The following is a 57671-nucleotide window of genomic DNA, read 5'->3' as shown; positions in this document are numbered from 1 at the left end:
AACGTTCATGCTCATACTCCGGTTGAAAACGGTTGAGAGTGTCCAGCACAAGCGCGCACGAGGCGCCCTCGAACGTCGCTGCTGGCCTGCGCGAGAAACGACTCGCCAGGCGGGGCTTCGCCTTGAACCACGGCGTAGCGCCAGTTACCTGAGGAGGCGGAATGCCGAGACTGCATCCGTCATTGATTGCGCCTGCTGCTCGAGCGCGCTCGCGGCAGCGGCGGCCTCCTCGACCAGCGCCGCGTTCTGCTGGGTGACCTGGTCCATCTGTGTCACCGCCTGCCCAACCTGTTCGATGCCAGCACTCTGCTCAATCGTTGCAGCCTTGATCTCATTCATAATGGTGGCCACGCTGCGTACCGCGCCGACAATCTCCTTCATCGACTGCCCTGCCTGAGCAACCAGGCTATTGCCGTTCGCCACGTCCTCGACCGATGCGCCAATCAAGGCCTTGATCTCGCGTGCGGCATCCGCGCTGCGCAGCGCGAGACTTCGAACCTCGTTCGCAACCACCGCGAAGCCACGGCCCTGTTCGCCCGCGCGTGCCGACTCGACCGCGGCATTCAACGCAAGGATATTGGTCTGAAACGCGATGCTGTCGATCATCCCGGTAATCTCGGCGATCCTGCGCGAACTCTGGCTGATTGCATTCATGGTCTGGATCGCGCGTTCCACGATTTCGCCGCCGCCCTGCGCGACATCCGCCGTATTCGAAGCCTGCCGGCTTGCCTGCTGCGCGTTCTCCGCATTCTGTCTGACGGTCGACGTGAGCTGCTCCATGCTGGCCGCAGTTTCTTCCAGCGCTGCGGACTGCTGCTCCGTGCGGCTAGACAGATCGAGGTTGCCCGCGGCAATCTCCCGCGCCCCGTTGTAAATCGCCTCGCAACTGTTGCGCACGTTCGCCACGGTCTGGGACAAACCACCCTGCATCCGTTGCATCGCCGCGAACAGCTGGCCGATTTCGTTAGCGCTCGCCTCGGGAATGCTCGCCGTCAGATCATTTGCCGCGATTCGATCGAGCAGGTCGGCGGCATTCTTCAGGGGAGCCGTGACGATGCGCCGCAGCGCGAGATGTGTAGCGACGATCAGCGCAAGCGCACCGCCCACACCGACAACGACCAGACTCACGACCCACGTGTATTCACGATCCACCTGGGCAATGGCATCGTTCGACAACGTATTCGCCAGACTCTGAAATTTCTCGACGTTCACCGAATACGCCGCACCCGCAGCCGTAATGTCGCGATCGTTGATTGTGGCGTAGGCGTTCGTGTCGCCGGAGCGCAGGGCATCGGTGGCTTTCTTCAGGATCGCCGCGAGACCGACTGACGATTCGAGCAACTGCCGCTTCAATTCATCGTCCTGCCCACGAAATACGGGCGCATTGCGAAACGACTCCGTTTCCGTCGCCGCCCGGTTCAGCGTCGTCTCGGCGCTTTTCAGCGCTGAGTCCCGCGTCGCCTCGTCGTTGCGCTCCTTCAGGGCCGAGTAAGCGCGTGTCAACGCGGCTCGGGTGCGGGTGGAATCCTTGTACCCGTCGTTGACGAGCGTTTCCTGTACCGCAATCCGATGGATGCGCGCGAGATTGCTATTCGCGCGACTGAGCGTGGTGACGCCGATCGCCCCGCCCAGCACGATCAATGCGGCAAAAATCAGGAAGACAGCCAGAAGACTACTTCGAACCGATACGTTCCGCATACCGCTGTTTCCGATAGTTATACGATGACTCCTTTAACGGCAGATCGGGCGATCTCTTTAGCAGAAAAGGCATTCCGATCGACTTGGGTTCGGACATCAGACCACTGAACCGAGGATTTCTGGAGGCGCGACGCCGGGTCGACAGCGCTGATGCGGGTTCGTCCCGGTGAGCTCCACTTTGATCTGCTCGGGCCCGGTAGCAGCCAGTCGGACGCTGCCGCTGCCGCTGCCGATATATCCGCATTGACGGATACCTTGGACTGTCGTTACGCCCAGGCATCCATACCCAATGCGGGTTGGCGCCAATCAGTAGCCACGTGCGCAGGGTTAAGCGCACCCGTCAGGGGCGCTACCGGCGTACACACTGCAATCACCAGACAGAGCAGCCGATTCGTCGAACAACCGGAATTTCTTCTCATGGTCGACTGGTTGGGACCTCCCGCACACCATCGCCGCTACGCCACTCGTGCCGTCGGGATACAAGGTGGAGAAATCAATGACGGCAAGTACGACGAGCGTGCGCGCATAGAAATCGAATGGCGTGGATCACAGCGGATTGCGCTGACGTGTGCGGCTGCCGCTCCAGACGAGTCCGACCTTAAGCGTATAGCCATGGGCAAGTTTCTCGCGGCGATATCCTGTGCAACCTCGTCGGCGACAAGGTAAGAACGTGGCTACGCCAGTTTGTCAAGCCTCACGCCCAGTTTCGACGGCAGGCTGCCGACCGGCATATGGAAATTTTACGCAGGTAGGCGCGGCACTTCGTGAGACACGACTTTGACGTCGTGCGCCGAAAGGCTGCGTCTCACCAACTCGCCTGGCGGCGCGAATGTGCAGTAAATCGGGTTGCCGCGCTGCAATTGCGGAACGCGGCACACGACTTCTGGAATTAAGCTCACGAATTGCAGCGCGTCACCAATCCCTGCCCGGCCCAGATGAATAACGTGAGAAGCGGCCGGGTCGTCGACAACGCGACGCTGTCGGCGCCACGCGCGCAGGGTGTCGATCGCTTCACCAGTTCGTTTCGGGATGCCCGACAGGCGGTCGACTTGAACATGGCCGCGATACTGTCTGGTACGGAGAATGAGATGCACCCGCCGCAGACGGGCGGGCGATCGCTGGTCCTGTTTGTCATCAGTCTAGCGTTGGTCCGGACATCGATTTCACCGAGGGAGATTGACTTGCCGTTGTAAGCGTCGGATTTGTACCGTTCCCCGCCTTGCGTAGAAGATGTCATCATCGGCTGCGGCGAGCACGTGCACCGCCGCTACCTCGGGCTCCTGAGAGAATTAATACGGTCCACGATGCGGCAGCGAATTTGCTCGGCGCGGCGCACTACGCAGCCGGTGATCGCAAGCCGGTCAGCTGCGCATGCGGGGGCCTTAGCGAAGTGTATTCCGCGCGCCGGTACGCGAGACGGGCATCGTGTATCGATTGGCCGCTCCCGCACCCCGGTTTTTATTTGAGGTCGACCGTGACGAAGCTTCGTGCGTGATTGCGCTGGATCAGCAACGCTGCCTTCCCGCCAGCCTTTGCCGCAAGCGACGCCAGTTCATCCTGCGACGCGACCAGCGTGCCGTTCAACGACAGCACGACATCACCTGACTTGATGCCGGCAGTGGCCGCCGTCCCCGACACGTCATCAACCATGAGGCCTTGCGGAAGGTCCATGGCGCGCCGCTCGTCGTCGGTCAGAGGATGCATCGTGAGACCGAGATGATCGAGCGAGCCAGACTGCCGCGACCCTGCGTCTGAGCGTGGACCAGCAATTCCCCCCGCACCCCCGTTCGACTGTTGCGACGGTGGCCCGACAGTCACCATCACCGTCATCGGCTCGTGATCGCGGATCAGCTTCAGCGGGACCTTCGCCCCGGTCTGCAACGCCGGGCCCTCTCCGGTCAGATCAGCCGTGCGGTCGATAGGCTTGCCCGCGAGTTGCACGATCACGTCGCCCGTTTTCAGATTGCTCGCCGCCGCCGGACTGCCCGGATCGACCGACGTCACCAGCACGCCCGCCGCTCGCGGCAGACCGAACGCGACCGCCAGATTCGGATCGACGTCCTGCACCTGAATGCCCAGATTGCTGCGCTCATCGGTTTGCGCGCTCTGCTGGCCGTGCTGGCCCTGCTGGCTTTGCTCATCTTGCAGCTGCGAGCGCACCTTGTTCGCCAAATCGATTGGGATTGCGAACGTCAGGCCCCGCAAGCGATCGCTATCGGCATACACCTGGACGTCGATGCCGACCACTTCGCCGGCGCGATTGAATACGGGGCCGCCCGAGTTGTCGGGGTTCAGAGATATGTCCGTCTGGAAGAACGGAAAGGCACTGCCATCGGCGAGCGTGCGCGACGTCGCGCTGACGATGCCTGCCGTGACCGTGTTCTGATAGCTGTCTGGCGAACCGATCGTCAGCACCTGCTCGCCGACGCGCACACGAGCGGAATCGCCGAGCTTGACGGTAGGCAGCTTCGTCGCGTCGATCTGGATCACGGCGATATCACTTTGCGTATCGACGGCCACGATTTTTGCCTTGAACTCGCGCCGGTCGGTCAGGCGCACGGTCACGTCATCCGACTGATCGACGACATGCGCCGTCGTCAGAATGAGACCGTTCGGGCTCACGATGAAGCCTGATCCGATGCCGGATATCGCGTGCGGTGTAGCGCCCAGGCCGTCCTGCGATTGTGGCAACGCCTGCTTGAAGAACGCGAAGATGGGATCGTCACCATCGATCGCTTCGGAGTCGGGACCCGAAGCGGCCGTCGCGCTCGCGGGCGCATTCACCGGCACTGTCGCGCGGATATTCACGACAGCCGGCCCATAGCGTTCGACGATCGCGGGAAAGTCGATTGGCGCGGCCGCGCTGCCAGTTGCAGCACGCTTTTCCTTCGCCGTCGCGGTGGTCGGCGCCGACGCCGGCGCCGACACGGAAGCAACGCCAGACGCCGCTGCAGGAGAAGCGGCGACTCCCTCCGTGCAGAAAAAACCGCTCAGGCATGCCGTCGTCATGGCGGTGCAAAACCAGATACAAGACAGGGGGGAACAGGTCAATCGGGTCAGGTCGAACACAGCGCACCTCCCGTTATGCGTTGCACCGTGAAGAAATAATTTTGCGCACGAGAGCCCCGGACTGCGAGACAACACACCGATGAATTCCAGATCGAAAGGACCGCGGGCGCGGGAGATCGCGTCGAGCGTTCCCATGCGGTCGCGAGTGGGAATGCGATCAACCTGTTGTACGATCTTTGATGGATCGAAGTCGACTTGAGGTTCGGCTGTAGCATGTTTGCCAGCACTGGACAATCAGGACGCGAACGGTTCGCCCGCTCTTCCTCTCTTATTTATAGAGAAGCGGCGAGCAAATTGCACCGAGTACAAATCCTGGCGCTCGTCAAAGGGCGGTGGCCAGCGCATGTCATGCGGTCGCGTCGGGTGCTTCGCGCTCTCGGCTTGCCTGCGAGTATGCAAAGCGTATCGTCATTCTTTGTCGGCGTCGCATCTGCGAAACCGGCGGCCGCCACCCGTTCGATCAGGTCGTCCTCCTGTTGTTCTGACTAGACTGCGAAGCTGGGTGCGAGCGTTCCGCCCGGCGTCATCATGCGGCGTAATTCGGCAAGAGCTGCATCGAGTTGATCGCGAGCGTCTCGCCGGACGGGTTGTCGGACGGCAGGCGCTCGATCGCCTCCGCGTTGCGCACGGCATCCTGCGAGACCATCTCCGTCGATGGTTCGACACCGGCAATCGTTGCCGTCGTCATCTTCTGCACAAAAAAAAGGTCCATGCGACCGCATAACGCTGACTTTCGAAAACAGAGACACGATGGCTGCGTCGCGCCAGGCGCAAGCGGCCCTGACACCGGCAATGCCCGCGCCGCCAACGACCACTCGTGCCATGACAGGGTCCATATGTTCGTCGAGCATCGCCGGCCGCGCTCTGTTGCTGCCGCCGCCGACGCCCCATCAGTCCATATAGCTGAGAGTTTGCGCGTGCGCACCGTGAATGGCCGAGGTGCCCCGACGGAGACAGTGCCGCTCTCCAGATGTTCCGGGCACATGGTCTCTTGCCTGAGAGTTCCCGGGAGGTTACTCCGCTGGCGTCGTCCGGATGGACACCCCCCGTGCTGCGTCGTGGGATCGCACGATCCTACAGAAGCAAAAAAGGCGTGGGCGAGCCCCATGTCGCCCGCGCCAGTACACCCGGAAGACAAACAGCTGAACGGCTACTGCGCGTTCTGCAGATCGGCAATCGTCGCCGCGAGAAACCGCGCGGCCTCACCGCCCGTTACGACGCGATGATCGAACGTCAGGCTCAGCGGCAAAATCCTGTGCACGGCTGGCGCGCCGTCTGCCACGACGACCTGTTCATGGATGCGCCCCGCGCCGAGTATCGCCACTGTCGGCGGCATGACGATGGGCGCTGCGTATTTGCCCGAAATCATCCCGAAGTTCGACAGCGTGATCGTATTGCCGCGCATCTCTTCCGGCGGAATTTTGCGCGCGCGGATATCGACGCGCATCCGGTCGAGACCACCGCGCAGATCCGCCGCGTCGCGATGCGCGACGTCGCGCAGCACCGGAACGAACAGGCCATCGGGCAGATCGACGGCAATGCCAAGATCGATCTTCTCCAGCACGTGACGACGCCCCGCATGTCCATCGAACCACGTATTCAGTCCGGGCTCCGCGCGGCAGCCCGCCACCAGCGCGCGAATCAGCCGGATCGTCACGTCGGTGCGTGCCGGCCATGCGTGGATGTCAGCATCGTCGATCACGGTCGCAGCCGCCACTTCGCTTTGCGCACGCGCCATGTTGTGCGCCATTGCGCGCCTCACGCCACGCAGCATTTCCGGAGGCCCGAGTTCGCCAAGCAGCCTGGCGACGCGCTGCACGTCGGCCGCCGTGATCACGCCGTCCGGTCCCGATGGCGTCACCATCGATAGATCGACGTCCAGCTTGCGCGCCAGCGCGCGCGCCGCCGGAATCGCCTTGATAACGCCGCCGCCCGAGCCGAACGGCGCGGGTGCCTCCTGCACGACATGCTGGCCGACTTCCATGTGGCCGACGACAGTACCCGCGTCGGCTTCATCACCCTCGCCTTCGAATGCGACGAGTGGCGCGCCGAGGTGCACGATCTCGCCCGCCTGTCCAAACAGCTTCGTGATGCGCCCGGCTTGCGGCGAAGGAATATCGACGATCGCCTTCGCCGTTTCGACCGACAGCAACGGCTGGTCCGCGCGCACCTCATCGCCGCTCTTCACGTGCCACTCGACGATCTCGGCTTCCTGCAGGCCTTCGCCCAGGTCTGGCAGTTTGAAGATTTTCATGGCTTACGACGCCTCCAGAGCTTGCCGGACAGCCGCGACGATGCGCTGAACGCCGGGCATATATTGACTTTCCAGGCGGTACAGCGGCACGACGACATCGTAGCCTGTCACGCGCTGCACGGGCGCGAGCAGCGAATAAAGGCCACGCTCGGCGATGTTGGCCGCGATCTCCGCGCCAATGCCGCCCGTGCGCGAGCCCTCGTGCACGATCACGCAGCGGCCTGTCTTCGCCACCGATGCAAGGATCGTACTCATGTCGATCGGCTTGAGCGTCGCGACGTCGATCACTTCGGCCATCACCCCTTCCTGAGCGAGCAGATCCGCGGAGGCCTGTGCGTCCTGCACGGCGCCGCCCCAGCTCACCAACGTGACATCGGAGCCGTCGCGTAGCGTGAAGCAGGTGTCGAGGGGCAATGCTTCACCGTTGTCTTCGACTGCCTGCCGGAAAAGCCGGTACAGACGTGTCGGCTCGAAGAAGATCACCGGGTCGGGATCCCGTATCGCGGCGAGCAGCAAGCCGTACGCGCGCGCCGGCGAAGAAGGCGTGACGACGCGCAACCCGGGAATGTGCGCGAACAACGCCTCGGGGTTCTCGGAATGATGCTCCGGCGCGTGAATGCCCGCACCGCACGGCGCGCGGATCACGAGCGGACAGGCAAGGCGTCCACGCGTGCGATGCCGCAGACGCGACGCGTGATTGAGCACGTGATCGATTGCAGGATACAGAAAGCCGCTGAACTGGATCTCCACAACGGGCCTGAGTCCCATCGCCGCCATGCCGACCGCCGTGCCTGCAATGCCTGCTTCGGCGAGCGGCGTATCGAGCACGCGTTGCGCGCCAAAGCGCGCCTGCAAGCCGGCCGTCGCGCGAAACACGCCGCCGTTCACGCCGATGTCCTCGCCGAGCAGCACGACGGCGGGATCGTGCTCGAGTTCGTAGGCAAGCGCGTGATTGAGCGCGTCGATCATGTTGAGATCAGCCATGGCCGGTCCCCCCGTTACGTCCATTTCCTCCATTGCCATTGCCGGCTATCGGCGCAAAACGCTGCGCGCCTTCCCGCTGCTCGCGCAACGCAGGCGGCAAGGTCTCATACAGGTGCTCGAACATCGCAGACGTATCGGGCGGCGGCACGGCGAGATACGCTTGTACGGCCTCTTCGACCTGCGCGTGACACGCCTTGCCGAGTTCCTCGTCCCGAGCCGTGTCCCAGACCTTTATCTTCATCAGATAAGTGCGCAGACGCAGCAACGGCTCGCGCTCCCATTGCTTCTGGATGACTTCGGAGTCGCGATAGCGCGTTGCGTCGTCGGCTGTCGTGTGATCGCCCAGGCGATAGCTGAGCGCTTCGATCAACGTCGGTCCGTCGCCGCGCCGCGCTTTCGCGAGCGCAGCATGCATGACTTGATGCAGCGCGATCACATCGTTGCCGTCGACCTGCAAGCCGTCGATCCCCGCCGCGATCGCTTTTTGCGCGAGTGTCTGTGCGGCGCTCTGCGTGCTGCGCGGCACCGAGATCGCCCACTGGTTGTTGTTGATCACGAGCACCAGCGGCGCCTGCCAGACGCCCGCCATGTTCATCGCTTCGTAAAAGTCGCCTTTCGATGTACTGCCGTCGCCGAAGATCGTGACGGCCACGCGCGGCTCGCCGCGCAGCTTGAACGCGTACGCCGCACCGGCCGCGTGGCACACCTGCGTGCCGATCGGCACGCAATTCGGAAAGTCGAGGCGTGGCCCGCTGAAGTCGCTGCCGCGCTCGTCGCCGCCCCAGTACAACAGGCTTTCCGTCATCGTAACGCCGCGCAGCAATTGCGCCGCATGGTCGCGATATGAAGGGAACAGTACGTCCTCGGCCTGCATCGCGCTCGCGATGCCCACGCCGATCGCCTCCTGCCCTACCGACGATGCGAACGTGCCGAGCTTGCCGGTGCGCTGCAGCGCAACTGCCTTGGTATCAAACGCGCGGGTCAGTACCATCGCTCGATAGAGCGAGATCAGCGCCTCCGGCTCACGCGCGAACGCGGGCAATGGCTGAACGGGTTCGCCGTCGGGCCCGAGGTATTGCGTATAACCGATGTGAAAGCTGGCAGTCGTGGTCATGACCGCCCTCCCCTCAGTTGGTCGAATGCGCGCGGGAGATCACGCGTACTACTCGTGCCGGTGGCCGCAGGCTTGCCCGCGGCCTGGATTCCAGCCGGGGCAACTTTGTCCTTTGACAAGGGTCTGCGCATATCGTTCGAAATCTTCCTTAACGTCTGTTGTAAGCACTGAGACAGGCACAGACGCGCTGCGCCGGCAACCGTCTTCATGTTGCTGTCGCATCGCAATAGCACCACCGGCGATGCGCCGCCCGTTCAGTTCGACAACTGCGCAATCTACGCGGCGCGGGCCGCACGACACGATGGCGGAGGTATTCGACGACCAAGCCAACGCGCGATATGACCTTTGCCGAAAGATGGGTCAGCCCAAATACAGAAAACAATTCCTTGAGACCATTCGCCACCTGATATCCGAACCAGTGAGCCGTTTGCGCATCGTCCGCGGCAATCTTCGTGCAGGTCGGCGACACCCATGTGCGCTGCCGAGACGTTGTGGGGCTACCCATTTACTACGGCTAACGCATCGTCGCAAATACAGACAGCCTGCACGGTGGCGCATCGCGTCAGTGATGCCACTCACATTTCATCTGGCATCCTGATTATCTATCACAATGTATCGGTCAAAAACCGATTCGTTCACGACGGCACCATCGAAGTTGCACGCCCGTGCATATGAAATGAAATGCACGTGCTCCAGCGAGTCCGCGAGGATCACCCGTTCTTCCAGAACTATCACCGCGTAGATGATGATAAAGCAGGTTCGGCATGGCTTTACTGGCGGAAAGCGCTACGCGAACCTGAGCAAAGCTGGTCACGCGACGGTATTGAGAGGCGCGATATCGAAGTTCTCGACCTCGATGGACGATGGCGGGCGATGCCGGATTCAATGCTGATGGCAAGCACTCATTCTCGGCTGACCGCTAAGGGTTTCCAGCCGCATTACTACATGGTAAACGGATGAGGTGGCCGTGGCGCAGATATCGCCAGTCGTACCGGTACACAGTGAACCTCGGCAAGCATGAAGATTGGAAGTGGTCGAGGCTGGAAAGTGAGCATGGCGCTCTCGTTCTATCGACGTTCGAGCTTTCTACGACCAAAGAGAACATTAACCGCTATGGGCCCATGATCGGGCGGGCGTCCGAAGATGTGACTACTACAGCAAAGGACATTCTGCTCAGTGGGTAGACGGCGCTTGGCCTCGTCTGAGCCGCGTTCGGCTATCGACGCACCACGGCCGCTCGCATTCCGCACGAGGAAACACAGCGCGCATGTGCCGGCCAAGCTCAGCATCCATTGCAATTTGTCTATTCAGTGTTATGCACGAAATTGGCGGGGACATCCGGCCCCCACAAGTACAGCGAATCTTCCGGAGCGAAGTCGCCTGCCGGCCAATTCTTTCCGGCCGACACAAAATCGATGTCCGCCGAGTATTCGCAAAACGAACCCCACGGATCCTGAACATAGTGGAAGTAGTTCGAACCGAGCACATGCCGCCCAGTCCCCCACCCTTTGGAGAACCCGGCCGCCGCCATTTGCGCCGCACCTTCGCCAACCACGTTGACGTTATCGACATCCCACGACGAATGGTGCCAGCCGCGCGCATGGCTTTTGGCGAACGCCACCAGATGATGATCGCAACCGTGTGGGGCATGAGTAAAGGCGATCAGATCCCGGGATTTGTCCGACAGACGCAGACCGAGCGCCTGCTCATAGAAATCGACCGCGCGCAGAACATCTGGCGTGAAGAGCAGAACATGAGAGAGCCGGCGCGGTTTGACAGGTTCCACCGCGGAACGCGTACAAGCCCCGCGCACATCCGCCATGGCGCCAGTATTCACGCTGATCGTCTTGCTGCTCGGACTCGTTTTGAGGCCAACTGCGACCTGTATCAGGTTGCCGTCCCGGTCATGAAACCAGAAACCAGCGTCTTCGTTACCGTTTGCCGAAGGGATGAACATGGCACCCGCCGCCGCAACCTGCTTACGCAGCACAGGCAAATCCCGCGCATAGCAACTGAAGCTTAAATAGGCCAGTGACTTCCTGTCGGCGGCAAAAATGCGTGCCCAACGATGCCCGTCCGCAGTCCGAAGCTCAAGCTCCTGCACACCTGCCCCCGCGGTCGTGACGTCAAGACCGAAGGCATTGAAGAATCGCCCCGCTTCAGCGAGCGAAGGCACATTAAGCGCAAAATGGTCGATCGAATGCACGCCCGCTCGAGAGCTCGCCGCCGCAGATTCCGTCATGACAATCTCCTCCGGACGGACTCACCGGCGCTAACGCCGCCGGTCCGCCGATATGACCGCTCAGGCCGCCTGTTCATCGACAATCTCGTTGCGCAGCGTGCCGATGCCCTCGACGCTCACTTCGCAGATGTCACCGTGTTTCATCAGCAGCCTTGGCGTGCGCGCCCACCCGATGCCCGACGGCGTGCCCGTCACGATCACATCGCCCGGTTCAAGCGTAATCGCCTCGCTCAGAATACTGATCAGGCTGGCAATATCGAACACCATATCGTCCGTGCTAGCCGCCTGCACGACTTCGCCGTTCAGGCGCGTTTCGAGCCGCAGCCCTTTCGCTCCGGCAGGGAGTTCGTCCGCCGTCACGAGGTCGGGACCGAAGGCGCCGGTCCCATCAAAATTCTTGCCGACGGTCCATTGGGGAGATTTGAACTGGTACTCGCGCACCGAGCCGTCGTTGAAGAGCGCGTAACCCGCCACGCAGGACAACGCGTCTTCCTTGCTGATATACCGGCCGCCCTTGCCGAGCACTGCGGCGATTTCGCCCTCGAAGTCGAGCGAATCGGACACATCCGGCCGGATCATCGGCTGTCGATGGGCGATCAGGCTCGTATGGACGCGGAAGAAGATCGTCGGATAGTCCGGCTGTTCGTACTTGCTCTCCTTGGTGTGATCCGCGTAGTTCAGGCCGATGCAAATGATCTTCGGTGGACGGGTAAGCGGAGGCAGGAAATTCACGTCTTCTGCACTCACTACTTCCGTACTCGCCCGATCGCGCCCATAAGTGGCAAGGTCGACACCTCGTGCGAGAAGAGACTCGAGTGAGTCTTCTCCGATCACGCGAATGCCAGTGCCCTCGCGTACTCCAAGCAACGATTTCCCATCCTTAACAAAGGACACATACCGCATAACGATCTCCAGTATATTGAAATGAAAAAAGCGTGTGCCGTCACTGAGTGACAGGCAACGCGTATTGCTGAAGCCACCCGGCAAAGGCGTGGCAAATCTCGTTGTTGGCACGGCGCGCCGCTGCCGATGCCTCGAAGAATCCAAAGAATGGATGGAACATGTCTTCGAACCAATGCACCTGCACAGGAACACCGGCAGCGCCAAGACGTTCGGCGTACGCAAGCCCTTCCTCGCAAAGCGGGTCGTGCCCAGCGACGGCGATCACGGCGGGTGGCAGCCCGGTGAAATCCTCCGCGTGCAGAGGCGACGGCGGAAATATCCGTGCCTGCGCCGGGTTCAACCCCATGTAAAGCTGGGAAATATCGCGCAAGTCCGACGGCGACAGCATCGGGAAGTCGCTGCGTTTCGCCTCGATCAGCGAGGTGTCGCGGGCCAGGTCCACACCGGGTACCACGAGCAGTTGTGCCGCGAGTCTTTCGCCCCGGTCGCGCAGCGTCAGGGCCGTGGAAGCGGCGAGGTTGCCGCCGGCGCTCTCCCCCGCCACCGCCACGCGCGTCGCGTCGCCCCCCAATGCCGCGACGTTGCGGATGGCCCATAAAGTGACCGTCAACGCGTCATCGTGGGCGGCAGGAAACGGATGCTCGGGAGCCAGCCGGTAGTCGGCTGAGACGACGACAGCGTTCATGTCCCGACAAAGCTTGCGTGCAATGTCGTCCATCAGTTCGACGCTGCCGAGCACGAATCCGCCACCGTGGAAAAACACCACCGTCGGCAACCCGGTTTGTGCATCTCGCGGGCGATAGACGCGCACGGGCACGTGGGCGCCCTCGAACCCGGCGATCGCATCTTCGATCACGCCGACGACGGGCACCGGAAAACGTTCACGCGCCGCCATGATGGCGCGCCGCATTCGCTCACGGGCTTGCTCTGGCGTGCCCGAAAACGGCGGCGGTGCATTAGCCGCGCGCATGGCCGACACGATTGCGGCCAATTCAGGATCGAGCGACTGAGGTTTGATGGTGTCTCTCATTGCAGTCCAAGAATGTACTGTTGGGAGGCAAACGCGCGTTGCCGCAGCGCATCTAGGTCGACATCCAGCATGTGACCATGCCGCTTCACTGCCCGCCCCGCGACAAAGACGGTGTCCACGTTGCCCGGATGGGCAGCCAGCACGACGGCGCCCACCGCGTCGGACACCGGCGTGAGATTCAGGTCTTCGCCGCGGATCATGATGATGTCGGCCTGTTTGCCCGGCGTGAGCGAACCGACTTTGTGCGCAAGTCCGTTCGCGCGCGCACCCGCGAGCGTGGCGAATTCAAGGACGTCGCGCATCGACAACGTAACCGGTGCGTTCGCGACGCTCGAATGGTTGCCGCCCATCCACGAACGGTAATAAGCGAACGCATGCCGCATCTGCGTGAACATGTCGCCTGAGCATTTCGTTTCGGTGTCGCCGCTCAGACTGGGCCGGATGCCAACAGCCAGCAGTCGATCGAGCGGAATGTCACCGATGCCCTGCGCATTCAGTTCGCAATGCACGCCGAGCGAGGCGCTGACGCCGGCGTCGGCCATCATCGCGATCTCGTCCGCGCCGCAGAAGCAGCAATGCACGAACGTCAGGTCGTCGCTCAATACCCCGGCGTCGTGCATCTGCGCAATGGCCCTCACCGACGCGTTACGTGCGTAGGCGCCCATATGGATGCTCGAGCGAATGTCGAGTTCGCGAGCGAGTTGCAAATCGGACAGCCAGACGTCGCGGCGCGCCATTTCGGGGCCGCGCGCGGCCATCGCTAGCGTGAGCAGTTGATCGTCGGACGAGAAGAACCGTTCGCGCAGGCGACGAATGTCGTCGGGGTGGCCACGCTGGCTGTCGAACATCCACGACGCACCGTCCACCAGCGGCCAGCCGTGCGCAAACACCCCGCGAATGTTCGCGCCTCGCAAACCCAGAATAGCCGCATCCGCATGTTCCGGTGTGTTCTGCACATGCGACCAGTCGAGCATCGTGGTGATACCGCCGTCCAGGGCGGAAACAGCGCCGAGCATCGTCCCGATGTAGACATCCTCCGGCCGGAACGCGGCGCCTTTGGCGCCCAGCATCTCCGCGAAGTAAATCTGCGGATCGATATCCGCATACCGATGGCGCACGCAGGTTTGCCATGTGTGACGATGCGTGTCGACAAATCCGGGCAGCACGATCATGCCGCGCGCGTCGACGCGCTCTGCATCGGCGGCATCGATACGGGGCTCGACGGCAATGATGTCCGTCCCCTCGACGAGGATGTCACCTTTATGCAGATCGCCGATTGCCGGATCCATACTCAGGATCCAGCCACCGGTCAGCAGAATTCGTTGCTCGTTCATAATGTCACCGCTTCAGCCATTTGCCGATTTGCGCTTCAGCTTCGCCGGCACGTCCCACTTCCGTACTGGCCCACGCTACGTACCCATCCGGGCGCACCAGCAGCGCCTTCACGCCGTCCATCGACGCGGGAATATGCGAGGCGCGCGCCTGCAACACGGTGACCGGCAGGCCGGACACATCGAGTGCTTCGAACTGGCGGCTGAATCCCTCGAAATCGAGCAAAACGAAGTGCCGCTTTCGCAACGTCTCGGTCACCGCGACGCAGCGTCCGTCAAGCAACATGAGATCGACGTCGGGACAACGCAGGCCCGTCAGCGGATGGCTATCTGCATCGCGCGGATACGGTGCTTCCAGGCCGCATAGCTCCAGCACCAATTTTCGTTGCACGTCAGGCAGGGGAACGATGTGCTCCTGCATGCGGCGCTTGAGCGCCACCGCCTCTGGCTCGAAGTTGAACTGCAACACACACTGCGCCTTAACGCTGTCGAGCAGCGCATGCATGACAGGAAGACGTTCCGTGTCGTACGTGTCGAGCGTGGCCGCATCCGCCACGCCGTTGATGACGTTGGCGAGTTTCCAGCCGAGGTTGAAAGCGTCCTGCAGACAGAAGTTCATGCCCACGCCGCTTGCCGGATAGTGAATACGCGCGGATTCGCCGACCAGGAAAGTGCGCCCCCGGCGCAAGCTCGGCACCGCGCGCATCTGGTCGTCGAACCGCGACGCCCAGCGGTATCCTTCGATGCCGTAATCGGTACCATGCACATCACGAATGCACTGCAACGCTTCCTCCAATGTAACGGGCTCGTCTTTCGGCGCGTGGCGGCGGTCACGGTGCACGATATTGAAGCGGGTAATCCCTTCACCAAAGGTGTAACCGCGCACCCAGCCCATTTCATTGTCGACATTGATTCGACCGCCGGGCCACGGCGCCTTCAACTCGGCATCGAGCACGATGCCGCGGAACGTACCGGAGCGGCCCTCAAACGGCAGGCCGACTTTCGAGCGGACGGTACTGCGGCCGCCATCGGCGCCAATCAGGTACTGCGCGCGCAGCGTCGAGATGACACCGGAGGCATCGGCCACCTCGACCTCGACACCATCAGCATGCTGGCGGACATCCCGTACTTCAGCGCGGCGTTGCACATGCACACCGCTTTCCACCGCCCAGTCCCACAGGACTTCCTCGGTCAGGTTCTGCGGCAGGCCCAACGTGAAACCAAAGCGCGTTTCCAGATACTTCCATTCGATCGGATGGAAGCCTGCCCAGATATGGGACGGACGGAACGGGTAGTCGGCGATCTTGCGCGTTTTCTCGATGAATCTTTCCGCGATGCCTCGCGCATCGAACAACTCCAGCACGCGTGGCAGGATCGTGCCGGCGCGTGACTGGACACCTTCGGTACGCCGTTCCAGCACCAGGGTTTTGACGCCCGCCCCCGCCAGTTCCGCAGCAACAGTAAGGCCCGACGGACCGCCGCCGACCACAATGACATCCCACTGCATCGTATTTCTCCATCTACTTTGTGGATTCGGATCCTGCACCGCGATCCTGTAACGCCGAGCCCGACCGGGCCGCTGAGGAAAAAGCGCCAAGCGAGCCCATCAGGCGCCCTCTGCTTAAAAAAGGTGCGTCATGCCAACTTCCATCTCCAGTTGTCGGGACGTTGACGCCGGCGCCTGATTCCGAAGCACCGATAGCTGTCCGCTGCCCGCTATTTGCAGCACGCTGAGCAGGTAAAGACTCGTACGCTTCGAAAGCGCGTAGTCGAGGTGCGCATGAAGCTGGTTCCATTTGTAGGTATCCAGTTTCGTGTATGAGTAGCCGCCGCCAATGCGCAGTTGCGTCGTGATGTACTTGTAGGCACCTACGTCGATGGTCTGCGCTGTTTCCGATTCGCCCGCGCCCGTCAGGCGCGTGTAGCTGTAGTTGCCCATCACACGCACGGTATCGCCAGCGTAGGCGACGCCGAGCGTCGTCGTGTTCTGGTTCTGGCTAACGATCCGCGAAGGATTGGCACTGAAATTGATGCCGTACAACTCGCTCACGCCCAGCCGGGTATATGGCGCATACGGCACGCCGTCTACCGATTCCCACACCAGCACCGACTGGAACGGGCCGCTTGTGAAGCTGGCCTCAGCGCCTACCGTACGACCCGTGTTGGTTGCCGAACCCTGCTCTCCGAAACCATACTGGGCACCAAACTGAAGCGCGCCGCCGAACACAGGCGATTTGTACTTGATCAGGTTATTGAGCGAGTTACCGACTGTCCTGTCCAGATTGCCAGGATGGGTCGCCAGAAAAGACGTGAAGCGTTCCGACGTGAAGGGAACAAGATCGGCAAGAAGGTCGTACATGGCCCCCAGGGTGACCGTCCCCACGCTGTTGGATTTCAGACCCAAGTAGCTTTCGAAAGGCGAACTCGTGCCATTGTTAATAAAGGCATACTGGCTAAGCCGAAAGAACGCGGAGGTATCCGTGTCCAGCTCCTCCCTGCCCGATATGGCCCAGAACGGCACCGCGTGGGACCCTGTCATCTGATACAGGCTACTGCCCTTGCCCGCATTGTTGCTGTATGCAATACCCGTTCCGAGCAACCCCGACAGGGTCACGCTCGACTGGGCGCACGCACTGCCTGAAATGACCACATACATCGTTATACTAATTAATAGTTTTGCTTTCATTTCCACGTCTCCTGACCTCTTCCGCAAACCCTGTTCAGATACGAACGCTATAACTGCGATTCGCTGCACGAACAGGCATCACACCAATCGCTATATCGGGTCGCGATCGTCCGCGAGCCTCACGGTCTACGGTTCAATTTTCATCGCGTGTCGCCAATGGGGGCGCCTAACGCGACGGGGCCGACCACGCCGTCCCGTCGAAGGAACGTGCGATAAAGCACGATAGCGGCCCAGAGCGCGACAGCGCCTGCGACAGCGAATACCGAAGCCATCGCACGGGGCAGTGCATCGGGGCTTCCGCCAAAACCATGCTGGCTGACCAAGGCGATCAACGTGGGAGAGCCACCTTGTCCAATCAGCCCGTTGAGAACCAGGACGATCGCCATGACGGCGCCTACTATCGATGCAGGCGCGGCTTTCGCAACGACCGTCGATGTGACTGCCATGAACGTCCACGAGAACAGCACCACCATGGCATCGACGATCCAGAATGCGCTCACCGATCCGATCAGGCACATCGTAATTGTCAGCGCAGTCACAGCAATCGTGACAAGCACGCCGACGAGTGCAACGCGCGACAGGCTCCCGCCCCCCTTCCGGTCCATCGCCATGCCGGCGAGCCACAGCCCGAGTGGCCCCATCGTCAGTAGCAGGCCGCCCTGCATCAGGCCGATCTCCCGCAGACCGAGATGAAAGCGGCGCGCGGTCATGGTCGGCATCCAGCTTCCAAGGCCGAAAGTAATCATCGCGTGAGAGACGGCGAACAGGGTCAGCGGAAGAAATATCGCCCGATTCGCGACAAGATAGCGGCCGACGCCTGACAGACTGCGGCTCGCATCCGCGGATGTTTTTTCTTCTTGCCGCCCCGGTTCCTTCGCAAGAAAAATGAGCAGACTCATGGGCAGTCCGACGACGCCGATCAGAAACAACGTGACCTGCCACGGCGAGACCGTACCGATGAAAGGAATCGACCGGATACCGGCGGACTGGATTGCACCCAGTAACGGGCCACCCAGTACGAGCGACAGCCCGGTTCCAAGCATCAGCGACATCGTGTACACGGACAAAGCACGCGCTCGACGTTGTTCATCGACCCCGTCACGAATCAGCGAGTAGGACGAAGGTGGAATCAACGCTTCCGCGCCGCCCACGACGATTCGCGCCACCAGGAGCGCCACGAACGCCGACGCGACTGCATTGGAAGCCACTGCAAGCGACCAGATCGCCACGCCCACGGCAATCACAACGCGCCGGTTGAATCGGTCCGCCAACCAGCCGGAGGGCAGCCCAACCACCATGTTGGCAACCGCAAATGCCGTGCCGATAAGAAGGCTGATCTGGACGTCGCTCGCCCCGAAGTCCCGTTGAATCGGCCCCACCATCAACACGAGAATGTTCTTGTCGATCTGGGCCAGCATGCTCACCACAGTCAGGCAGGCAACCAACCCCCACTGCCGCAGGATTGACTGGCGATTACGGCGGTCCTCCATATTCTCTGTCTCCGAAGGTTTGGTGCGCGCCACGGCAGGCCGCTATTTGCAGCAAGTATAAATTTCGCGAGACATTTATAAAATTTATTGTTTAAATACGGAACATCCGTTTTGTAAATGTCACACGAAAATGCGCTTTAACAAACTCGATCTCAACCAACTGGTCGTACTCGATGCGATCCTGTCCACGCGCAGCGTTGGCCGCGCGGCCGAACGGCTGTTTCTCAGCCAGCCCGCCACAAGCTGCTCCCTCGCCCGCCTGCGCGAGTATTTCGAAGACGAGCTTCTGGTGCCGGTGGGGAAGACACAGGTTCTGACACCGCTAGCCACCGAACTCGTCAAACCTGTCAGAGACGTTCTGCTGCAAATTCAGACCATCACACGCGCCAGACCGACTTTCGACCCGGAGACATCAACGCGGCGCTTCACAATAGAGTCGTCCGACTACGTGATCAGTGTGTTTCTTTCCGAGGTAGTGAGAAAGGCGGCCACGCTTGCGCCATTGATGCAGTTCGACCTGAGGGCGATCAGCCCGCAGTCGCCGGAGCATCTGGAAGGAGGTGAGGTGGAGCTGCTCATCGCCCCCGAGTTCAACACGGTTGCGGGACACCCTGCCGAGAAATTGTTTGAAGACACGTTTTCATGTCTGGTGTGCGCGGACCACCCGGTCAAAGGCAGTACGATCACCGCTGACCAATATTTTGAATCGGCGCATGTCGGTGTCGAATGGGGAGGCGGCAGGCGCGTGACCTATGACGCGCGGATGATCTCCACCGGCAAACAGGTTCGTCGCCAGGATGTGATTTCACCGACCTTCACGCTTGTTCCGGAACTGCTCCTCGGTACGTCGAGAGTCGCCACGCTGCCCACGCGGCTAGCCCTTCAGATGTCGCAACGGTTTCCGCTGCGAATCCTGCAATGTCCGATCAAACTCCCAACGTTCACGGAGAAGGTGCAGTGGCACAAGTATCAGGAACGCGACCCGGCCATCTCCTGGCTGCGCGCACTGTTTCGGGAAACGGCACGCCTGCTGCCGACGGTTGACTTGGCGCTTGCCAATAGAACAGCTGACGGTAAACCGTCGCGCCGGCGTAGCGCTGCCAAATAATGGCAGTACGCGACATTGGCAAGCCGTGTGTGTAGGTCAATCGGGACATCGAAAGCCACCGTCGCGCTGTTCCCGGCAAAGAAGGCACCGCTCCCGATCAAAACGCGGCCCGACACAGTCAGGGCCTCCATGCCGACAACAGTCGAAGCCATACGTCATCCTGTTCGTCAACGTTAAGATTTAGCGACGTAAGCGCCTGACCAAAACAAGGCCCGAGCACACACGTGCCCGTAGCAATGTCGAACTGCGCGCCGTGTCCGTGACAAACTATGCGCGTGCCGCTTCCATTCAGATACGCGTCCTTGCGCCAGGCCATCGGCGCGCCAGGGTGATGGGGACAATCGTCCAGGTATCCATACACCCGACGTCCGTCTCGCAGCGCGAGGATCGTGTCCCTGCCTGCTTCGCAGGGATCGAAGCCGCGCGAGCCACCGTCCGGCAGGTCGTGCAAATGGCACAGTCGCACGCGCATGCCGCCCGAATCACCCGTGCTCGGCATTCTTCGGCGACGGACGCCCCGGCGCCCACCGTTCTTTCGCTGCAAACAGGAACAGTTGCGACGTGTCGGCACCCGCCTCGGCTTCGCGCGGTGCCCATCGCTCGTCGTGCAGATCCATGTCGGCGTCGTATTCGACGTGACAGCCGAGTGGACTATTGAAATACCAGAACCAGTTCGAACCAAACTTGTGACGCCCCGGTCCCCAGAACGACTGGTATCCCTTGCCGGCGAAGCGGGTACCGGCCTGCATCAGTTCGGTGGGGCCGCCGAGGTGGAACGTGAAGTGTTCACAGCCTTGCATGAACGGCGGAGTTTGCAGAAGGAACAACGCATGGTGGTCCGGCGTGCCCGCTGGACGCAGAAAGGGACCCACGCCCGTGAAGCGGTCGGTACAGACGAAGCCCAGGCGGTCAACGTAGAACTCTTCGGCCTTCACCACGTCCGGTACGAAGCACACCACGTGCGACAGCGTCCGCGGCAGCGCGTCCGCCTGCTCGTCGGCCGCGACAACATTGATCGGCCGCCCGGCAGGCGCACCGGGTGCGTTGACCGTTTCAGCGGGCAGGTTCAGCGACCGGCGGCGCGTCACCTGGAACCCCAGCACGAAGCCGACGTCGTCGACCGTCTCGAGCGAACCGTCAGCGTGACGCGTCACCGTCCGGTCGCGGCCCAGTTCGTCCGCGATCGCATGAAGCGTCGCCTCGTCCGCCACGCCATAGACTGTCTTGCGCAACATGGTCGCGGTGGCGAGCGGCGGCGGCAATGCCGGATCGCCCTTGTGCCTGATCGTGATCGCCGTGCCGTCCAGCGCCTCGAAACGCCCAGCGTCTGTAGCCAGGCCGACGGGCTGGAGCCCGTAATCCATTAGAAATTGGGCGCATGCGCCTACGTCGTCAACGCCGAAAGCCAGTTCATCCAGTCCAATGATATTCATCCGTATCCCCTTGGTTCAAAATCAACAGTTCACGATCAGTACGCGGTCCGGCCGCGGAGCGTTTCGGCGACCCAGTCGGCGATGTACGCGCATGCGTTTGCCGAGTTGTCGAAGCTTCCATGCTGCACACCACCTTCGCGCTCGGTAAATACCTTCAGCTCCCGCTTCGGGCTGTTGATCAGCTGCTCGTACGTTCGCATGGCCCAGTGCAGCGGAATCTGCGAGTCCTTCTCCCCGTGCGTCACGAGGAACGGCACCTTGATGCGATCGAGGACGCCGTCAAGATGCACGTTTTCCGCGATGCGCATAAAGTCGTCGAGATCCTTCGCGCCCCATACCCATTTCACGTGCTCCCAGTAGTGCGGCACCGGGAAACTGCCTTCCCGCGCGAGGCGCTTCTTCTGCACGTCGCGCCAATCGTGGTTCGCTCCCAGCGTCACGCCGCACGCAAAACGCGGCTCGAACGCCACCGCGCGAGGGCAGAAATACCCGCCGAGCGATACACCCTGCAGTCCGATGCGCATGGCATCGACGTCGGCGCGCGTCTCCAGCCAGTCGACGACCTTGCTCGCCCACACTTCGCTGTTGTAGACCGCCGTCATGCCGTGGAGGCGCAACGCTTCGCCCGAGCCCGGCTGATCGACGACGAGCGACGAGATGCCACGCTGCGCCAGCCATCGCGGCAGCCCCACGCGGTAAAGCATTTCCTTTGCCGAATCCAGTCCGTTAACCTGCACCAGGATCGGCGCCGGTCCGACGACGTTTTCCGCGCGAACGTAGAGTGCCGAGAGATGCGCATCGCCATAAGGAATCTTCACGCGCTCGCAGTTCTCGCCGGATTGCGCAATGCCTCGCGCAAACACATCGAGAAAGCGCCGGTATAGCGCCATGCGCCCCTGGGCACCGTGCGCTTGAAGCCGCTCGGCAGTGATGTAGTAAATTGCGGCCCGGTTGTATTTTTCGCCGGCGGAAATCATCCGGCCGCGCGCCTCGTCCTCTTCGGCGAGTTCGCAAAGCTTGTCCGCCATGCGAACCCACGTTTCCCGGAACGCCTGCGTACCGGCGGCGTCCGGCTGCGTCGATGCTTCCTGCAGCGGCGCGCACATCTCCTCAATCTCACCGATGCGCGCCCCCATCTCTATCGCCAGATCCACTGACAGGTTCCAGACGTAATTGCTCGGGAAATACTTGAACACGGTAACGACTCTCCTATATGACTTGCTTCGCAGCCTGGACTCACACGAGCGCCGTACCCGGCGCAAACATTCGCGGCATATCGCTCCCGCTCGGGATCTACGCCGATCCCCCGGCGATTTCCGGCGCAAAGCGTCCATCCAGCAGGACAAACACCATTCGTGCCGGCCTGTCGCTGCGATTACTCCATGCGTGATTGGTCCCACGCTGTACAACCACGTCACCAGGTTTAAGCAAGGTCTCCGTACCGTCGAGAACCAGCCAGATTTCCCCGGAAATCACAATCCCGTAATCGACCGTTTCAGTTCGATGCATCAAGGTGTCCGCCGTACGAGGCGCACCAGTGGACGTAGAGGTGTGCGCGGCATTGATCTCAGAGAAGAGCGCCTCGGGCCTGCACGTTTCCCAATCCGGATCTGGCGGCATATCGACTACGCGAATCACCGTGCCACCGGTGCCTGGTGACAGGCGTAGCGGCCCATCGGTCGGATCGTTGCCGTTGTCCACGGCTACAGGCATGCCGGCTGTCCGCCAGATTTCGGAGAACACGAGACCCGGTAGCGCCTTGACAGGGAACACGGAAAATGGGCCTCCGTCACTCGTAACGACCGAGCAGCCTTGCGCGTCATGACCCGTCACAATACGCCGAACATAATTGCTCACTCTTCTACTCTCCGATTTACATAAGCAGTACAGATAATATTTTCTACATTACCGCGCATTTGCACATTTACTCTTGCACAACACTATTCACTCAGTGCAATACCGGGAATCAAACCGGCTGCGCAGTCAGCTCCAGCATCTTCTCGATCAATTCTGCCCGGCCAAACGGCGGCTCTTCCGTCTTCTCCCATTCGCCGATCTGGATCGAACTATCAAAAATGAAACGACAACGTGCGCGCCGGCGCTCCATGAACTGTTGAAGCAGAGACTCGATCGGTGCGTCCGCAGAGAGCAGATCAGTAAGCACGACCGCGTCTTCGATAGCCATTCCCGCCCCCTGGCCCAGGTGCGGCGTAGTCGCGTGCGCTGCGTCGCCGATCAGCAGAATCCGGCCGCTATACCAGTCTTCGTCCACGAAGACCACTTCGAGCGGCTTGTAGACCACCTGGTCAGGGTCCACGATCTGTTCCCGCAAATCGCCTATGAGTCCGCCGAAGCCGTTGAGGCGCTCACGCATCTGACTGGCCCGCGACGCGTGCTCCATGCGCGGATTGCCAGGCTCGCAGGACGTCACGAACATGTACATCAGGTCGTTGGCAAGCGGCACCAGACCCGCATTCGTACCCTCGCCGCGAAAGCCCGCAAGATGATCAATCTGCGGATCGCGCCGGAAGTTGTGCCGCCAGACCGCCTGCCCCGTGTAGCGCGGGCAATAGGCGTCACCGAACAGCATCTCGCGCACCTTGGAGTAGACGCCGTCTGCGCCCACGACGAGGTCGTAGCGCCGGCAGCTACCGTCTGTCAGCGTGACATCGACGTAATCGGAAGACTGATCGAACGCGGCCACTGTGGCGCCCAGCGTGATCCGCACACCCTGCTCTCTCGCCGCGTCGCACAGAACCTGGTGCAGGGCAAGCCGCGATATGCCGACATTTGCCGGATATTGAGGACCGGCTAGCCTTCGCCCGGGGATGACGACGAAACGGTTGCCCGACCGGTCATATAGCGCCGAGTCCTCGAATGGAAACGCCGCGGGCAGATAGCGGTCCAGTAGGCCGAGGTACGCCATGTCGCGCACGACGTTGCTCTGCTGGATAATGCCGACGCCATAAACAGTCCACTCCTCCCTGATCTCGACGAGGTCCACCTCGATGCCGCGGCGACTCAGACCAATCGCGGCCGACAAGCCTCCGATCCCTCCGCCTACGACCAGAACTTTTTTGACGTGAGCCATGTACTGCATCTCCTTAAAGCGAACTCTCTTGATAAATCATCGGCAAGCACCTCGTCCGAGCCGACACCTTTTGATTGAATGACATAAGGTCGGCATCGCCACCGCTTCGCTCACGCCTCTACAGGTGCAGCGCGACGTTGCATCGCCCACTGGACGGCGCAGGCAAGCGCGACTACGACCAGGACCACACCAAGCGTACGTAACGCAGGCACCAAACCGCCCGTCAACGACGCCACAGCGACAACCACTAGCGGACTCATGAACTCGCCGAGGTAGAAACTCGCCATGAATCCTCCCGCCCCACGCCCACGCAGCGCAACAGGAAGATTGGCCAGCGCCCATGACGCGAGCGTCGGAATCATCAGGCCGGATCCGAATCCATTCAGAAGAACCGCCAGCACAGCCTGCGAATACGATGACGCACTGCCCAGCAGAACAAGACTCGCCCCGGCCAGCGCAAACGCGACACACAGCACTCGCGCTCGCCCAAGGCGGCCCAACCAGCGCGAGCAAATTGCGCCGCAGAGCACGGCAGCATGCGATGCGCCAATCGCGATTCCGATCAGTTTCGGTGCGTGCACACCGATGCCAGCCAGCATGAATCCGAGTTGCACCGCTACGATGAACAGACCGATACCGGCGCACCACGTCAATACGTAAAGCCATACGTTGTGCCGCCAGGGAAAACGAGTCACATGACGGCTCACGTCCGCGCCGGACGGGGTTCGCTGGATGGGCTCCCACAGCATCAGTGCGACGCAGGGCGCCATCAGCGCGCCCACCACGTAGAGCCAGAACGGCGTACGCCAGCCCAACTCGCCCAGCGCGCCCCCTACCACGAAGAACAGCGCAGCGGACAGAGACCCGGTCATCGTCTGCCACGCAAGCATGCGCTCACGCTGCTGGTCGGCGTAATAGTCGCCAATGAGCGCCGTGAAGCACGTGATGATGATTGCCTCGACAATCCCGAGGCCGAATCGGCTAGCCAGTACACCGTAAAGATTGTCGAGCCAGAGCGGCGCCGTGCCCAGCGCGCTGTAGCAAAGCAAAGCGACAATCAGCGGAACCTTGCGGCCGAACCGGTCGACCACGACCCCCGCGGACGGCCCGAGCAGACCCACCATAAGCGCCGGCATGGTCAGGACCAGCGGCACCAGAACGCCGGCGTGCGGTACCGCGGCGAAATGCTGAGCCATCTGCGGCAGCAGCGGCGCGAGCAATACGGCGCCAAGAATCGGAAGACAACTGCCCACCAGCAGCAGCACTGCGTGCATCACGCGCAGCTTGCGCGGTACATCGCTTGAAATAGAATCAGTCGACATCGGAAGTCCTTTCTGGATGGATAGCGTCACCCTATTCGTGCCGGTTATATGGCCTCACGGCTTCCGCCGCGAGCCTATGTTTCAGGCACTCAGAAAAAATGACGCATACCAATGAGCGCGCCGACGGTCGTTCCGGCGGGCGCATAGGACCCAGTCGGCGCGTCGCCGAGTTCGAGGCCGATATTCTGCGAGCCGCGATTGTTGACCACGCCTAGCTGCGCGTAGAGCGTTGTTGCTTTCGACAGGAAGTACGACGCGCCGAGCGAACCCATCAGGGAGTGACTCGATGTGTCATCGCGATTGCTCACATACCAAACTCCTCCATTGAGATCGACCGCGGGCGTCAATGCGTAATCAAGGCCACCGGCATAGACGTTGTTGTTCATACCGTTGCCCATCACCTTGTAGTTTGTGAATGACGCTTTCGCGGTAAGGGAGCCGAATGTGTATGCCGCGCCGATCATGCGGCCTTCGAATCCGACGGTCGACGACGGGACGGTCTGGACCGTGCCTCCCGGATTGCCGTCGTAGAACGCGGCATCGACCGACAAGCCGCCCCATTGGTACGACAGGCCGGCAGAATACTGGCGGCCGGCCGAGAAGTTCCCGGCCTCACCGCCGAGCGCAAACATCACACTGCCTCGCAGGCCGGCAATCAGCGGGCTCGTATACGACAGTGCATTGGAATTGAATGCACCTGTGGTGGCGATGTTATTCGCGTAAATCAGCAGGCCGCTGCCGAAGTTCGACATGCCGACAGGATCGAGTGCGAACAAGGTGTTGAAGAACGGAGAGAACTGCAGACCGGCCTTGACCTCACCGAACGCGCCCGCCAATCCGACGTACGCCTGGCGTCCGAAGAAATTCCCGTTTGAATCGTTGAAGCCGCCATTGGCGATGCTGATCCCACTTTCAAGCTTGAATTCCGCCGAGAGACCGCCGCCCAGATCCTCGGTGCCTCGCACACCGAACTGAGACGGAACCTGACCGCTGTCAGTGAAGCCGAACAGCTTTCCGCCGTTGCCTCCCGTCGAATTCTGCGTCTTGCTGAGATACAACACGCCTCCGTCTACCAGGCCGTAAAGCGTGACGCTACTTTGTGCATGGGCGCCGACTACAAACATCAGCCCCGATAAAGCGACCGACACCTGACTCAGGGCAAGCTTGATTCGCATGCTTTGTCTCCAAATTTATGTTTTGTCTAAAACACTGTCCGACCAATTCGGTCACAAGCCCAAGATCGATCCGGTCGTCAATGCCGTGCTGCCTTTCAGCAGCGCTGAGGCTCCTCGCCTTTTCACAGGTCGCGGGACCCCCGCAAGATTCTGCGAATTCGGTTGACGGATTGCGGCCGGGAATGAGGCACACGCCCCGGTGTCGCCGTCCCCAAATTCATTTGGGCATGTGGCGGATTATTGGGAACCGCCTTCCCTTAGTAAAATCGAACATTTCAATGCCAAGTATTGATATCGCCGATGAGTAAGGAAAAGCCCGTCCGGACGACAATGCGCCTCGCGCGCAACCGAACGGCGCTGCTACGATTTAGGGTATTTACCGAGGTTTTCACGCCCTACACGGCAGTCACAATAGGGCTGTTGTCCGAACGGTATGGCGACTGCGGCGCGGCCCCTTGCATTTGCTCAGGACGTGGAAGGCGGTCGGATTTCTACTGTCTATTGATGAAATCGATCAAAACGGAGGGTACCGAATGCGGCTCAACGGCCTCGACCTCAACCTGCTGATGGTTCTGGACGCGCTATTGAGAGAGCGCAGCGTCTCGCTTGCAGCAATCACGCTCAATTTGGGACAGTCCGCGGTCAGTTCGGCGCTTTCGCGTCTTCGTGAACATTTCCAGGACGAGCTGTTGATTCCCCTCAACCGCCAGATGGTCCCGACTGCTCTGGCACTCGATCTGCAGGGTGTCGTCAAGGAATGGCTGCAGGACATCGACACGATCGTGCATGCGCAACCGGAATTCAGCCCTCGGCACATGCGCCGGGAGTTCGTTGTACTGTGCTCGGATTACATCGCGGAAACTTTTATCCCCCGCGTGATGCGCGTGCTGGCCGAAGAAGCACCCGACGTGGTGATCTCTGTACGTCCGCTCGAAGCTTCCGTAACGCTGCTGCCCGAAGGTCTCGCACGGCGCGGCGCCCATTTCTGCATCCTGCCCAGTGAACACTGCTCCGCGCTTCATCCCCGTGCCCATTTATTTCACGAGCGCTTCAGCGCGGTAGTGTGGCGGGATCACCCCACCTTGGGCGACACGCTAACGTTGGATAGACTCCGCGACATGTCGCACGTGGCGGTTCAGTTTTCGGACAACGGTCCAGACGCGCTCGATGCCAAGCCCCTGGCATTGTCGGGAGTCATGCGAAGAACACCGGTGGTCGTGGATCAGTTCGCGCTAGCGGCACAACTCGTGGTCGGCACGCCGTACATCGCACTGATTCCCAACCGGCTAGGCTGCCTCTGGGCGAAATCCCTGCCGCTGCGCGTTTTGGAACTGCCACAGGGCACCCGCGACATCGAATTCGACGAAGCGCTGCAATGGAGCGAAGCACAGCTCGACGATCCGCCGCTACGCTGGTTTCGGGACAAGATGCTCGAAGTCGCGCGTGATCATTAACTCAGCATCATGAATTACCGCGACCTCGATCTTAACCAGCTGATTACGCTGCATGCCCTGTTGCAAACCCGCAGCGTCGGCCGTGCCGCTGAATTTCTACATATCGGCCAGCCGGCTTGCAGCGAGGCCCTCGCGCGGCTGCGCGACCATTTCGGAGACGAACTGCTGGTATTCGTGAGCCGCAGGATGGTCCCCACTTCGTTGGCCTTACAGCTTGAACGCCCCGTGCGCGATGCGATGAAGCGTGCAGAGGCCATTTCGGCGATGCGGGCCGGGTTCAACCCGAGCGGCGCCTCGCGCCGGTTTTCGATCATCTGCTCCGACATGATTTCGAAACTCGTGTTGTCGCGCGTTGTGCTCGAGCTTCAACATACCGCTCCGAACATCTCACTGATGATCCATTCAGCCGCACCTCTGCGATCGTCGCGCACACTTGTGGAGGAGGCGCTCGAACGGCGCGGCGCGGACTTCGTCGTTGTGCCGAGCCGACACTTGCCCAGCGGGTACGACAATCTGCTGCTTTTTAGCAGTCCCTATAGCTGCATCGTATGGAAGGGCAATATGCTCGTCGGCGAGACGCTCACCGAGGGCCTGTTCTATTCACTCAAACACGTCGCACCGACCTTCGGTGACGGCCGCGTCATGGCAACCGAAAGCGACAATTCGTTGTGGCGTCGAGCGTTCGCCGCGAAGACCGAATACGCTCTCACGCTACCCGCGATGCTGACGGGAACAGATTACATTGCGACCGTCCCCACGGTGCTCGCAAATGACTATGAAAAGCAATACGACCTCCGGGTCTTTCCTGTCCCGATCACGATTCCACCGCTCGAGGAAAAGCTGGTATGGCCCAAACGTCTCGATGACGATCCCGCCAACTGTTGGTTGCGTGCCCTGATTCAGGATTGTGCGAAGAAAACCATGCGCAATTCGGAATAGCGAAACTAGCTCCGTACGATCACAGTCGGCATCGAGAGCACTTAGCCCTTCGGGCACGCGGAGCATCACGGGCACATCGACACGGGTACCGGTGGGGTCCGTCGGACGTTACGCACCTGCTCGACGACATTTGGACCAGCGGCGGCAAGAGCTACGGCTCTGCAGCCGATTGGATTGTCGTGAAGTTGCACTGCGATGCGGAAAAACCCGATAACCAGCAATGGGAACTGATTGACGGCCACCAACGCCTGACCACGCTTTACCTGATCTTCCGCTACACGAAGAAGGACGCGAAGCAGGGTTTCAGTGTGCCTTATTCGATCTTCTATCAAACTCGCCCGGGTAGTCAGGAGCGCCCTGAAACGCGCGAAGTCCAGCTCGAAATTATTCTATGACGGATTTCTACTTCTGTGGAAAATCGCCAGGGACTCGACAAAGCTTACGTTCATTTTCCAACGCCCGCATCACTTGTGCATCGCGCGCTAGTTGTCAGTGCGTAGCTCATTCACTGTAAAGTCGCACCGCAACAAGAAAGGCCGCCCATTTTTGTGGGCTTTCCTGTTTTTCGCTACATCCAAAATGGATCAGATTCGATGTCGGATGGGCCGCAATCCGGATTCCTCTGGTTCATGTGATCATCCGAAACAGGCGCTCGTGTATATATCGCTCGTCAATATGCTGGCGAAAGCTTGGGACCTGACAAAGCTCGGGTGATTGGCGACTCCAAAGTACGTATTCGCTTGAAGTGGAAGTGGGATCGACATTCGCGTCGGTCGGGTTGCGAACGACAGCGTTGTTACCTGCAGCGATCGTAGAGTCGCCGACGCCCGAATGACGGAAATGGCCGACGAGGAGCCGTCCCGCGTCGCGTGCGCGTCGGCAGCATCTCTTGAGCTTTGTTCGGCGCCGAACGATATCCGGGGGCTCGCAAGAGCCTGGCTTACGAGTCGGCCACGCCTTTTTCCTTGACGCCTGCCCGCTACCGGCTCCTCAAGTCGCACGGGCGGGAACCCGGGAGTCAGGCGGCAGCAAGGCCAACCCCGAGTTCCACCGGGAAGTGTCCAGTCGCAACGGCAAGGCACATCCCCTCGGCCGGTTCAGGTCCTCAACCTTGACTGTGGAGAATGCCATGCAACTCGCTTCCTCTTTCCATTACGGCTTCCCGATGCTGCGCGCTGACTTGCCCCTCTCCGACGACCAGCTCCGCCGCATTGCCCCATCCTTTTTCGCGGACGGCAAGCACGAGAGCCGTTCCGACCGCTACACCTACATTCCCACCATCGACGTGCTGCGCGGCCTGCGCAACGAAGCTTTCCAGCCGTTCATGATTTGCCAGACCCGCGTACGCGACCAGGGCAAGCGCGAATTCAGCAAACACATGCTTCGCCTTCGCCATGCCGACCAGATCACCGGCGAGAAAGCGGATGAAATCGTGCTGCTGAACTCGCACGACGGCACGAGCAGTTGTCCATCACCTTGATACGGACGGTGGCGATCGGGATGCGTGGCAACCGATCGAGACGGTACCGAAGGATGGAACGCACGTGCTTCTGATCGCCACGCGTCACTCCATGCTTATGCCCCATCCGGAATGATCATTGGCGCATACCGCTGCGTTGTGGAGCGGTCCATCGACGCTTTCGCATGTGACGGCACTGGATGCCTCTACCCGCTGCACGGATCGCCCTGCAACAGCCGCCCGGAGAAGCTCCGGCATGAGTGATACAGAACGCATGATCGAATGGCTCTGGAAGCGCTTTCCGAATCAGCCGGTTAGGTGTGCGCTGATGTTAAGAATTTTGTGCAGCCGGAAGGCGCGATGAGCGAAACCGCAGCACGAATCATCGACTTGACGCGCATATATTGGGGTGTGAAATGGACGTCACCAAGGGAAAACGGATAAGTGCAACCGAGGGGGCCCAGATACTCGGCGTGCCGCGGTATGCGATCAGCCGGATTGACCGCGCCGGTGAGATCATCCAGCGTTACAAGCTTGGCCACAAAACGCACGTCTACGAACTCGAATCGCTCTATAAATTCCTCGCATCATGCCAATCGAAACCATTACAAAGGCCGGCCGCCGTCGCTACCGCTGGACGTTCGAGCGCGTCATCGAAAACAGGCGTATCCGTAAAACCAAACTCCTCCCTGCGGGAATTTCTGCGGCAGAAGCTGACAAGCTCGGCCGCGAATGGATGCCGAAGTCTACGCAGTAGAGACGGGCGTCCGGAAGCATACCGTCACGATCGGTGAGTGTGTCAGGCTACATATCGAAGACGAAGGAGCCAGTTGGAAGGACTTGCAGACCCGTGTGTGCGTGATGGATAAGTACGCTCTGGAATACGAGAATCATGATGCAATGGCTCTCTACGAGTGGTCCGTCAGTTTCGTCGGGTACATGCGCTCGAACGTGGACCGCGAGGGGCACCGGAAAAAGCCGATGAGCGACAAGACGATCAGCAACACAATCGGTTACATCCGGGCTGCCATCAAGTATGCGTACATCAAGGGAAGGATTGAGCACGACGAAACCGGCAAGCTGGTTGTGCCGAGTGTCAGCAACGAACGACACGTCTACAGGGAGCGCAAAGACATGCTCAAGATCGCCAGGGCATGCAGGCACCGGGAGACGCGCGCCGCTATCAGCGGTGGCGTTCTATTCCGGAATGCGCCTGAGCGAGATTCTGCGCGCCAAGGCGACGCGCAATGGATTCTCTCTGGCGACAACGAAAAATGGGAGGCCGCGCATCGTTCCGATCCATCCGAAGATCACCGCTATCGCACGCCGCGTGACATTCACGATCAAACCGCACAAGCTCAAGGATGAATGGAACAAGGCCCGCAAGATCGCAGGATTTCCCGACCTGAGATTCCATGATCTCAGGCACAGCGCTGCGTCGGGAATGATCAACGCCGGGATCGATCTATACACCGTAGGAGGCGTTCTAGGCCATAAGACACCGGCATCGACCAAGCGGTACGCTCACCTCGTGACTGAGAAGCTTGCAGACGCGTTGGCGAAGATCGGCACGAGAAAGTAGAACCCCAGCCCTGATAAGGCAGAAAAACCCACACTATGCAAGTTTACTGGACGGGTTTATGACGATATTTAACCGGCGCAAAGCCTTATGGCGGAAGGCAGCCGGAGTCGAACCGACCTGAGAGCGTCTGACGCCCTCAACTGAGTTTGAAGCCCAGCCGCGCCACCGGACACGAATGCCTTCCCACGGTGACCAAACTACCCGTTACCGATCAAAAAAATCAAAGCAGATCGAGCCAGCGACTATCCGCGCGCAGTAGATGCAGTCCACGGTGGAAGCGAGTATACCCAACCCGGTCGAAGTACTCCAAAAGTTGGATCGCGCGTTTCCGGCCCAACCCGGTGACGTCGCGAAACGGTGCGGCCGCAACCATGCCCGCATTCTTTTGTGCCTCGGCAGCCGCAATCGAGGCCAATTCCTGAATCATCTCCGGGTGGTAAAAGAGATCACGCACGACCTGAAACAGCTCGCCCTGTCGCGCGAGTTTGCGCATCAATTGACGCACACCCTCCTCCGGTACACCGTGCGCGTTGGCCAGATCGCGCACCCACGGCGGATCGAAACGACCGGCTTTCACCGCGGGTAGCAGCGTCGCCGCGAGCGCGCGATCCGCTTCGTCGAGCGTCACCGCATGGCCCGGCACGTGCAGCCAGGGCCCGCGTTTGACGATCTCGCCACGCGTCGCGGCATCGTCGACAAGCGCGCGCCACAGCGCGTCGTCCACCAGCGGCGCCGCGATGCGCCGCAAACGCGAGATGTCCGGGCCTAACTCGTCCGGCGAGCGTTCGTGGTACTGCGCGAGCGTCGCCGTCAATCGCGAATGGAGCGCTTGCCAAAGCGCGTCGGCGACTAGCAATGCGTCTTCGCCTGGCAACTCCACGACCCGCGTATTGGCCGGCAATGCGAGGGCGGCCGCCGGCATGCCCGTCAAACGCTCCAGCAGCGAGCGCGACAAGCCATGCGGTGCTCTTGCGAAAGCGGCGTCGAGCGTGCCGGTGTCGAGCATGGTCTGAAGCGCGTCGAGCCACGCCAGCCGCTCGGCAGAACGGCGCTTGCGCGACGGCGCAAACGGATCGAGCACATGGCCGCCACCAATCGTGCGATTGGCCTGCGCGTTGCGCACCACGAAGCGATCGCCCGGCAGCGCGCAAACCGGTCGCTCGAACACGAGTTGAACGCGGGCACGCTGACCGGCGCCGAGTGTTTCCCCATCGAGCAACGCGACATGCGCAACCTGGTGCTGCGTGCCCAGATGCACGTGCAGCGGCGCCCAATGCTCCAACGCGTGCGGTGCATCGGCGAGCAACGTCAGCATGACGTCGATTCGCTCCGACGCCTGCGAGAGCCGCGGATCGACGATCCAGTCGCCACGATCGATCGCGCTCTTCTCGATGCCCGCCAGGTTCAATGCACAGCGCTCGCCAGCGCGTCCGCTCTGCGCCGGACGATTTTGCGCATGAATGCTGCGCACACGCACCGGTTGATTCTTCGGCGCGAGCAGCATCGTGTCGCCCACCGCTACGCGGCCCGACACCACGGTTCCGGTCACGATCGTGCCTTGGCCCGGGAGCGTGAAGACACGATCGACCGCGAGACGGAACAGGCCGTCGTCGCGCCTCATTCGCCACGCCGCGGCCTCCATGTGCAGATGCGCCTTCAACGCGGCCACGCCGGCATCGTCGGCCTGCACTGCGCAAGTATCGAACACGGGCGCGTCCTGAAGTACGCTGCCGCTCAGAAACGCCCGTACTTCGTCATGTACTTCGCGCAGACGTTGCGCGTCGACGCGGTCCACCTTGGTCAGCGCGACGGCGCCTTGCCGAATCCCGAGCAGTTCGACAATCGCCAGATGCTCGCGCGTTTGCGGCATCACGCCGTCGTCGGCGGCGATCACCAGCAGCGCGAAGTCGATGCCGCTCGCGCCCGCGGTCATCGTATGCACAAGCTTTTCGTGACCCGGCACATCGATCAATCCGAGCACGTCGCCGTTCTCCAGCGGCACGTACGCGTAGCCCAGCTCGATCGAAATGCCGCGCGCCTTTTCTTCCTTGAGCCGATCCGTATCGACGCCCGATAGCGCTTTCACCAGGCTCGTCTTACCGTGGTCGATATGCCCCGCCGTACCGACGATCATGCGCGCGCGCCTTTCAGTTGCTCGATCAGTTGCGCTTCGTCGGCGGCTTCGAGACAGCGCAGATCGAGGCGCAACGCATCGTCCGCGATGCGGCCGATCACGGGCCGCGCCATCTCCCGCAGCATCTTTTCAAGCGCGAGCAATTGACGGCCGCCGCGTTTGCCGTCCGCCATTCTGACGACCAGTCCGTAACTCGGCAGCACGTCGACCGGCAACGCGCCGCTGCCGATCTGGCTGAACATCGGCTCCACCGTCACCGCATAGCGTTCGCCGACCGCATGCTGCAACCCGGGCTGCACGCGCTCCGCGGCGAGCCGGATGTCGTCGGCGGCACGGGTCAATAAGCGCAACGTGGTGAGCCGCTCCGTGAGCCTCTCCGGCGCGCGATAGAGCTGCAGCACAGGCTCCAGCGCCGCGAGTGTCAGTTTGCCGACGCGCAACGCGCGCTTGAGCGGATGCTTCTTGATCTTCGCGATCAGATCGCGTCGCCCGACGATCAAACCGGCTTGCGGACCGCCGAGCAACTTGTCGCCGCTGAACGTGACGAGGTCCGCACCGGCCTCGACGGTTTCGCGCACCGTCGTCTCGCGCGGCAAGCCCCATTGGCTCAGATCGACCAGCGTGCCGCTGCCGAGATCCACGGCCACCGCAAGGCCGCGCGCGTGGGCGAGCGCCGCGATTTCATCCAGACCGACCTCTTTGGTGAAGCCGCTGATCGCATAGTTGCTCGCGTGGACTTTCATCAGCAGCGCGGTTTGCGGGCCGATGGCTTCCTCGTAGTCCTTAAAATGCGTGCGGTTCGTCGTGCCGACTTCGCGCAGTTTCGCGCCGGCGCGGCTCATGATGTCGGGAATACGAAACGCGCCGCCGATTTCAACCAGCTCGCCGCGCGACACGATGACTTCTTTCTTCGACGCCAGCGCGGACAGTGTGAGCAGCACCGCCGCCGCGTTGTTGTTGACCACCGTGGCCGCTTCGGCGCCGGTCAATTCGCAGATGAGCTCGTCGATCAGATCGTCGCGGTCGCCGCGCTTGCCAGTGCCAAGATCGAACTCGAGGTTGGCGGGTTGCGTGAGCGCTTTCATGACGGCCTGAACCGCCTCGTCGGGCAGCAATGCGCGACCGAGATTGGTATGCAGCACCGTGCCGGTCAGATTGAAAACGCTGCGCAAGCGCGACTCGTTGCGCTTGCGCAGCGCGGCTTCGACCGCGCTCTTCAGTTGCGCGACGTCGAGCGCGCTCACGGACGCATCGCCCGACTGCGCGCCGGCGCGCCAGGAGTCGAGCGCCCCGCGCACCGCAGTCAACACCTGCGTGCGGCCATATTCGGCGAGCAGCGCCGCGAACTCGGCCGACGCCATCACCTTTTCCACCGACGGCACGCGCGCCATCAACGCCCGCAATTCAGAGCCGCTTACATCGCTCACGAGGCAATCCCTCTTCCAGTCGCATTCACTCGCTGCTAGTCGGACTCGCCGGAAGACTCATCCGCACCGACGCCCTGTTCGGGCCACAGCCACGGATGCGGCGACGCCCGCCGGTAACCTTCCGCCCCCATCAGCAAATCCAGCGTGAGACTGGCGAGATCGTCCGCGAACGGTTCGAAATCGTAGTCCTTCGACTGTGTGCCGATCTTCCGGTAAGTATGGCATTCGTCGCACGATTCCGCTTTCAGCGCGGCGTTCTTCGATTCGGCTTCGCGCGCGGCCTCGTCGGCATCCGGCGAGCCGGCCGTGTGATAAGCGATGCCCTTGGTCGAATCGCAATTCGAGCACTTCGCGCGAACCATGTGCCATTCGGTCGAGCACAGGCCGCATTGCAGGTAGCGGTAATTGTCGTACGCGCCCCCCACGCGCACGATGCTCGCCACCGGATGCGATCCGCACACGGGACACAGGCCGAGCGTCTCGAGGTACGGCACCTCGCGCTTGTCGATATCGGCGGCGAGGTCGGTCCACACCACTTGCAACGCGGCCACGACGAACGGTGCGCTCGCCGGATCGATTTCTTCGAAGCGCTGCGCGAAAATCGAGTCGGCCTGGAATTCGAGCGCGGCGGTGTCGAGCGTGCGCAGCCGGTCGATCAGCGCTTCGAGCGGCGGCGCGAGCGGGCCTGCGGCTGCCACCTTGTCGAGCAACTGCCGCAGCACGTCGCGCCAAGCCGGATCGCGCACGCCGGAAAGCGCGGGAATCAACGGCATGGAATGCTGCTGCGCACTCGCGACCAACTCGGCGCTGGGCGGCTGCGCCTTGAAGCCGGCGATCACGGCTTGCTGCGCGTCGGCGAGCACGGCCATCAGACGCAAATAGCCGGCGATCGGATTGTCGAGCGCCGCAAGCTGGCGCAGCCGTGCGGCGCGCGCGGCAAACACCGCGAGCCGTTCCGGCATGCGAATGCGCGGAATTGCCGAGTGATCGAGCGATTCGATATCGCCGGCTTCGAGAATACGTTGAACCACAGTATCGACCTCTGAAAACTGAAGAGCCGCCGCCGTTCATTGAACAGGAGCGGCGGCTCGGGTGCGGCGCGCCGGCAGCCGCGCTGCCTCGAATGACCTGTGCGTGGCCCGTTATTTTCCGATGATTTCCTTGAACCAGTTCGGATGATGCTTTCTCGCCCAGCCATAGGTCACCGTGCCGCGCGTCATGGCGCCGATCGACCCTTTGATCCACAACGCCGCATAGATATGCACGACGATGCCGACGATCAGCACGAACGCCGCCGCGGCATGCACGAGCGCCGCGAGCCGGATGATCTCGATTGGGAAATAGAACGAGAAATAGCGCCGCCAGATCACGATGCCGCTCGCCAGCAACAGCAGCAGGCAAATCACCATGGTAAAAAATAGCAGCTTTTGACCAGCGTTGTACTTACCGATCGCGGGGAGCTTTTCCTCGCGATTGTTGAGCACGTCGTCGATCTGTCTCATCCACTGAAGGTCGGCTTTGTCGAGATAGTTGTGATGCCAGAAGCGCAACGCAAGAATCAGAAACGACAGGAACATTACGCAGCCGACAAACGGATGCAGAATCCGCGTCCATTGGCCGCCGCCGAAGATTGCGTAAAGCCACGACATGGCCGGATGAAACATGGCGAGGCCGGACAGCGCCAAAAGGACGAACGTGATCGCGGTGATCCAATGATTCGTACGCTCATTCGGCGTGTAGCGCACGATCAAGCTGTTGCCTCGCACGTCCTTCAGATGGGTATGCTCAGGGTGCTTCATTGGATGCCTCCCGCGAACGGCGTACTTCGTCGGCTTCGTGCTGGGCTTCGGCTTCATCGGCCTCCGACACCTCGTTCGGACCGACGCGCGTGTAGTGGAAGAACCCGGCTAGGGCCGCGAACGCGATACCTGCGAGCGCCAGCGGTTTTGCCAAACCTTTCCACAGCGCCACCATCACGCTGATCTTCGGATTCTGCGGCAGCCCGTGATACAGAGTGGGCTTGTCGGCATGATGCAGCACATACATCACATGCGTGCCGCCCACGCCGGCGGGATCGTACAAACCGGCATTCTGGAAGCCGCGCTCCTTCAGATCTTCAATCCGGTCCGAGGCCTGCTGCTTCATGTCCTCCTTGGTGCCGAACATGATCGCGCCGGTCGGGCACGTCTTCACGCAAGCCGGTTCCTGGCCGACCGCCACGCGGTCCGAACACAGCGTGCACTTGTACGCGCGGTTGTCCTGCTTCGAAATGCGCGGTATGTTGAACGGGCAACCGGTGATGCAATAGCCGCAGCCAATGCAGTTTTCCTCGTGGAAATCCACGATGCCGTTCGTGTACTGCACGATCGCGCCCGGCGACGGACAAGCCTTCAGGCAACCCGGATCCTCGCAGTGCATGCAACCGTCCTTGCGGATCAGCCACTCAAGATCGCCTTCCGTGTTCTCGTATTCCGAGAACCGCATGACGGTCCACGAATGCTCGGTCAGATCGCGCGGGTTGTCGTAGATGCCGGTTGTCGTGCCGATTTCATCGCGCAGATCGTTCCATTCCATGCAGGCGGTCTGACACGCCTTGCAGCCAATGCACTTCGACACGTCGATGAGCTTGGCGACTGTGCCCGTAACCGGCACACGCACTTGCGGTTCAGGCAAGGTGGTGGCCGAGAGCCGTTTGATGTCCAGTGATTGCAGTGCCATCTCTTCTCCCCTATGCCTTTTCGACCTTGACGAGGAACGATTTGAATTCCGGTGTTTGCGAATTCCCATCGCCCACGGAGGGCGTCAGCGTGTTGACGAGATAGCCCGGCTTCGCGAGTCCCTTGAAGCCCCAATGCAACGGCAAGCCGACTGTCTGGACTTTCTTTCCTTCGATCATCAGCGGTTGGATCCGCTTGGTGACGAGCGCCACGGCAATGATATGCCCGCGATTGGACGATACCTTGATGCGATCTCCGGCCACCACGCCAACCTCCTTCGCCAGATCTTCGCCGATCTCCACGAACTGCTGCGGCTGCACGATCGCGTTCAGGCGCGCGTGCTTGGTCCAGTAGTGGAAATGCTCCGTCAAACGATACGTGGTCGCCGTATGCGGGAAGTTCTCGTGCGTACCGAACGCGGCCCGGTCATCGGGGAACACGCGTGCTGCCGGGCTGCTGACGACCGCCTTGTTGTTCGGATGCAGCGGGTTGTAGCCAAGCGGCGTTTCAAACGGTTCGTAGTGCTCCGGGAACGGCCCTTCCACCAGACCGTCACGCGAGAAGAAACGCGCCACGCCTTCCGCGTTCATGATGAACGGATTCATGCCGTTTTCGGGCGGTTCGTCGGCCTTGAAGTCGGCAATGTCCGCTCCCGTCCACGCCTTGCCGTTCCACGAGATCAGCTTGCGCGTCGGATCGAACGGCTTGCCGCTGAGGTCGCATGAAGCACGGTTGTACAGAATCCGACGGTTCGCCGGCCAGGCCCACGCCCAGTTCAGCGTATTGCCGATGCCGGTCGGGTCGGAGTTGTCGCGGCGGCCCATCTGGTTGCCCGCCTGGGTCCACGAGCCGCAGAAGATCCAGCAGCCGCTCGCGGTGCTGCCGTCGTCGCGCAACTGCGCGAAGCTCGACAGCTGCTCGCCCTGTTTGGCGAGCACCCTGGTTTTATCGGCCGGGTCGGTGACGTCGGTGAGCGCCTTGCCGTTGAACTCCATGGCGATTTCTTCGGGCGTCGGGCTTTCCGGGTCGGCATACGGCCAGCTCATCTTGAGAATCGGATCGGGATACTTGCCGCCGTCCTTACGGTAAGCCGCGCGGATACGCAGCCACAGCCCCGACATGATCTCGAGGTCGCTCCTCGCTTCTCCGGGTCCGACCGCGCCCTGCCAGTGCCACTGCAGCACACGGCTGGAACTGACCAGTGAGCCGCGTTCTTCCGCGAAACAGGTGGTCGGCAAACGGAACACTTCCGTTTGAATCTTCGACGGATCCACGTCGTTGAACTCGCCGAAGTTCTTCCAGAACTCCGACGTTTCCGTAGCGAGCGGATCCATGACGACCAGCCACTTCAGCTTGGCCAGACTCGCGCCGATCTTCGCCTTGTTCGGCGCCGCGGCAAGCGGGTTGAAGCCCTGCGCGATGTAGCCGTTCATCTTGCCTTGATTCATCAGCTCGAAGACCTGCAGCATGTCGTACGACTTATCGAGCTTGGGCAGATAGTCGAAACCGAAGTTGTTCTCGGCGCTCGCGTTGTCGCCCCACCATGACTTCATGAAACTGACATGGAACGCGCGATAGTTGCGCCAGTAGCTCAACTGATTCGGCCGCAGCGGCTGGCTCGCGCGTTTCGCGATGAAGGCGTCGAAGTCCTGCTCGGCTTCCAGCGGCAGCGTCATGTAACCCGGCAACAGGTTCGACATCAGGCCGAGGTCGGTCAAACCCTGAATGTTCGAGTGACCGCGCAGCGCATTCATGCCGCCGCCCGCAATGCCGATATTGCCCAGCAGCAATTGCACCATCGCGCCGGTGCGAATGATCTGCGCGCCGATCGAGTGATGCGTCCAGCCGAGCGCGTACAGGATCGTACCGGCGCGCCCCGGAACCGCCGTCGATGCGAGCATCTCGCACACCTTGAGGAATTTGTCCCTGGGCGTACCGCACGTGCTCTCGACCTGCTCGGGCGTATAGCGCGAGTAGTGCTGCTTCATCAACTGATAGACGCAGCGCGGGTGCTGCAAGGTCGGATCGACTTTGGCATAGCCGTCGTCGCCGCGTTCGTAGTCCCACGAACTCTGGTCATACTTGCGTTTGTCGGCGTCGTAGCCGGAATAGAGACCGTCGGTAAAGGAAAAGTCCTCACGAACGATGAACGGCATGTCCGTGTAGTTCTTCACGTACTCGTGCTGGATCTTGTCGTTGGTGAGCAGATAGTTGATCACGCCGCCCAGGAACACGATGTCCGAGCCGGTCCGAATCCGCGCGTAATAGTCCGCAACCGATGCCGTGCGCGTAAAGCGCGGATCGACCACGATCAACCTCGCCTTGCGATGCGCCTTGGCTTCGGTGACCCATTTGAAACCGCACGGGTGCGCCTCGGCCGCATTGCCGCCCATTACCAGAATCACATCCGCGTTCTTGATGTCGACCCAATGGTTCGTCATCGCTCCACGGCCAAACGTCGGGGCAAGACCTGCCACCGTCGGGCCATGTCAGACACGCGCCTGATTGTCGAATGCAAGCATGCCAAGACTGCGGACAGTCTTGTGCGTCAAGTAACCCACTTCATTGCTGCCGGCCGACGCCGCGAGCACGCCGGTGGTCAGCCAGCGGTTGACCTTTTTGCCATCCGCCGTTGTCTCGACAAAGTTGGCATCGCGATCTTCCTTCATCAATTTCGCAATGCGGTCGAGCGCGTCTTCCCATGAAATGCGCTTCCATTCATTCGAACCCGCCGCGCGATACTCCGGATACTTCAGACGGCTCTCGCTATGAATGAAGTCGATCAAGCTCGCGCCTTTCGGGCACAACGTGCCGCGATTGACCGGATGATCGGGATCGCCTTCGATATGGATGATGCTGGACTTTGCATTCTTGGCGTTGTCGCCGAGCCCGTACATCAGGATGCCGCAGCCCACCGAACAGTACGGGCAGGTATTGCGGGTTTCGGTTGTGCGCGACAACTTGTACTGACGAACCTCCGCTAACGCGGGCGACGGTGAGAAGCCCATGAGGGCGAGACTCGATCCGGCTAGCGTGGTGGCGGAAACCTTCAGAAATTGTCGCCGGGACATATGGGTCATCGAATGGCCTCGGCTCTTTATGGGGACACTGATAATGATTATAGAGAGCGGTATGAAATCCTGCAGCGAGGAGTTGTACCTTCTACAGTGCAACTAAAAATAGGAATTACCACAGCCGGTTTCATCGATCGAGGCACTGTTATTGCTGGCAGGAGGCAGTTGCTTGACGCTTACTCCTGACCTTTGGCGCACTTATGACCCATCCACTTTTCACGTTTTCTTCCGCGGGCACGATGTACGGCGTTATGAAGCGGCGTGCCGCAGTTGGTGCAGTGTCCCTTGCGCTGGGTGGCGCGATGCTCGTGCTGAGTTCGCACGGCGTCGCCCAGATCACGCAAGGCAGCGGCTCGTCGCAGCAGGAGAACCGCACTTCTTCGATGGGATCGGCGCCCGATTCGTCCGCCTCGGCAGTTCATGAATCGCATAAGCCACAGACCAAGGACGGCGGTTCGGCGAACACGCGCGGCAAGACGGGCGGGCAGGGTCACAAGCCCCAAGGCGCGGGCGGCTTCGATAATGGGCTCTACGGTACCGGCGCGGGCAGCAATAAATAACGATTGCCCGGCTTTGCGACACGCTCTATTACAGCAAGCGCATGACGAGCACGCCGCGCGTCATAGGTAACTTCAGAAGAATCGACGACGTTTTTCACGCTCTGCCCGGCTCGTTCGACGACCGCCGTCTCTGCGCATTGCCCGAACAACCATCATAATGGCGGTCATTCGTCGCCTGAAATGCCCGCCATAATGACCAATACCCCAAGCCACGCAAGCGCGTCGCCCCGTCTGACCAGTCTGTCGCACGGCGGCGGTTGCGGCTGCAAAATCGCGCCGGGCCTGCTCGCCGACCTGCTCAAACGCAGCGCGCCACTGCCGTTTTTTCCCGATCTGCTGGTCGGCAACGACACAGCCGACGACGCCGCCGTCTACAAGCTCAACGACGAACAGGCGATCGTCGCCACGACCGACTTCTTCATGCCGATCGTCGACGATCCGTTCGACTTCGGCCGCATCGCCGCGACCAACGCGCTGTCCGACGTCTATGCCATGGGCGGCAAGCCGATCATGGCGCTGGCCATCGTCGGCATGCCGATCAACGTGCTGCCGCACGATGTGATCGCAGCCGTGCTGAAGGGCGGCGAATCCGTGTGCGCCGAAGCCGGCATCCCGCTCGCCGGCGGTCATTCGATCGATTCGGTCGAGCCGATCTACGGCCTCGTCGCCATCGGCGTGGTCGACCCGAAGCGAGTCAAACGCAACGCGGGCGCGCAAGCCGGCGATGTGCTGATCCTCGGCAAGCCGCTGGGCGTGGGCATTCTCTCGGCAGCCCTGAAGAAAGACCGGCTCGACGCCGCGGGCTACGCCGCCATGATCGGCGCAACGACCAGGCTCAACCGGCCGGGCGCGGACCTATCCAGACTCGACGGCGTGCATGCGCTCACGGATATCACAGGTTTCGGCCTGCTCGGCCATACACTGGAACTGGCGCGCGGCTCGAACCTCACCGCTCGTGTGCGCTACGCGGATCTGCCGTGGTTGCCGGACGTGGTGAGCCTCGCGGAAGCCGGCATTTTTACCGGCGCTTCAGGGCGCAACTGGGACGCATACGGTAAAAACATCGTTTTGCCATCCTCATTGTCCGCGACGGCGCGCACGCTGCTCACCGACCCGCAAACCTCGGGCGGCCTGCTGGTCTCGTGCGCACCGCAAGCCGTCGACGAAGTGCTCGCGCTGTTCCGCGCCGACGGGTTCGGCGAGGCGTGCGTGATCGGCGAGATGGTGAGTGGAGAAGGACGCGTCGAGGTTATCTGAGCCGCGAGCGGCCGGAGGAAATGCGATCGGCATTCCCGACGCGTGCGATAATTTCATCCCGCCGCAGCCGGCACGTTGTGTCCCCAAGTCCTTGAAAAACCTACTCGCCAGCCTCGAACATGCCGGTGATTTCGACGAAATCATCGATGTGCGCACGCCTCTCGAGTTTGCGGAAGACCATATTCCAGGCGCGCTCAACGCGCCGGTGCTGAGCAACGAAGAGCGCGTGCTGGTCGGCACGACATACAAGCAGGTATCGCCGTTCGAAGCCACGCGCATGGGCGCGGCGCTGGTCGCGCGCAATATCGCGCACCACCTGGAGACGACGTTCGCCGACCGGCCGCGCAACTGGCGGCCGCTGATCTATTGCTGGCGCGGCGGCAAACGCTCAGGTTCGGTCACCACGCTGTTCAATATGATCGGCTGGCAGGCGCGCCAACTCGAAGGCGGCTACAAGACCTATCGGCGCGCCACGCTGGACACGCTCGTTACCCTGCCGAAGGCCTTCTCCTACATCGCGCTGGTCGGCCCGACCGGCAGCGGCAAGACGCGCCTGCTCGCGGCCCTGAACACCGCGGGCGCGCAGACGCTGGATCTCGAAGCGCTGGCGGCGCATCGCGGCTCGTTGCTCGGCGCCTGGGCCGGCGTGCCGCAGCCGTCGCAGAAGCGTTTCGATACGCTGCTCGTGAGCGCGCTGCGCACATTCGATCCGGCACGGCCGGTGTTCGTGGAAGCCGAGAGCCGGCGCATCGGCTCCATCGCGCTGCCGCTCGCGCTGCTCGACACGTTTCATCAGGGCCGCTGCGTCGAGGTAATCTCGAACCCCGAAGATCGCGCGGCGTTCCTGCTGCACGACTATGCCCATCTGTTCGACGATCCCGAGTCACTCAAGGGACAGTTGCAACGAATGATCGGTTTGCATAGCCGCGAACGTGTCACGGGTTGGCAGCAGCTCGTCGACGACAACCGGCGCGCCGACCTCGCGCACGAGTTGATCGAGCGGCATTACGATCCGGCGTATGCGCGTAGCAGCCGTCAGCATTTCATCCAGTTGGCGCGCGCATTGCAATGGAATTTCCGTCCCAACGACGCCGATGTCGTCGACCAGGCGAAGGCACTGCTTGCTGAGCTCGACAGCAGCGCACTCGCTGTCGTCTGATTAAAACCAACGTTCAAGACCACTATGCAATCAACCCTTCGACAACCGCGAGTCGCGCTAGGCTGGATCGTCTTTCTGCTGATCGCCGTGGTCGGCCTCTTTTACGTGAAGTGGTTCCCGTACTACAACCGGGCGTTCGTGGCCGCGAGCCAGCACTCCATCGGCAAGTCGATCCTGATGGGCACGTCGGCGAGCGCGCCGGCCGCGTCGTGGCAGTCCGCCATCGACTACGCCCTCGCCTACGGCAAAGCGATCTGGCAAGCCATGGTGCTCGGGCTGCTGCTCGGCTCCGCGGTGCAGGCGCTGATTCCGCCGCAATGGGTCGCGCGCGCACTCGGCCGGACCGATTTCAGCAGCGTGGTGAAGGGTGGCTTGCTATCGTTGCCGGGCATGATGTGCACGTGCTGCGCGGCGCCGGTGGTAGCGGGTTTGCGGGCGCGTCAGGCGGCGCCGGGCGCGGCGATCGCATTCTGGCTCGGCAATACCGCCTTGAATCCGGCTACGCTGATCTTCATGGGCTTCGTGCTCGGCTGGCAGTGGATGGGCTTGCGCCTCGCCTTGGGCATCGTAATGGTGTTCGGCCTCGGGTATCTGGTGAACCGCATGGTGACACCGAAGGAAGCCGAAGCGTCGCGCGAAGCGATCGCGCAACTGGTCGCTGTCGATGTGCCCGGCACCGCTTTCGCACGCTGGGTGAAAATCCTCGGCACGATGACGCTGCGGCTCGTTCCCGAATACATCGTGCTGGTGCTGATTCTCGGCGCGGCGCGCACGTGGCTGTTTCCGCATGTCGGACCGGAGATCGACAACAGCCTGCTGTGGATCGTCGCGCTGGCCATCGCCGGCGCGCTGTTTGTGATTCCGACCGCGGGCGAAGTGCCGATCATCCAGGCCATGCTCTCGTTCGGCATGGCGGCCGGGCCGGCAGGCGCGTTGCTGATGACGCTGCCGCTGATCAGCGTACCGTCCATGGCCATGCTCGGACGCTCGTTTCCGCGGCGCGTGCTGACGGTCGTGGCGTTGGCCGTCGTGGTGTGCGGCGTGATCAGCGGATTGCTGGCGGTAGCCTTGGGGTTTTGAAGCATGAAACGTATTGCCGCATTTGCCTTGACGTGCTGGTCGGCGGCCGGCCTGCTTTACTTCGGACAGCATTCGGTGGCGCTGATCGTGGTGAGCGGTGTGGTTACGCTGGCCGGGTTCGATCTGCTTCGTCCGTGACCGCGCGCTGAAATTCCTCGCCTACGCCGCAAGCGCCTCGCGAATCGCGGCGAGCCACAACGCCACCGCATGCGCGCCAGGATCCACGTGACCTAGCACGCGATCGCCGACATAACTCGAACGCCCACGCCGTGGATGCATCGACGCCGTCTGCGATGCGCCTGCGCTCGCCGCGTCGACGGCCGCTTGCAACGCGGCATTTAATGCATCCGCGCGTGCGAGAGCGGACTGCAGCGCGTCGGCGGCCGGCTTCAATGCATCGACCATCGTGCGATCGCCCGGACGCGCACCACCCAGTTCCATCAAACCGTCGACACCCGCACTGAACGCCACCGCCCATTCTTTCGGCGTCGATCCGCCCGACTGTTCGAGCGCGAGCGCCGCGCGCACCAGCATCACCGAGTAAAGCGGGCCGGACGTGCCGCCCACCACGCGGCGCAACGTCGCCGACATGCTGCGCAATACGGCGCCGGGCGTCGTCTCAGCCGGATAGCCATCGAGCTCGTGAAGGATCGCGCGGGCGCCCCGCGACAGACTGATGCCGAGATCGCCGTCGCCGACGCGCTGATCCATGTCCGTCAACGTGGGCTCGGCTTTCAGCAGGCAAGCGCAAACGGCTTCGATCACGCGGCGCAAGGTCGCCTCACGCGACAGCGTCGCACCGCTTGCGCGCTCCGGCTCGGCAGGCGCAGGGCGCACGGAAACCTGCGCGACGCGGCCGCTCAGCGCGGGCCACGCGCTGGTATGCGTGGCGGCGTCGAGCCATGCGAGCCGTTCGTCGTCCACGCGCAGCAGCGTCAGCGAGACGCCCGCCATTTCCAGCGCGCTCAGGAACGTGCCGGCCCATGCGCGTTCAACCTCGATGCCGCGCTCCGCCAGACAATGCAGCGCGGAGCCGGCCACGATACTCAATTCGCTCGAAGGCGTGCCGCCCAGATTGTTCACCAGCAACGCCACCCGCTCACCGGTTTGCAACGGCAGGTCGCCGACGATCTTCGCCAGCAGTTTCTCGACAATCGCGTTAGCGGGTTCCAGCGCGCCGCGCTCCACGCCCGGTTCGCCGTGAATGCCGAGTCCCCATTCAATCTCACCGTCGGCCAGTTCGAAGCCCGGCTTGCCCGCGGCCGGCACCGTGCACGCGGTAAGCGCGACACCCATCGTGCCGAGCGAAGCCGCCACGTCACGGGCGATCTGCGCGACTTCCGTCAACGGGCGCCCCGCTGCCGCTGCCGCGCCCGCTATCTTGTGAACGAGTATGGTTCCCGCCAACCCGCGACGACCCGCGTGATCGCCACTTGCCGTCAGCGCGACGTCGTCGGCGACGATCGCCATTTCCGTGGGAATGCCTTCGGCGCGCGCAATCTCCGCCGCGAGGCCGAAGTTGAAACGGTCGCCCGTGTAGTTCTTCACGATCAGCAATGCACCCGCGGCGCCGGCCACCGCGCGGATCGCATCGAGCACGGCGTCAGTGGACGGCGACGTGAAGACTTCACCCGCGACCGCCGCGCTCAGCATGCCGGAGCCCACATAGCCGCCATGCGCGGGCTCGTGGCCCGAGCCGCCGCCCGAGATCAGCGCGACTTCGCCGCGCGCCGCAGCGGCCTCGGCATCCGCGCGCACGACGATCGTGCCGCCTTGCAACAGGGAGAGATTGGGGTTGAGCGCCGCGAGTCCGTCGAGCATGTCCGGAACGACCGAGGACACCTCGTTGATGAGCTTCTTCATTGCGTCAGCTTCCTTTTAAGCTGCCCGCGCTTGCGTCGCGCGCCGACGGCAGTTTATTCAGTGGCGAAACCAGAAGGCTTAACTGTACCGCGCATTGGCGAATGAGGACGCGATACGGCGAACGCTGGACGTACAAAGGCATTTACGGCGAACGCGTGACGGTGCGTCTAGCTCAAGGGAATATAGCGGAGAAAGTGGACAGGACAGCGGCACACATGGACCATGCGCCGAGATGATGCGAGAACCTGACAGTAGACGAAAGCGAAACCGCTTTCGTCTACGTCACGGATGCGTTGGTAGGCTCGATTGGATTCGAACCAACGACCCCCACCATGTCAAGGTGGTGCTCTAACCAACTGAGCTACGAGCCTTTAGAGGCGCGAATTATAGAGAACCCGCACGCTCAGCACAAGCCCTTGACGGCAGTTCTATCGATTCAATTCGCCGATGCCCACTCGGTCTGCGTATCCAGCGGATAAACCGGCCGCTTCACCTGCCTGAAAGCGAACAGGCCGTAATCCGAACTCGTCACGCCGCGGCTGTCGCAATCCACCAGCGCCGCCGCAATCGGCACGAACACCGGGCGGCAGTACATGCGCGATTTGAGCAACAGGAAACGCGCGCGACGCGGATCGATGCCGACACTCTCGAACACGCCGAGGTCCCACGGTTCGTGCGTGCGCTCGGTCATCACGAGTTTGACGGTGCCCGTGTCGAGGACCGCGGCGCGTCCCATGAAGGCGCGCTGGCCGGTGTACGTCGGGCCGCTGATCACGTACTCGCCGTCGGTCAGCGCGCGCACCACGCCGGTCACGGCGAGCGGCGGACGCGGCTTGAGCGCATCGCTCGCGACCTTGTTGCCGATGGTCACCGTCACCGTGCTGCCGACGCCCGCCGACATCAACGCCGCGACCGCTTGCGGATCGCACAACGGCCCGCTCACGATGCCTTCGAGCTTCTGCTTCAAGGCTTCTTCGAGCAGATCCATCGTGTCGCACGTGCCGCCCGACATGCAGTTGTCGCCGTGATCGAGCAGGAGCACGGGCTTGTCGGCATCCACCGCGAGCGCGGCGGCTTGCGCGACAGATTCAGCGAGCGGCGCGCTGCGGTATACGAAATCTTCGCGCTCGTTCCAGATCTGCCGCGCGATCCGTTCCGCGACCGCTTCGGCTTGCTCGGGATCGCCGTCGCCCACCACCACGACGCTGATGCATGGTGCCTCGATATCGGCGAGCGAGAAGCCGGACAGCACCGACGCCGCGAGCATGCCTTCGGTCTCGGCCGCGCGCGCGGCGTCGACGGCGCGCTTCATCGCGCCTTCGGCAGTCGCGCTGCGCAGCGTGTGCGTGAGCAGCGGCGGCCGGCGCCAGGCGATCACAGGCTTCGCCTTACCGCGAACCATGTCGAACATCAGACGCGCCGCGTGCGCGCCGGTCTCGTACATATCGACGTGCGGATAGGTCTTGAAGCTGACGATAACGTCGGCGTTGTCGATCATCTTTTGCGTGACGTTGCCGTGCAAGTCGAGCGCGACGGCAATCGGCGCATCCGGCAACAGAGCGCGCACGCGTTCGAGCAAATCGCCTTCGCCGTCGTTCGAATTCTCGGCGACCATCGCGCCGTGCAGATCGAGCATGACGGCGTCGCAACCCGCGGCGGCCGACACGATCACCTCGCAGATCGCATCGTAAGCGGCGGCCTCGACCGGCCCGCTCGGATTCGCCGACGCCGACACAGGCGTGACGATGTCGGCATGCTCACGTTCGGCTGCGTCGATGAACGCGGCCATCGCTGTCTGCATGCCTTTGTTGTCGTTGAACGCGTCTTCGCCGTAGCTCGGCCCGTCACGGCCGAATGCCGCCAACGGCGTGGCCACCGGCGAAAACGTATTGGTCTCGTGATTCATCCGCGCGATGAGGATCTTCATGCGGCCGCGCTCCCCGCTTTCTGCGCGGCGTTCAGCATGGCCTGCAACAGCACGTTGCAACCGGCTTCGAGATGATCCGCTCGCGCGTCTTCGATTTCGTTGTGGCTGATACCGTCTTTGCACGGCACGAAGATCATCGCCGCGGGCGCGACTCTCGCGAGATAGACGGCGTCGTGGCCGGCGCCGCTGATCACGTCCATCGACGAAAAGCCGAGCGTGTCCGCGCCCTGCTTCACGGCGCCGACCAGTTCAGCGGCGAACGGTTGCGGCGGGAAATACACCACCTGTTCGACGTCCACCGTGATGCCGGTGTTTTCACTCGCCATTGTGCATGCGGCGCGCAATGCGCTATCCATTGCGGTGAGCGTGGCGTCGTCGGCCGCGCGCAGATCGACGGTGAGTGTCACGCGGCCTGGAATTACATTGCGCGAGTTCGGATGCACGTCGAGCCAGCCGACCGTGCCGCGACCGTGAGGCGCATGATCCAGCGCAATGCGGTTGACGGCGTGAATCAGATCGGCTGCGACGAGCAGCGCGTCGCGCCGCAATTCCATTGGCGTCGGGCCGGCGTGCGCTTCCATGCCGTGCACCGTCACGTCGTACCAGCGTTGACCGAGCGCGCCTTGTACCACGCCGATTGTTTTGTCGTGTGCTTCCAGCACGGGGCCTTGTTCGATATGGGCTTCGAAATAAGCGCCTACCGCATGCGGTTTTGTGATTTCACCGGCATATCCGATGCGAGACAGCGCGTCGCGTACCGTGATGCCCCCACGATCGTGTTGTTCGAGCGCATGCTCCAGGGTGAATGCGCCGGCGAACACGCCGGAACCCATCATCACCGGCACGAATCGCGAGCCCTCTTCATTGGTCCACACCGCGACTTCCAGCGGTGCAAGCGTCTGCACGTTGGCGTCAGTTAGCGTGCGCAGCACTTCGAGTCCCGCGAGCACGCCATAATTGCCGTCGAATTTGCCACCGGTAGGCTGAGTATCGATATGACTGCCGGTCATCACTGGCGGCAGATCGTCGCGCAAACCGGCGCGGCGCGCGAAGATGTTACCGATTGCGTCCACCCGAACGCTGCAGCCGATCTCCTTCGTCCACGCGATAAAAAGGTCACGTGCCTCGCGGTCCAGTTCCGTGAGTGCGAGCCGGCACACACCGCCTTTCTCGGTGGCGCCGATTCGCGCGAGTTGCATGAGACTGTCCCAGAGCCGCGCGCCGTCGACTCGCAGATCGGCGAACGTCGCGACGGTTGTTGATTCATGAACTTGCATCGATGCTTCCTCGTGTTGAAGACTGAGTGCGCGTCAGACCACGCCGACGCCGAGATAACGGTCCTTGATCGAGTCGTCCGCCGCAAACGACGCGTTGTCGCCCGCATAGACGATCACGCCCTGTTCGATGATGTAGTGGCGATCCGCGAGTTGCGTGCACACTTCGAGATTCTGCTCGACCAGCAAAATCGCCACGCCCGCCTCGCGGATCAGCTTGAGCTGCGCGACGATTTCCTCGACGATCACCGGCGCGAGGCCTTCGACAGGTTCATCGAGCATCAGCAAACGCGGGTGATTCATCAGCGCGCGGCCGATTGCAAGCATCTGCTGTTCGCCGCCGGATAGCTGTGCGCCTCCGTTCGTGCGTCGCTCCTTTAAGCGCGGAAAAATGCGGTAGATGTCGTCGAGTTGCCACGGCGAATCTTTGCGCGCACCGAGCCGCAAGTTTTCTTCGACCGTGAGCAGACGAAAGATGCCGCGATGCTCGGGCACGAAACAAACGCCTCGCGATGCGATCTTGTGCGGCGGCATACCGCTGATCCTGGCGCCGTTGAACGTGACCGTGCCGCGCTGCGGCGTGACGACGCCTGCAATCGCTTTCAGCGTGGTCGATTTGCCGGCGCCGTTGCGGCCCAATAGCGTGACCGTTTCACCATCGTTGATCTGCAAGGAGACGCCTTGCAGAATGTGGCTCTTGCCGTAGAAGCCGTGAATCTGCTGCACGTCGAGAATCATGCGCGGCCTCCGGTGATCATGTTGCCGAGATAGGCGCTGCGTACGCGCTCGTCGCCGCGAATGTCGTCGGGGCGCCCTTCCACCAGCACGCGCCCTTGCTGCATGACGGTGATCGTGTCGGAGATGTCCATCACGATGCCCATGTTGTGTTCGATCAGCACGACTGTGTAATCGTCGCGCAGGCCGCGAATCAGCTGTTTCATGTCGTCGAGGTCGTCGATACCCATGCCTGAGGTCGGCTCGTCGAGAAAGATCGCCTTGGGCCGCGCGGCGAGCGCCATGCCGACTTCGAGCCGCCGCTGCTGGCCGTGCGAAAGCGCGCCTGCCGATACCTCGCTGAAACGCTGCAACGCGAGCCGTTCAAGCACGCTATCGACGATGTCCGCATGCGTGATCGCGCCGTGCGGCGGCGTCCACGCATTCACCGCGCGCACTGCGTCCACACCTTGCGCGGCAAGCCGCAGATTTTCTCGCACGCTCAGATTGGCAAACAGGCTCGTCACCTGAAACGAACGCGCGACGCCTCGCCGTACGCGTTTATGATCCGGCTCGCGCGTGACATCATGGCCGTCGAAAACGATCTTGCCCTCGGTGATAGGCAGCGTGCCGGTCAACACGTGAAACAGCGTGGTTTTTCCCGCGCCGTTCGGTCCGATTACGGAATGCACCGTGCGCGGCATGATGTTCAAGGTGACGTCGGAGAGCGCGGTGAATTTGCCGTAGCGCTTCACCACGCCGCTCGCTTGCAGAATGGCTTCGCTCATACGGACTCCTTGTCTGCGTCGTTGCCTGCATTGGAGGATGGCTTACGGCGCAGCGATTGCCAGATGCGTTCGCCCATGCCCCACAGACCGCGCTGCATGTACAGGCTGACGGCGATCAGCACGATGCCGAGCAGCAAGAGCCAGCGCGGCCACAATGTGGAGAGCCAGTCGGCGAACAGCACGTAGAATGCAGCGCCCAATACGGAGGCGAACAGATTGCCGGTGCCACCGATCACCGTCATCACGAGGATCATTTCGCTCGTGTGATAGTCGATGTTGGAGAGCGGCGCGATGCCGGTCATCAGCGCGTGCAACGCACCCGCCAGACCCGTGACCGCGCCGGAGATCACGAACGCCATCAGTTTGAAGCGCTTGATGTCGTAACCGACCGCGGCCGCGCGCGCTTCGTTGTCGCGAATCGCGAGCAACGTACGGCCGAATACGGAGTGCGAGACACGCATCAACAGCCAGAACACCACGAGGAACAACACCGCGACGAAACCGTAGTATTGCCAGGGCGAGGTCAACGGCACGATCGCTTTGCCGAACAGTCCCAACGCCGGGCGCGGAATGTCGAGCAAGCCGTTGTCGCCGCCGGTCAGATCGGGTGTGGTGTAGGCGAGGAAGTAGAACAGTTGGCCGAATGCGAGCGTCAACATGACGAAGTACGTGCCGCGCTGACGAATCGAAAACCAGCCGACCAGCGCCGCGGCCGCCGCGCCGATGACAGCCGACGCAAGCAATGCCACGGACACTGGCAACCCTGTTTTGGTCAGGACCAGTCCCGCGCAATAGCTGCCTAGCCCGAAGAAAATGCCCTGCCCGAAAGAGAGCAAACCTGTGTGGCCCAACAGCAAATTGCAACCGAGTGCGGCGAGTGCGAACACCAGCACTTCAGTGGCGAGGGATCCCGAGCGTAGCGTGAGCGGCAAAATGCACACAACTAGCAGCGCCAGCAACAAGAAGCGATAACGGTGTAATGAATGCTTCAGGCCGGCTTGCGTCTTCGTAGAAACAGCGCTCTGCACGATAGGTTTCGATGTATCGATCATGCCGCTCTCCCGAGCAGACCGTTCGGTCGCAGCAATAGCACGGCGGCCATCGCGACGTAGATCATCAAGCGCGCGCCTTCCGGCCACAAGGTGCTCATCACGCTTTGGACGATTCCCACCAGCAGTCCGCCCACCAACGCGCCAAGGAAGTTACCCATTCCGCCGACCACCACCACGACGAACGCGACGCTGAGCGCCTCGATACCCATGAACGGATCGACGCCGCGAATCGGCGCGGCAAGCACGCCCGCCAACGCGGCCGTTGCGGCGCCGAGCGCGAACACGAGGCTGAAAACGCGCAACACGTTGATGCCGAGCAGCGAGACCATCTCCGTCGATTCGCTGCCCGCACGCACCGCGCTGCCAAGCCGCGTGCCTTCCAGCACCCACCACAAAAGCGCGGCCAGTACCGCCGTGAAGCCGATCACGAAGAGACGGTACTTCGGATACACGAAGCTGCCCCAGATCACCACACCGTTCAGCAAGTCGGGCACGGCCACGTTGTCGCCGAGCGGTCCCCAGATCAGGATCGCGCATTCCTGCACCACGAGCGCGAGACCGACAGTCACGAGAATATGAAACTCATGCTGCTGCGCATAGACGTGCCGCAGAATCAGTTTCTCGACGACCCACGCAAGCGCGCCCACGACGACCGGCACGACTACAAGCGCGGTCCAGAAACTCATGGACCATTGCATCGCCTGATAGCAGAAGTACGCGCCGAGCAGATAGAACGCACCGTGCGCGAAATTCACGAAGCGCAGCAGGCCGAACACGATCGACAAGCCGACTGCGAGCAGGAAATACAGCATTCCCACTCCGATGCCGTTGACGATCTGCAGGAGATAAACGTTCATGGCGTCCGTCTAAAGGGTGGTGCGAAAGGAATCGCGATGCAGTGCTGCGATCTGCGTGCCGCGCCGGCGTGCGGCACTTGGGCCTCAGGCCATCTTGCAGCCGGTTTTGTCGAGCGGCAGGAACGATTGGCCGGAGCTCACGATATCCGCGTAGTCGTCGGCGTTTTTCATCTTGTTCTTCGCCTTGCCCTTCAACAGATAATAGTTCTTCAGCACCTGGTGGTCGCCTTTGCGGACTTCTTCCGGGCCGGTCAAACCGTCGTATTTCATGCCTTCGAGTGCGGCGACTACCTTCTTCGGGTCGACGTTGCCTGCTTTCACGATGCCGTCGAGCAGGATCTTCGTACAGATATACGAACCTGCCAGGCTGTAATTAGGGTTTGCCTTGAATGCGGTATTCGCGCGTTTGACGAGATCGCGGTTCAGCGGCGAATCGATGTCGTGCCAATACTGCGCGCCGAAATAGACGCCTTCGCACAGGTCCGCACCGAGCGATTCGAATTGCTCGAGTCCGGACGCCCAGGCCATCAGAATCGTGCAATTGTTCTTCATGCCGAAGCTCACGGCCTGACGCAACGTATCGGACGATTGCGAGCCGAAGTTCAGAATGAGCAGCACGTCAGGCTTCGCCGCGACTGCGTTCGTCAGATAGCCGCTGAACTCTTTCTCGTTGAGCGAGTGGTAGCTGTTGCCTACATGTTCGATGCCCTTCTCTTTGAAGATCGTCTTCGCCGCCGAGAGCAAACCGTCGCCGAACACGTATTGCGGCGTGATGGTGTACCAGCGTTTGGCTTTGGGCATCATCTGGATCAGCGGACGCACCGTCTGCTCGATCGCGCCGTAGGTCGGCACCGACCAGCGGAATGTGGCGTCGTTGCAGTCTTTGCCGGTGATTTCGTCCGCGCCGGCCGTCGTGATGAAAATGCCGCCTGCTTTCTGGACTTCCTTGCCCATTGCCAATGCTTCGGAGGACAAAATACCTCCGGCAAAGAAGCGCGCATTCTTCTGCTGCGCGATTTCCTGCACTCGGCGCACAGCGGTTGCGGGCTTGCCTTCCGTGTCTAGCACCGTGTATGCGAGCGACTGACCCAACACTTTGCCGTACTGCTCGATAGCGAGCTTCATGCCGAGGTCGGCGTATTTGCCGTTCGCTGCGAATGGACCGGACATCGGCACCGGACAGGCGAACTGCAAGGTGCCGGCCTGCGCGAACGCGCTTCGCGCGGCCAGCGAGCCCAACGTCCCCGGAACGGCCGACAGCGCGGCCAGCTTCAACATATTTCGGCGATTCAAAATGACGCTCCTTAGGAAAGAGACACGCACTGACCGACTACGAAACTGCACGCGTTGCGCGAACGACTACTTGAACTTGCTGGCCGCCGTGAAGTTTTCCACCTCATCGGCTTTGTTCTATTTATCATGATAAATAGGTTGGACTTGATCGTAGGTACAATAAATTCTGGTGTCAATAAGGCAAAATTCCTGGCGGCATCGAGGCGGCCTTTCGGGCTGCAACGGCGCCGGCGAGTCGATCGAAGATCGTGCAGGACGAACTGGGAGCATCGAATATGGCCATGGACCGCGCCAAGGCTGGCGCCGCGATTGAGATCAAGCAGCAGAAACGCGGCGATCTGGTCGCGGAGGAAATCAAGCGGCTCATCACCGAGAAAGACCTGAAGCCAGGCGACCGGCTGCCGCGCGAGGTGGAGTTGCAGCAACTCTTTTCGGTGAGCAAGAGCACGATCCGCGAGGCGTTGAAATCGCTCGAGGTGCAAGGGCTGATCAAAGTGACCACCGGGCCGAGCGGCGGCGGTATGGTGGTGGAGGTGCCGCTCGATCGTACGTTGCAACTTTTGCAGAACTACCTGTTCTTCAAAGACGTTTCGATCGACGACATCTATACCGTGCGCAAACTGCTGGAGCCCGAACTCGCGGCGGGCGCCGTGCCGCACCTGACGGAGCAGGACTTCGAAGCGCTCGACGCGAGCATTGCATGTTGTGATCAACCGGCGTCGTCACATGGCGGGAAGGACATCGTGCGGCAGCGGCAGGAAGACGTGAATTTCCACGACATCCTCGCGGCGGCGAATCCGAATCCGTTCCTGCGCTTCAGTTGCGAGTTGATCAATGAAATGATCCGGCAGCTCATCGAGTTTCGTAACGACACGCCGCAAGCGGAGCATGAGCGGTTCGGTCAGGCGAACGTCAAGATTCACAAAGCGATTACGAAGGCTGCGCGTGAGCGCGATGTGGAGAAGGTGCGGGAGTTGATGGTGATCCACATGACCGAGGCGCCGCGCTATGTGAAGCGGATGAAGGGGAAGCTGCGTGGACGTTTGATCCTGGATTCGGAGATTCGTCGAAGAGCGCGGGCGCGGAGTGTGGCGCCGGTTTTGGATGAGGGTGAGGTTGGGTGAGGTTGGGGTGATGAGGCTATGCGTGGGTTGAGGGTCGGGGGCGGGTTCGTTTGGGTAGGTGTGGTGCCTCGCGGATAGAAGTCATCTTCCCTGATGAAGAGACGCAAATGATTTGATGTGTATTGCATGCAGCCGAAGTTGCGACGTGGTCGCAGTATCGGCATCTCGCGGGGCGGCGTTCGGCGTCCTAGTGGGTGAAATGCCTCACGCATGAAGTGAAGGAAGGTTGAAGGGCATCGCGCCCTCACGTCCGACGGACGTATGCGCCAGACTCCGCGTAAGTGTGGTGGCGAAGGCCGCCAGATGGCCTTCCAGGCGATCCGCCTACCGCCTGCACAACGAGGCGCTCAATCTTTTACGGGCCGCGCCGTTATTGCATCTGCACAGGTATAAACATTGGACCTTCATGGCACAACCTATTCCGTTATCCCGCCACACTGGCGCCGCTCGCGCGCGGCATGCCAAGGCCATGCTGTTGCCGATTCCGCGGCAAACCGCCGACGACCTCGCGCTGCGGGCGCATCTAGCGCTAGACGTCTTGCGCCGCGGCGCCGGCAGCATGAGCGACGCGCAAACGCTCACGCAAATCATGCTGCTGACGGGCTTTCTGGCGGAATCGGGGTTCGGCTCGGCGACCGATGAACAACTAGCCGGGGCGGAACGTGCGGTGTCGGCAGCGTTCGACATCGGCCGTGAAACCGGCAAGTGGGCATTGGACAGCACGGGATTCGCGCTTTTTGCGACGATCGCAACGAATTACGACCGGCAGCTGCATAGCGCGCCCCTCTGGGCGATCACTGATGCGAGTGAACGACTCGATCGATTTACCGCTGGTGTGCCGCACCAGACTCCGGTGCGTAAGCGGGCTTAGCCGGATTTGACGACGTAGGGCGGCGAGGGAAACCTCGTCGACGAGTTTCTGGCAGGGAGGGCGCGGTGCGGGTAAGCCACGAAGGTGTGGATGTCGGACGGGCCTATCTGGAACTGACGGGCTACGCGAACGCGTT

50 protein-coding genes, 2 tRNA genes and 2 pseudogenes (1 of these 54 running past the window's edge) are annotated in these 57671 nt (G+C 61.7%); 16 read left to right on the top strand and 38 right to left on the bottom strand.

Annotated elements, in window-relative coordinates:
* The 8 genes from ACFSNN_RS17790 to pdhA all read right to left on the bottom strand — a co-directional run.
* A protein-coding gene (locus tag ACFSNN_RS17790) for a lactonase family protein (protein ID WP_134462539.1) crosses the window boundary here: on the bottom strand, positions 1–9 show its start. 1092 nt of this gene lie to the left of the window's left edge; the window shows 9 of its 1101 coding nt (coding positions 1–9); it begins with the start codon at positions 7–9; its stop codon lies off the left edge, out of view.
* 135 nt (positions 10–144) lie between these two features.
* Positions 145–1698: a methyl-accepting chemotaxis protein gene (locus tag ACFSNN_RS17785; RefSeq protein ID WP_134462537.1), complete on the bottom strand. Its 1554-nt coding sequence runs from the start codon at positions 1696–1698 to the stop codon at positions 145–147.
* A gap of 740 nt (positions 1699–2438) precedes the next feature.
* A complete protein-coding gene (locus ACFSNN_RS17780; RefSeq protein ID WP_134462535.1) occupies positions 2439–2792 on the bottom strand; it encodes a hypothetical protein in 354 nt (117 codons plus the stop codon).
* A gap of 364 nt (positions 2793–3156) precedes the next feature.
* Positions 3157–4707: a trypsin-like peptidase domain-containing protein gene (locus tag ACFSNN_RS17775; RefSeq protein ID WP_377779183.1), complete on the bottom strand. Its 1551-nt coding sequence runs from the start codon at positions 4705–4707 to the stop codon at positions 3157–3159.
* Between the two features lie 586 nt (positions 4708–5293).
* Positions 5294–5479, bottom strand: a complete 186-nt coding sequence (locus ACFSNN_RS17770; RefSeq protein WP_134462533.1) for a hypothetical protein — start codon at positions 5477–5479, stop codon at positions 5294–5296.
* Between the two features lie 438 nt (positions 5480–5917).
* Positions 5918–7021 carry a dihydrolipoamide acetyltransferase family protein gene (locus tag ACFSNN_RS17765; RefSeq protein WP_134462531.1) on the bottom strand — a complete coding sequence of 368 codons (1104 nt, stop codon included), beginning with the start codon at positions 7019–7021 and terminating at the stop codon, positions 5918–5920.
* 3 nt (positions 7022–7024) lie between these two features.
* Positions 7025–8005 (bottom strand): alpha-ketoacid dehydrogenase subunit beta, encoded by a 981-nt coding sequence (locus tag ACFSNN_RS17760; protein WP_134465541.1) that lies wholly within the window; start codon positions 8003–8005, stop codon positions 7025–7027.
* Positions 7998–9119 (bottom strand): pyruvate dehydrogenase (acetyl-transferring) E1 component subunit alpha, encoded by a 1122-nt coding sequence (gene pdhA / locus ACFSNN_RS17755; RefSeq protein ID WP_377688918.1) that lies wholly within the window; start codon positions 9117–9119, stop codon positions 7998–8000. Before pdhA ends, ACFSNN_RS17760 begins: the two co-directional genes overlap by 8 nt.
* Before the next feature lie 681 nt (positions 9120–9800).
* Here pdhA and ACFSNN_RS17750 point away from each other — a divergent pair.
* Positions 9801–10079 (top strand): hypothetical protein, encoded by a 279-nt coding sequence (locus ACFSNN_RS17750; RefSeq protein WP_134462529.1) that lies wholly within the window; start codon positions 9801–9803, stop codon positions 10077–10079.
* A 343-nt stretch (positions 10080–10422) separates the two neighbouring features.
* Here ACFSNN_RS17750 and ACFSNN_RS17745 read toward each other — a convergent pair whose 3' ends face one another.
* The 7 genes from ACFSNN_RS17745 to ACFSNN_RS17715 all read right to left on the bottom strand — a co-directional run bounded on the left by ACFSNN_RS17745 (position 10423) and on the right by ACFSNN_RS17715 (position 18834).
* On the bottom strand, positions 10423–11361 hold the full coding sequence (locus ACFSNN_RS17745) for a VOC family protein (protein ID WP_134462527.1): 939 nt from the start codon (positions 11359–11361) through the stop codon (positions 10423–10425).
* A 60-nt stretch (positions 11362–11421) separates the two neighbouring features.
* Positions 11422–12264, bottom strand: coding sequence for a fumarylacetoacetate hydrolase family protein (locus tag ACFSNN_RS17740; protein WP_134462525.1), 843 nt, complete (start codon positions 12262–12264; stop codon positions 11422–11424).
* Between the two features lie 40 nt (positions 12265–12304).
* Positions 12305–13255, bottom strand: a complete 951-nt coding sequence (locus tag ACFSNN_RS17735) for an alpha/beta hydrolase (protein WP_377747463.1) — start codon at positions 13253–13255, stop codon at positions 12305–12307.
* A gap of 35 nt (positions 13256–13290) precedes the next feature.
* The gene (locus ACFSNN_RS17730; RefSeq protein WP_134462521.1) at positions 13291–14628 is read right to left on the bottom strand and encodes an amidohydrolase family protein; all 1338 of its coding nucleotides are present in this window, start codon (positions 14626–14628) and stop codon (positions 13291–13293) included.
* 4 nt (positions 14629–14632) lie between these two features.
* Positions 14633–16171, bottom strand: a complete 1539-nt coding sequence (locus ACFSNN_RS17725; protein WP_279631170.1) for an FAD-dependent monooxygenase — start codon at positions 16169–16171, stop codon at positions 14633–14635.
* Between the two features lie 75 nt (positions 16172–16246).
* Positions 16247–17311, bottom strand: coding sequence for a porin (locus ACFSNN_RS17720; RefSeq protein ID WP_244322915.1), 1065 nt, complete (start codon positions 17309–17311; stop codon positions 16247–16249).
* 140 nt (positions 17312–17451) lie between these two features.
* The gene (locus ACFSNN_RS17715; protein WP_377765207.1) at positions 17452–18834 is read right to left on the bottom strand and encodes an MFS transporter; all 1383 of its coding nucleotides are present in this window, start codon (positions 18832–18834) and stop codon (positions 17452–17454) included.
* Between the two features lie 97 nt (positions 18835–18931).
* Between ACFSNN_RS17715 and ACFSNN_RS17710 the strand changes: the two genes are divergently transcribed.
* The gene (locus ACFSNN_RS17710; RefSeq protein ID WP_134462514.1) at positions 18932–19909 is read left to right on the top strand and encodes a LysR family transcriptional regulator; all 978 of its coding nucleotides are present in this window, start codon (positions 18932–18934) and stop codon (positions 19907–19909) included.
* A gap of 118 nt (positions 19910–20027) precedes the next feature.
* Here the strand turns inward: ACFSNN_RS17710 and ACFSNN_RS17705 are convergent, their stop codons facing one another.
* The 7 genes from ACFSNN_RS17705 to ACFSNN_RS17675 all read right to left on the bottom strand — a co-directional run bounded on the left by ACFSNN_RS17705 (position 20028) and on the right by ACFSNN_RS17675 (position 26930).
* Positions 20028–20381 carry a Rieske (2Fe-2S) protein gene (locus ACFSNN_RS17705; RefSeq protein WP_134465539.1) on the bottom strand — a complete coding sequence of 118 codons (354 nt, stop codon included), beginning with the start codon at positions 20379–20381 and terminating at the stop codon, positions 20028–20030.
* Positions 20382–20391: 10 nt separating this feature from the next.
* A complete protein-coding gene (locus ACFSNN_RS17700) occupies positions 20392–21342 on the bottom strand; it encodes a VOC family protein (RefSeq protein WP_134462511.1) in 951 nt (316 codons plus the stop codon).
* Positions 21343–21377: 35 nt separating this feature from the next.
* Positions 21378–22538 carry an alpha/beta hydrolase family protein gene (locus ACFSNN_RS17695; RefSeq protein ID WP_166799341.1) on the bottom strand — a complete coding sequence of 387 codons (1161 nt, stop codon included), beginning with the start codon at positions 22536–22538 and terminating at the stop codon, positions 21378–21380.
* A gap of 97 nt (positions 22539–22635) precedes the next feature.
* A complete protein-coding gene (locus ACFSNN_RS17690) occupies positions 22636–23115 on the bottom strand; it encodes a cupin domain-containing protein (RefSeq protein ID WP_244322914.1) in 480 nt (159 codons plus the stop codon).
* Positions 23116–23308: 193 nt separating this feature from the next.
* The gene (locus tag ACFSNN_RS17685) at positions 23309–24442 is read right to left on the bottom strand and encodes an FAD-dependent oxidoreductase (protein ID WP_377747467.1); all 1134 of its coding nucleotides are present in this window, start codon (positions 24440–24442) and stop codon (positions 23309–23311) included.
* A 101-nt stretch (positions 24443–24543) separates the two neighbouring features.
* Entirely contained in the window at positions 24544–25755 is a 1212-nt protein-coding gene (locus ACFSNN_RS17680) for an MFS transporter (RefSeq protein WP_377747468.1), read from the bottom strand.
* 89 nt (positions 25756–25844) lie between these two features.
* Positions 25845–26930: a porin gene (locus ACFSNN_RS17675; RefSeq protein ID WP_134462497.1), complete on the bottom strand. Its 1086-nt coding sequence runs from the start codon at positions 26928–26930 to the stop codon at positions 25845–25847.
* A gap of 533 nt (positions 26931–27463) precedes the next feature.
* Here ACFSNN_RS17675 and ACFSNN_RS17670 point away from each other — a divergent pair.
* The 6 genes and pseudogenes from ACFSNN_RS17670 to ACFSNN_RS17645 all read left to right on the top strand — a co-directional run bounded on the left by ACFSNN_RS17670 (position 27464) and on the right by ACFSNN_RS17645 (position 32364).
* Positions 27464–28384, top strand: a complete 921-nt coding sequence (locus ACFSNN_RS17670; RefSeq protein WP_134462494.1) for a LysR substrate-binding domain-containing protein — start codon at positions 27464–27466, stop codon at positions 28382–28384.
* Between the two features lie 9 nt (positions 28385–28393).
* Complete coding sequence (locus ACFSNN_RS17665) at positions 28394–29323, top strand: LysR family transcriptional regulator (RefSeq protein WP_134462491.1); 930 nt, start codon at positions 28394–28396, stop codon at positions 29321–29323.
* Positions 29266–29718, top strand: coding sequence for a DUF262 domain-containing protein (locus tag ACFSNN_RS17660; RefSeq protein ID WP_341868444.1), 453 nt, complete (start codon positions 29266–29268; stop codon positions 29716–29718). The genes ACFSNN_RS17665 and ACFSNN_RS17660 overlap by 58 nt, the downstream gene beginning before the upstream one ends.
* Positions 29719–30452: 734 nt before the next feature.
* A pseudogene (locus tag ACFSNN_RS17655) lies at positions 30453–30788 on the top strand (DUF932 domain-containing protein); the annotation flags it as partial.
* A 726-nt stretch (positions 30789–31514) separates the two neighbouring features.
* On the top strand, positions 31515–32150 hold the full coding sequence (locus tag ACFSNN_RS17650; protein ID WP_244322912.1) for a phage integrase SAM-like domain-containing protein: 636 nt from the start codon (positions 31515–31517) through the stop codon (positions 32148–32150).
* Entirely contained in the window at positions 32113–32364 is a 252-nt protein-coding gene (locus ACFSNN_RS17645; RefSeq protein ID WP_244322911.1) for a tyrosine-type recombinase/integrase, read from the top strand. Before ACFSNN_RS17650 ends, ACFSNN_RS17645 begins: the two co-directional genes overlap by 38 nt.
* An 88-nt stretch (positions 32365–32452) precedes the next feature.
* Here the strand turns inward: ACFSNN_RS17645 and ACFSNN_RS17640 are convergent.
* From ACFSNN_RS17640 to fdnG, 7 genes are all read right to left on the bottom strand, one after another.
* Positions 32453–32548, bottom strand: a tRNA-Sec gene (locus ACFSNN_RS17640).
* Positions 32549–32584: 36 nt separating this feature from the next.
* Positions 32585–34498 carry a selenocysteine-specific translation elongation factor gene (gene selB, locus ACFSNN_RS17635; protein WP_134462483.1) on the bottom strand — a complete coding sequence of 638 codons (1914 nt, stop codon included), beginning with the start codon at positions 34496–34498 and terminating at the stop codon, positions 32585–32587.
* Complete coding sequence (selA, locus tag ACFSNN_RS17630; protein ID WP_134462480.1) at positions 34495–35925, bottom strand: L-seryl-tRNA(Sec) selenium transferase; 1431 nt, start codon at positions 35923–35925, stop codon at positions 34495–34497. The genes selB and selA overlap by 4 nt, the downstream gene beginning before the upstream one ends.
* Before the next feature lie 35 nt (positions 35926–35960).
* Positions 35961–36956, bottom strand: a complete 996-nt coding sequence (fdhE, locus tag ACFSNN_RS17625) for a formate dehydrogenase accessory protein FdhE (RefSeq protein WP_134462478.1) — start codon at positions 36954–36956, stop codon at positions 35961–35963.
* A 111-nt stretch (positions 36957–37067) separates the two neighbouring features.
* Entirely contained in the window at positions 37068–37724 is a 657-nt protein-coding gene (locus ACFSNN_RS17620) for a formate dehydrogenase subunit gamma (protein WP_134462475.1), read from the bottom strand.
* A complete protein-coding gene (gene fdxH, locus ACFSNN_RS17615) occupies positions 37711–38643 on the bottom strand; it encodes a formate dehydrogenase subunit beta (RefSeq protein ID WP_134462472.1) in 933 nt (310 codons plus the stop codon). The genes ACFSNN_RS17620 and fdxH overlap by 14 nt, the downstream gene beginning before the upstream one ends.
* 10 nt (positions 38644–38653) lie before the next feature.
* Positions 38654–41722, bottom strand: a complete 3069-nt coding sequence (gene fdnG / locus ACFSNN_RS17610) for a formate dehydrogenase-N subunit alpha (RefSeq protein WP_166799337.1) — start codon at positions 41720–41722, stop codon at positions 38654–38656.
* Positions 41723–41916: 194 nt separating this feature from the next.
* Here fdnG and ACFSNN_RS17605 point away from each other — a divergent pair, with 194 nt between their 5' ends.
* The 5 genes from ACFSNN_RS17605 (at position 41917) to ACFSNN_RS17585 (ending at position 45910) form a co-directional block, all read left to right on the top strand.
* Positions 41917–42276 carry a beta-xylosidase gene (locus tag ACFSNN_RS17605; protein WP_134462464.1) on the top strand — a complete coding sequence of 120 codons (360 nt, stop codon included), beginning with the start codon at positions 41917–41919 and terminating at the stop codon, positions 42274–42276.
* Positions 42277–42468: 192 nt separating this feature from the next.
* Positions 42469–43533 (top strand): selenide, water dikinase SelD, encoded by a 1065-nt coding sequence (gene selD / locus ACFSNN_RS17600; protein WP_134462461.1) that lies wholly within the window; start codon positions 42469–42471, stop codon positions 43531–43533.
* A 91-nt stretch (positions 43534–43624) separates the two neighbouring features.
* Positions 43625–44692, top strand: a complete 1068-nt coding sequence (gene mnmH, locus ACFSNN_RS17595; protein ID WP_134462458.1) for a tRNA 2-selenouridine(34) synthase MnmH — start codon at positions 43625–43627, stop codon at positions 44690–44692.
* Positions 44693–44716: 24 nt separating this feature from the next.
* Positions 44717–45772, top strand: coding sequence for a permease (locus tag ACFSNN_RS17590; RefSeq protein ID WP_134462456.1), 1056 nt, complete (start codon positions 44717–44719; stop codon positions 45770–45772).
* A gap of 3 nt (positions 45773–45775) precedes the next feature.
* Positions 45776–45910: a hypothetical protein gene (locus tag ACFSNN_RS17585; RefSeq protein ID WP_012428369.1), complete on the top strand. Its 135-nt coding sequence runs from the start codon at positions 45776–45778 to the stop codon at positions 45908–45910.
* A 21-nt stretch (positions 45911–45931) separates the two neighbouring features.
* Here ACFSNN_RS17585 and dhaK read toward each other — a convergent pair whose 3' ends face one another.
* From dhaK to ACFSNN_RS17540, 9 genes are all read right to left on the bottom strand, one after another.
* The gene (dhaK, locus tag ACFSNN_RS17580) at positions 45932–47635 is read right to left on the bottom strand and encodes a dihydroxyacetone kinase subunit DhaK (protein ID WP_134462453.1); all 1704 of its coding nucleotides are present in this window, start codon (positions 47633–47635) and stop codon (positions 45932–45934) included.
* Positions 47636–47929: 294 nt separating this feature from the next.
* Positions 47930–48006, bottom strand: a tRNA-Val gene (locus ACFSNN_RS17575).
* Positions 48007–48071: 65 nt separating this feature from the next.
* Positions 48072–49562, bottom strand: coding sequence for a M81 family metallopeptidase (locus tag ACFSNN_RS17570; RefSeq protein WP_134462450.1), 1491 nt, complete (start codon positions 49560–49562; stop codon positions 48072–48074).
* Positions 49559–50839: a Zn-dependent hydrolase gene (locus ACFSNN_RS17565; protein WP_134462447.1), complete on the bottom strand. Its 1281-nt coding sequence runs from the start codon at positions 50837–50839 to the stop codon at positions 49559–49561. The genes ACFSNN_RS17570 and ACFSNN_RS17565 overlap by 4 nt, the downstream gene beginning before the upstream one ends.
* A gap of 33 nt (positions 50840–50872) precedes the next feature.
* A complete protein-coding gene (locus ACFSNN_RS17560; RefSeq protein ID WP_134462444.1) occupies positions 50873–51574 on the bottom strand; it encodes an ABC transporter ATP-binding protein in 702 nt (233 codons plus the stop codon).
* Positions 51571–52338 carry an ABC transporter ATP-binding protein gene (locus tag ACFSNN_RS17555; protein ID WP_134462441.1) on the bottom strand — a complete coding sequence of 256 codons (768 nt, stop codon included), beginning with the start codon at positions 52336–52338 and terminating at the stop codon, positions 51571–51573. Before ACFSNN_RS17555 ends, ACFSNN_RS17560 begins: the two co-directional genes overlap by 4 nt.
* Positions 52335–53390 (bottom strand): branched-chain amino acid ABC transporter permease, encoded by a 1056-nt coding sequence (locus ACFSNN_RS17550; RefSeq protein WP_134462438.1) that lies wholly within the window; start codon positions 53388–53390, stop codon positions 52335–52337. The genes ACFSNN_RS17555 and ACFSNN_RS17550 overlap by 4 nt, the downstream gene beginning before the upstream one ends.
* Positions 53387–54247, bottom strand: coding sequence for a branched-chain amino acid ABC transporter permease (locus ACFSNN_RS17545; protein ID WP_134462436.1), 861 nt, complete (start codon positions 54245–54247; stop codon positions 53387–53389). The genes ACFSNN_RS17550 and ACFSNN_RS17545 overlap by 4 nt, the downstream gene beginning before the upstream one ends.
* Positions 54248–54331: 84 nt before the next feature.
* Positions 54332–55540, bottom strand: a complete 1209-nt coding sequence (locus ACFSNN_RS17540) for an ABC transporter substrate-binding protein (RefSeq protein ID WP_134462433.1) — start codon at positions 55538–55540, stop codon at positions 54332–54334.
* A gap of 275 nt (positions 55541–55815) precedes the next feature.
* Between ACFSNN_RS17540 and ACFSNN_RS17535 the strand changes: the two genes are divergently transcribed.
* The 3 genes and pseudogenes from ACFSNN_RS17535 to ACFSNN_RS41400 form a co-directional block, all read left to right on the top strand.
* Positions 55816–56664, top strand: coding sequence for a FadR/GntR family transcriptional regulator (locus ACFSNN_RS17535; RefSeq protein ID WP_134462430.1), 849 nt, complete (start codon positions 55816–55818; stop codon positions 56662–56664).
* A 406-nt stretch (positions 56665–57070) separates the two neighbouring features.
* On the top strand, positions 57071–57535 hold the full coding sequence (locus ACFSNN_RS17530; RefSeq protein WP_134465538.1) for a hypothetical protein: 465 nt from the start codon (positions 57071–57073) through the stop codon (positions 57533–57535).
* A 56-nt stretch (positions 57536–57591) separates the two neighbouring features.
* A pseudogene (locus ACFSNN_RS41400) lies at positions 57592–57671 on the top strand (lipocalin family protein); the annotation flags it as partial.

This window comes from Paraburkholderia dipogonis (assembly GCF_042680985.1).
GTDB lineage: Bacteria > Pseudomonadota > Gammaproteobacteria > Burkholderiales > Burkholderiaceae > Paraburkholderia > Paraburkholderia phytofirmans.
The sequence above is the reverse complement of the archived record's forward strand: the minus strand, read 5'-3'. Positions and strand labels throughout refer to the sequence as shown.

What these genes read in the sequence shown, in the direction of transcription:
- ACFSNN_RS17770 (WP_134462533.1), bottom strand. Translation starts at nt 5,479, where the DNA reads ATGGACCTTTTTTTTGTGCAGAAGATGACGACGGCAACGATTGCCGGT.
- fdxH (WP_134462472.1), bottom strand. Translation starts at nt 38,643, where the DNA reads ATGGCACTGCAATCACTGGACATCAAACGGCTCTCGGCCACCACCTTG.
- ACFSNN_RS17590 (WP_134462456.1), top strand. Translation starts at nt 44,717, where the DNA reads ATGCAATCAACCCTTCGACAACCGCGAGTCGCGCTAGGCTGGATCGTC.
- ACFSNN_RS17555 (WP_134462441.1), bottom strand. Translation starts at nt 52,338, where the DNA reads ATGAGCGAAGCCATTCTGCAAGCGAGCGGCGTGGTGAAGCGCTACGGC.
- ACFSNN_RS17535 (WP_134462430.1), top strand. Translation starts at nt 55,816, where the DNA reads ATGGCCATGGACCGCGCCAAGGCTGGCGCCGCGATTGAGATCAAGCAG.
- ACFSNN_RS17720 (WP_244322915.1), bottom strand. Translation starts at nt 17,311, where the DNA reads ATGAAAGCAAAACTATTAATTAGTATAACGATGTATGTGGTCATTTCA.
- ACFSNN_RS17570 (WP_134462450.1), bottom strand. Translation starts at nt 49,562, where the DNA reads ATGAAGATCCTCATCGCGCGGATGAATCACGAGACCAATACGTTTTCG.
- ACFSNN_RS17705 (WP_134465539.1), bottom strand. Translation starts at nt 20,381, where the DNA reads ATGCGCGTGCGACTGTGCCATTTGCACGACCTGCCGGACGGTGGCTCG.
- ACFSNN_RS17550 (WP_134462438.1), bottom strand. Translation starts at nt 53,390, where the DNA reads ATGATCGATACATCGAAACCTATCGTGCAGAGCGCTGTTTCTACGAAG.
- ACFSNN_RS17530 (WP_134465538.1), top strand. Translation starts at nt 57,071, where the DNA reads ATGGCACAACCTATTCCGTTATCCCGCCACACTGGCGCCGCTCGCGCG.
- ACFSNN_RS17775 (WP_377779183.1), bottom strand. Translation starts at nt 4,707, where the DNA reads ATGACGACGGCATGCCTGAGCGGTTTTTTCTGCACGGAGGGAGTCGCC.
- ACFSNN_RS17680 (WP_377747468.1), bottom strand. Translation starts at nt 25,755, where the DNA reads ATGTCGACTGATTCTATTTCAAGCGATGTACCGCGCAAGCTGCGCGTG.
- ACFSNN_RS17700 (WP_134462511.1), bottom strand. Translation starts at nt 21,342, where the DNA reads ATGAATATCATTGGACTGGATGAACTGGCTTTCGGCGTTGACGACGTA.
- ACFSNN_RS17665 (WP_134462491.1), top strand. Translation starts at nt 28,394, where the DNA reads ATGAATTACCGCGACCTCGATCTTAACCAGCTGATTACGCTGCATGCC.
- ACFSNN_RS17670 (WP_134462494.1), top strand. Translation starts at nt 27,464, where the DNA reads ATGCGGCTCAACGGCCTCGACCTCAACCTGCTGATGGTTCTGGACGCG.
- ACFSNN_RS17585 (WP_012428369.1), top strand. Translation starts at nt 45,776, where the DNA reads ATGAAACGTATTGCCGCATTTGCCTTGACGTGCTGGTCGGCGGCCGGC.
- ACFSNN_RS17685 (WP_377747467.1), bottom strand. Translation starts at nt 24,442, where the DNA reads ATGCAGTACATGGCTCACGTCAAAAAAGTTCTGGTCGTAGGCGGAGGG.
- pdhA (WP_377688918.1), bottom strand. Translation starts at nt 9,119, where the DNA reads ATGACCACGACTGCCAGCTTTCACATCGGTTATACGCAATACCTCGGG.
- ACFSNN_RS17565 (WP_134462447.1), bottom strand. Translation starts at nt 50,839, where the DNA reads ATGCAAGTTCATGAATCAACAACCGTCGCGACGTTCGCCGATCTGCGA.
- ACFSNN_RS17785 (WP_134462537.1), bottom strand. Translation starts at nt 1,698, where the DNA reads ATGCGGAACGTATCGGTTCGAAGTAGTCTTCTGGCTGTCTTCCTGATT.
- ACFSNN_RS17730 (WP_134462521.1), bottom strand. Translation starts at nt 14,628, where the DNA reads ATGAACGAGCAACGAATTCTGCTGACCGGTGGCTGGATCCTGAGTATG.
- ACFSNN_RS17760 (WP_134465541.1), bottom strand. Translation starts at nt 8,005, where the DNA reads ATGGCTGATCTCAACATGATCGACGCGCTCAATCACGCGCTTGCCTAC.
- ACFSNN_RS17605 (WP_134462464.1), top strand. Translation starts at nt 41,917, where the DNA reads ATGACCCATCCACTTTTCACGTTTTCTTCCGCGGGCACGATGTACGGC.
- ACFSNN_RS17560 (WP_134462444.1), bottom strand. Translation starts at nt 51,574, where the DNA reads ATGATTCTCGACGTGCAGCAGATTCACGGCTTCTACGGCAAGAGCCAC.
- selD (WP_134462461.1), top strand. Translation starts at nt 42,469, where the DNA reads ATGACCAATACCCCAAGCCACGCAAGCGCGTCGCCCCGTCTGACCAGT.
- ACFSNN_RS17545 (WP_134462436.1), bottom strand. Translation starts at nt 54,247, where the DNA reads ATGAACGTTTATCTCCTGCAGATCGTCAACGGCATCGGAGTGGGAATG.
- ACFSNN_RS17745 (WP_134462527.1), bottom strand. Translation starts at nt 11,361, where the DNA reads ATGACGGAATCTGCGGCGGCGAGCTCTCGAGCGGGCGTGCATTCGATC.
- dhaK (WP_134462453.1), bottom strand. Translation starts at nt 47,635, where the DNA reads ATGAAGAAGCTCATCAACGAGGTGTCCTCGGTCGTTCCGGACATGCTC.
- ACFSNN_RS17650 (WP_244322912.1), top strand. Translation starts at nt 31,515, where the DNA reads ATGGATGCCGAAGTCTACGCAGTAGAGACGGGCGTCCGGAAGCATACC.
- selB (WP_134462483.1), bottom strand. Translation starts at nt 34,498, where the DNA reads ATGATCGTCGGTACGGCGGGGCATATCGACCACGGTAAGACGAGCCTG.
- ACFSNN_RS17765 (WP_134462531.1), bottom strand. Translation starts at nt 7,021, where the DNA reads ATGAAAATCTTCAAACTGCCAGACCTGGGCGAAGGCCTGCAGGAAGCC.
- ACFSNN_RS17750 (WP_134462529.1), top strand. Translation starts at nt 9,801, where the DNA reads ATGCACGTGCTCCAGCGAGTCCGCGAGGATCACCCGTTCTTCCAGAAC.
- ACFSNN_RS17675 (WP_134462497.1), bottom strand. Translation starts at nt 26,930, where the DNA reads ATGCGAATCAAGCTTGCCCTGAGTCAGGTGTCGGTCGCTTTATCGGGG.
- ACFSNN_RS17740 (WP_134462525.1), bottom strand. Translation starts at nt 12,264, where the DNA reads ATGCGGTATGTGTCCTTTGTTAAGGATGGGAAATCGTTGCTTGGAGTA.
- ACFSNN_RS17710 (WP_134462514.1), top strand. Translation starts at nt 18,932, where the DNA reads ATGCGCTTTAACAAACTCGATCTCAACCAACTGGTCGTACTCGATGCG.
- ACFSNN_RS17620 (WP_134462475.1), bottom strand. Translation starts at nt 37,724, where the DNA reads ATGAAGCACCCTGAGCATACCCATCTGAAGGACGTGCGAGGCAACAGC.